Annotated in this window: 53 protein-coding genes (2 of these 53 cut by a window edge); 11 read left to right on the forward strand and 42 right to left on the reverse strand. The window is 46.0% G+C overall.

Features of this window, described 5'->3' with window-relative positions:
* Positions 1–801, forward strand: partial view of an alpha/beta fold hydrolase gene (locus ACFQZE_RS14980; RefSeq protein ID WP_379358350.1) — the 3' portion only. It extends 57 nt beyond the left edge of the window; only the last 801 of its 858 coding nucleotides appear in the window; its start codon lies off the left edge, out of view; the stop codon is at positions 799–801.
* Positions 802–947: 146 nt separating this feature from the next.
* Here the strand turns inward: ACFQZE_RS14980 and ACFQZE_RS14985 are convergent, their stop codons facing one another.
* The 7 genes from ACFQZE_RS14985 to ACFQZE_RS15015 all read right to left on the reverse strand — a co-directional run bounded on the left by ACFQZE_RS14985 (position 948) and on the right by ACFQZE_RS15015 (position 9426).
* Positions 948–1949 (reverse strand): FecCD family ABC transporter permease, encoded by a 1002-nt coding sequence (locus ACFQZE_RS14985; RefSeq protein ID WP_379358352.1) that lies wholly within the window; start codon positions 1947–1949, stop codon positions 948–950.
* Positions 1942–2949, reverse strand: coding sequence for a FecCD family ABC transporter permease (locus ACFQZE_RS14990; RefSeq protein WP_379358354.1), 1008 nt, complete (start codon positions 2947–2949; stop codon positions 1942–1944). The genes ACFQZE_RS14985 and ACFQZE_RS14990 overlap by 8 nt, the downstream gene beginning before the upstream one ends.
* Positions 2950–3072: 123 nt before the next feature.
* Positions 3073–5046, reverse strand: a complete 1974-nt coding sequence (locus tag ACFQZE_RS14995) for an ABC transporter substrate-binding protein (protein ID WP_379358356.1) — start codon at positions 5044–5046, stop codon at positions 3073–3075.
* Between the two features lie 199 nt (positions 5047–5245).
* Complete coding sequence (locus ACFQZE_RS15000) at positions 5246–5755, reverse strand: SRPBCC family protein (protein ID WP_379358358.1); 510 nt, start codon at positions 5753–5755, stop codon at positions 5246–5248.
* A gap of 244 nt (positions 5756–5999) precedes the next feature.
* Complete coding sequence (locus ACFQZE_RS15005) at positions 6000–6632, reverse strand: DUF998 domain-containing protein (protein WP_379358360.1); 633 nt, start codon at positions 6630–6632, stop codon at positions 6000–6002.
* Between the two features lie 429 nt (positions 6633–7061).
* Positions 7062–7496: a YciI family protein gene (locus tag ACFQZE_RS15010; protein ID WP_379358362.1), complete on the reverse strand. Its 435-nt coding sequence runs from the start codon at positions 7494–7496 to the stop codon at positions 7062–7064.
* Between the two features lie 307 nt (positions 7497–7803).
* Positions 7804–9426 (reverse strand): S-layer homology domain-containing protein, encoded by a 1623-nt coding sequence (locus tag ACFQZE_RS15015; RefSeq protein WP_379358363.1) that lies wholly within the window; start codon positions 9424–9426, stop codon positions 7804–7806.
* Positions 9427–9590: 164 nt separating this feature from the next.
* Between ACFQZE_RS15015 and ACFQZE_RS15020 the strand changes: the two genes are divergently transcribed.
* Positions 9591–9923 carry a DUF1904 family protein gene (locus ACFQZE_RS15020; protein ID WP_379358365.1) on the forward strand — a complete coding sequence of 111 codons (333 nt, stop codon included), beginning with the start codon at positions 9591–9593 and terminating at the stop codon, positions 9921–9923.
* Positions 9924–10018: 95 nt separating this feature from the next.
* Here the strand turns inward: ACFQZE_RS15020 and ACFQZE_RS15025 are convergent, their stop codons facing one another.
* The 8 genes from ACFQZE_RS15025 to ACFQZE_RS15060 all read right to left on the reverse strand — a co-directional run bounded on the left by ACFQZE_RS15025 (position 10019) and on the right by ACFQZE_RS15060 (position 20116).
* Positions 10019–10840 carry an SDR family NAD(P)-dependent oxidoreductase gene (locus ACFQZE_RS15025; RefSeq protein WP_379358367.1) on the reverse strand — a complete coding sequence of 274 codons (822 nt, stop codon included), beginning with the start codon at positions 10838–10840 and terminating at the stop codon, positions 10019–10021.
* 182 nt (positions 10841–11022) lie between these two features.
* Complete coding sequence (locus ACFQZE_RS15030) at positions 11023–11442, reverse strand: immunity 22 family protein (protein WP_379358369.1); 420 nt, start codon at positions 11440–11442, stop codon at positions 11023–11025.
* A gap of 228 nt (positions 11443–11670) precedes the next feature.
* Positions 11671–12948 (reverse strand): Gfo/Idh/MocA family protein, encoded by a 1278-nt coding sequence (locus ACFQZE_RS15035; RefSeq protein ID WP_379358371.1) that lies wholly within the window; start codon positions 12946–12948, stop codon positions 11671–11673.
* A gap of 91 nt (positions 12949–13039) precedes the next feature.
* Positions 13040–14722, reverse strand: coding sequence for a response regulator (locus ACFQZE_RS15040; RefSeq protein ID WP_379358374.1), 1683 nt, complete (start codon positions 14720–14722; stop codon positions 13040–13042).
* A 13-nt stretch (positions 14723–14735) separates the two neighbouring features.
* Positions 14736–16469, reverse strand: coding sequence for a sensor histidine kinase (locus ACFQZE_RS15045; RefSeq protein ID WP_379358376.1), 1734 nt, complete (start codon positions 16467–16469; stop codon positions 14736–14738).
* A gap of 41 nt (positions 16470–16510) precedes the next feature.
* On the reverse strand, positions 16511–17395 hold the full coding sequence (locus ACFQZE_RS15050) for a carbohydrate ABC transporter permease (protein WP_379358378.1): 885 nt from the start codon (positions 17393–17395) through the stop codon (positions 16511–16513).
* A gap of 33 nt (positions 17396–17428) precedes the next feature.
* On the reverse strand, positions 17429–18343 hold the full coding sequence (locus tag ACFQZE_RS15055) for an ABC transporter permease (RefSeq protein ID WP_379358380.1): 915 nt from the start codon (positions 18341–18343) through the stop codon (positions 17429–17431).
* Between the two features lie 108 nt (positions 18344–18451).
* Positions 18452–20116, reverse strand: a complete 1665-nt coding sequence (locus ACFQZE_RS15060; protein ID WP_379358382.1) for an extracellular solute-binding protein — start codon at positions 20114–20116, stop codon at positions 18452–18454.
* A gap of 227 nt (positions 20117–20343) precedes the next feature.
* Between ACFQZE_RS15060 and ACFQZE_RS15065 the strand changes: the two genes are divergently transcribed.
* On the forward strand, positions 20344–21084 hold the full coding sequence (locus tag ACFQZE_RS15065; RefSeq protein ID WP_379358384.1) for an N-acetylmannosamine-6-phosphate 2-epimerase: 741 nt from the start codon (positions 20344–20346) through the stop codon (positions 21082–21084).
* Complete coding sequence (locus tag ACFQZE_RS15070; RefSeq protein ID WP_379358386.1) at positions 21056–22033, forward strand: ROK family protein; 978 nt, start codon at positions 21056–21058, stop codon at positions 22031–22033. The genes ACFQZE_RS15065 and ACFQZE_RS15070 overlap by 29 nt, the downstream gene beginning before the upstream one ends.
* Before the next feature lie 154 nt (positions 22034–22187).
* Here the strand turns inward: ACFQZE_RS15070 and ACFQZE_RS15075 are convergent, their stop codons facing one another.
* From ACFQZE_RS15075 to ACFQZE_RS15105, 7 genes are all read right to left on the reverse strand, one after another.
* Entirely contained in the window at positions 22188–23384 is a 1197-nt protein-coding gene (locus tag ACFQZE_RS15075; protein WP_379358388.1) for a winged helix-turn-helix domain-containing protein, read from the reverse strand.
* Positions 23385–23521: 137 nt separating this feature from the next.
* Complete coding sequence (locus tag ACFQZE_RS15080) at positions 23522–23827, reverse strand: winged helix-turn-helix transcriptional regulator (RefSeq protein WP_379358390.1); 306 nt, start codon at positions 23825–23827, stop codon at positions 23522–23524.
* Positions 23828–24002: 175 nt separating this feature from the next.
* On the reverse strand, positions 24003–24935 hold the full coding sequence (locus ACFQZE_RS15085; protein WP_379359259.1) for a VanZ family protein: 933 nt from the start codon (positions 24933–24935) through the stop codon (positions 24003–24005).
* 46 nt (positions 24936–24981) lie between these two features.
* Positions 24982–27576, reverse strand: a complete 2595-nt coding sequence (locus ACFQZE_RS15090) for an ABC transporter permease (RefSeq protein ID WP_379358392.1) — start codon at positions 27574–27576, stop codon at positions 24982–24984.
* Positions 27573–28256: an ABC transporter ATP-binding protein gene (locus tag ACFQZE_RS15095; protein WP_379358394.1), complete on the reverse strand. Its 684-nt coding sequence runs from the start codon at positions 28254–28256 to the stop codon at positions 27573–27575. The genes ACFQZE_RS15090 and ACFQZE_RS15095 overlap by 4 nt, the downstream gene beginning before the upstream one ends.
* Positions 28257–28372: 116 nt before the next feature.
* Positions 28373–29377 carry a sensor histidine kinase gene (locus ACFQZE_RS15100; protein ID WP_379358396.1) on the reverse strand — a complete coding sequence of 335 codons (1005 nt, stop codon included), beginning with the start codon at positions 29375–29377 and terminating at the stop codon, positions 28373–28375.
* A gap of 4 nt (positions 29378–29381) precedes the next feature.
* Positions 29382–30065, reverse strand: a complete 684-nt coding sequence (locus ACFQZE_RS15105) for a response regulator transcription factor (RefSeq protein WP_379359261.1) — start codon at positions 30063–30065, stop codon at positions 29382–29384.
* Between the two features lie 336 nt (positions 30066–30401).
* Between ACFQZE_RS15105 and ACFQZE_RS15110 the strand changes: the two genes are divergently transcribed.
* On the forward strand, positions 30402–31001 hold the full coding sequence (locus ACFQZE_RS15110) for a DUF7010 family protein (protein WP_379358398.1): 600 nt from the start codon (positions 30402–30404) through the stop codon (positions 30999–31001).
* A gap of 148 nt (positions 31002–31149) precedes the next feature.
* Here ACFQZE_RS15110 and ACFQZE_RS15115 read toward each other — a convergent pair whose 3' ends face one another.
* Together ACFQZE_RS15115 and ACFQZE_RS15120 are read right to left on the reverse strand one after the other, a co-directional pair.
* A complete protein-coding gene (locus ACFQZE_RS15115) occupies positions 31150–32043 on the reverse strand; it encodes an alpha/beta fold hydrolase (protein ID WP_379358400.1) in 894 nt (297 codons plus the stop codon).
* A gap of 151 nt (positions 32044–32194) precedes the next feature.
* Positions 32195–33163, reverse strand: coding sequence for a helix-turn-helix transcriptional regulator (locus ACFQZE_RS15120; RefSeq protein ID WP_379358402.1), 969 nt, complete (start codon positions 33161–33163; stop codon positions 32195–32197).
* Positions 33164–33277: 114 nt separating this feature from the next.
* On the opposite strand from ACFQZE_RS15120, the gene ACFQZE_RS15125 reads away from it, so the two are divergent.
* The gene (locus ACFQZE_RS15125; RefSeq protein ID WP_379358404.1) at positions 33278–33703 is read left to right on the forward strand and encodes a VOC family protein; all 426 of its coding nucleotides are present in this window, start codon (positions 33278–33280) and stop codon (positions 33701–33703) included.
* A gap of 113 nt (positions 33704–33816) precedes the next feature.
* On the opposite strand, the gene ACFQZE_RS15130 is transcribed toward ACFQZE_RS15125, so the two are convergent.
* On the reverse strand, positions 33817–35205 hold the full coding sequence (locus ACFQZE_RS15130) for an FAD-binding oxidoreductase (protein WP_379359263.1): 1389 nt from the start codon (positions 35203–35205) through the stop codon (positions 33817–33819).
* 335 nt (positions 35206–35540) lie between these two features.
* The gene (locus tag ACFQZE_RS15135; protein ID WP_379358406.1) at positions 35541–36383 is read right to left on the reverse strand and encodes an alpha/beta fold hydrolase; all 843 of its coding nucleotides are present in this window, start codon (positions 36381–36383) and stop codon (positions 35541–35543) included.
* A 133-nt stretch (positions 36384–36516) separates the two neighbouring features.
* Here ACFQZE_RS15135 and ACFQZE_RS15140 point away from each other — a divergent pair, with 133 nt between their 5' ends.
* Entirely contained in the window at positions 36517–37107 is a 591-nt protein-coding gene (locus ACFQZE_RS15140) for a TetR/AcrR family transcriptional regulator (RefSeq protein ID WP_379358408.1), read from the forward strand.
* A gap of 105 nt (positions 37108–37212) precedes the next feature.
* On the opposite strand, the gene ACFQZE_RS15145 is transcribed toward ACFQZE_RS15140, so the two are convergent.
* From ACFQZE_RS15145 to ACFQZE_RS15155, 3 genes are all read right to left on the reverse strand, one after another.
* A complete protein-coding gene (locus tag ACFQZE_RS15145; protein ID WP_379358410.1) occupies positions 37213–38214 on the reverse strand; it encodes an NADP-dependent oxidoreductase in 1002 nt (333 codons plus the stop codon).
* Positions 38215–38302: 88 nt separating this feature from the next.
* The gene (locus ACFQZE_RS15150; protein WP_379358412.1) at positions 38303–38629 is read right to left on the reverse strand and encodes an ArsR/SmtB family transcription factor; all 327 of its coding nucleotides are present in this window, start codon (positions 38627–38629) and stop codon (positions 38303–38305) included.
* A gap of 313 nt (positions 38630–38942) precedes the next feature.
* Positions 38943–39566, reverse strand: coding sequence for an S-layer homology domain-containing protein (locus ACFQZE_RS15155; RefSeq protein WP_379358414.1), 624 nt, complete (start codon positions 39564–39566; stop codon positions 38943–38945).
* A 107-nt stretch (positions 39567–39673) separates the two neighbouring features.
* Here ACFQZE_RS15155 and ACFQZE_RS15160 point away from each other — a divergent pair, with 107 nt between their 5' ends.
* Entirely contained in the window at positions 39674–40021 is a 348-nt protein-coding gene (locus tag ACFQZE_RS15160; protein WP_379358416.1) for a MerR family DNA-binding protein, read from the forward strand.
* 148 nt (positions 40022–40169) lie between these two features.
* Here ACFQZE_RS15160 and ACFQZE_RS15165 read toward each other — a convergent pair whose 3' ends face one another.
* Entirely contained in the window at positions 40170–41063 is an 894-nt protein-coding gene (locus tag ACFQZE_RS15165; protein WP_379358418.1) for a polysaccharide deacetylase family protein, read from the reverse strand.
* Positions 41064–41392: 329 nt separating this feature from the next.
* On the opposite strand from ACFQZE_RS15165, the gene ACFQZE_RS15170 reads away from it, so the two are divergent.
* Positions 41393–42517: a hypothetical protein gene (locus ACFQZE_RS15170; protein ID WP_379358420.1), complete on the forward strand. Its 1125-nt coding sequence runs from the start codon at positions 41393–41395 to the stop codon at positions 42515–42517.
* A 107-nt stretch (positions 42518–42624) separates the two neighbouring features.
* Here ACFQZE_RS15170 and ACFQZE_RS15175 read toward each other — a convergent pair whose 3' ends face one another.
* The 5 genes from ACFQZE_RS15175 to ACFQZE_RS15195 all read right to left on the reverse strand — a co-directional run bounded on the left by ACFQZE_RS15175 (position 42625) and on the right by ACFQZE_RS15195 (position 46536).
* The gene (locus ACFQZE_RS15175; protein WP_379358422.1) at positions 42625–43383 is read right to left on the reverse strand and encodes an SDR family NAD(P)-dependent oxidoreductase; all 759 of its coding nucleotides are present in this window, start codon (positions 43381–43383) and stop codon (positions 42625–42627) included.
* Complete coding sequence (locus ACFQZE_RS15180) at positions 43376–44458, reverse strand: 3-oxoacyl-ACP synthase III family protein (protein WP_379358424.1); 1083 nt, start codon at positions 44456–44458, stop codon at positions 43376–43378. The genes ACFQZE_RS15175 and ACFQZE_RS15180 overlap by 8 nt, the downstream gene beginning before the upstream one ends.
* A 10-nt stretch (positions 44459–44468) precedes the next feature.
* A complete protein-coding gene (locus ACFQZE_RS15185) occupies positions 44469–44687 on the reverse strand; it encodes a phosphopantetheine-binding protein (protein ID WP_379358426.1) in 219 nt (72 codons plus the stop codon).
* 32 nt (positions 44688–44719) lie between these two features.
* Entirely contained in the window at positions 44720–45703 is a 984-nt protein-coding gene (locus tag ACFQZE_RS15190; RefSeq protein ID WP_379358428.1) for a 3-oxoacyl-ACP synthase III family protein, read from the reverse strand.
* A gap of 398 nt (positions 45704–46101) precedes the next feature.
* Positions 46102–46536: a VOC family protein gene (locus ACFQZE_RS15195; RefSeq protein WP_379358430.1), complete on the reverse strand. Its 435-nt coding sequence runs from the start codon at positions 46534–46536 to the stop codon at positions 46102–46104.
* Between the two features lie 56 nt (positions 46537–46592).
* Here ACFQZE_RS15195 and ACFQZE_RS15200 point away from each other — a divergent pair, with 56 nt between their 5' ends.
* Positions 46593–47429, forward strand: a complete 837-nt coding sequence (locus ACFQZE_RS15200; protein WP_379358432.1) for a DUF6597 domain-containing transcriptional factor — start codon at positions 46593–46595, stop codon at positions 47427–47429.
* A 24-nt stretch (positions 47430–47453) separates the two neighbouring features.
* Here ACFQZE_RS15200 and ACFQZE_RS15205 read toward each other — a convergent pair whose 3' ends face one another.
* The 3 genes from ACFQZE_RS15205 to ACFQZE_RS15215 form a co-directional block, all read right to left on the reverse strand.
* A complete protein-coding gene (locus ACFQZE_RS15205; protein ID WP_379358434.1) occupies positions 47454–48032 on the reverse strand; it encodes a YdeI/OmpD-associated family protein in 579 nt (192 codons plus the stop codon).
* Positions 48033–48211: 179 nt separating this feature from the next.
* The gene (locus ACFQZE_RS15210; protein WP_379358436.1) at positions 48212–48376 is read right to left on the reverse strand and encodes an aldo/keto reductase; all 165 of its coding nucleotides are present in this window, start codon (positions 48374–48376) and stop codon (positions 48212–48214) included.
* Positions 48377–48708: 332 nt separating this feature from the next.
* Positions 48709–49392 (reverse strand): TetR/AcrR family transcriptional regulator, encoded by a 684-nt coding sequence (locus ACFQZE_RS15215; protein ID WP_379358438.1) that lies wholly within the window; start codon positions 49390–49392, stop codon positions 48709–48711.
* A 129-nt stretch (positions 49393–49521) separates the two neighbouring features.
* Between ACFQZE_RS15215 and ACFQZE_RS15220 the strand changes: the two genes are divergently transcribed.
* On the forward strand, positions 49522–50874 hold the full coding sequence (locus ACFQZE_RS15220; RefSeq protein ID WP_379358440.1) for an MATE family efflux transporter: 1353 nt from the start codon (positions 49522–49524) through the stop codon (positions 50872–50874).
* Positions 50875–50975: 101 nt separating this feature from the next.
* Here ACFQZE_RS15220 and ACFQZE_RS15225 read toward each other — a convergent pair whose 3' ends face one another.
* From ACFQZE_RS15225 to ACFQZE_RS15240, 4 genes are all read right to left on the reverse strand, one after another.
* Positions 50976–51449, reverse strand: a complete 474-nt coding sequence (locus ACFQZE_RS15225) for an SRPBCC family protein (RefSeq protein WP_379358442.1) — start codon at positions 51447–51449, stop codon at positions 50976–50978.
* Between the two features lies 1 nt (position 51450).
* Complete coding sequence (locus ACFQZE_RS15230) at positions 51451–54963, reverse strand: S-layer homology domain-containing protein (protein WP_379358444.1); 3513 nt, start codon at positions 54961–54963, stop codon at positions 51451–51453.
* A gap of 134 nt (positions 54964–55097) precedes the next feature.
* Entirely contained in the window at positions 55098–55790 is a 693-nt protein-coding gene (locus ACFQZE_RS15235; protein WP_379358446.1) for a response regulator transcription factor, read from the reverse strand.
* 27 nt (positions 55791–55817) lie between these two features.
* Positions 55818–57671, reverse strand: partial view of an ATP-binding protein gene (locus tag ACFQZE_RS15240; RefSeq protein ID WP_379358448.1) — the 3' portion only. 222 nt of this gene lie beyond the right edge of the window; only the last 1854 of its 2076 coding nucleotides appear in the window; the start codon falls outside the window, past its right edge; the stop codon is at positions 55818–55820.

A 57671-nucleotide genomic window follows, 5' to 3' on the forward strand; every position in this document is an offset into this window, starting at 1 on the left:
ACAATACTTGCTGACTGGCCCGTGGAAAACCGCCAATACGAAGTTGAGACAAGCTTTGGATCAACTTTTGTCATAGAGTCTGGATCAAAGGGTAATCCCCCGCTAATCCTCCTCCATGGAAGCGTGTCGAATTCTTATACCTGGTATGGCGATGTAGCTTCACTTTCTAAGAGCTATAATGTCTATGCGATCGATATTATAGGAGAAGCAGGATTATCGGCGGCAAGCCGGCCCAGCTACAAAAGCGGAGCATATGCTCTATGGTTGAATGAGACAATTGATGCACTTAGCTTAAACACTTGTTCAATTGCAGCTATGTCATTAGGCGGCTGGATGGCACTTCGTTTCGCCACTACCTATCCGGATAAGGTTGATCATTTGGTATTGCTTTGTCCCGGCGGCCTTGCCCATGAAAAAGCCAGTTTCTTATGGAAAGCGATTTTTTTCTCACTCCTTGGAAAATGGGGCGGGCTGCAAACGCTCAAATTAGTAGGTGCGCAAGTTTCTTCATCATCGTTATCCGGATTGGGAGAAGAGCTTGCACTCTCATCACTTACTTTTAAATATTTCAAACCGCGAACAGCAAAAATGCCGCTAATGACTGATCAGTCCCTTTCTCAATTAACTATGCCCATTTTAATGCTTTTTGGCGATTCGGATCAATTAATACCTGCGAGCAAAAGTATTGCGCGACTTAAACAATTTGCCCAACGAGCCAAGATCGAGTTGCTGCCGGATACGGGCCATCTCATCGTTAACCAAGCAGATAGAATACTAACCTTTTTGAAAAATAAAGAGTAGCGACCCTTGTGTCATCGATGATTGTACAGAAACAAACTGGGTTTCTGCTCAAATCAAAGAAAGGCAGTTCCTATTTTCAAGGAATTGCCTTATAGCGGACATCGGAACTATTAACGCGGTGAAATAACTTATTCCACAAGGCGGCCCTATTGGGGGCGCCTTGTTCGACGAAACAGCAAATACATGAAGAAGGGTGCGCCGACTCCTGCCGTGAAGACGCCCGCCGGTATATCAAGCGGCTCAAACAGCATTTTCCCCGCCAAATCCGCAAGCAACAGAACAATTGCTCCCGTCAAAGCCGATGCGGGCAGCAGGAAGCGGTAGTCATGACCGACCAGCCTCCTTGCCATATGAGGGGCGATTAAGCCGATAAAGGACAGCGCTCCAGCAACGCCTACGGCGGCTCCTGCCAACGCAACACTAATGATTAAGGCTAGCAATCTGCTCCGCTGAAGTCTGCTGCCAAGGCCAAGAGCCGTTTCCTCTCCAAGCGATTGAACGTTCAGCTCCCTCGCGCAAAGCAGCGACAAGGGAAGGAACAATGCCACCCAAGGCCATAGCATTTTGATATAAGACCAGTTGGTGCCATAAATGCTTCCCGTCGTCCAATTCAGCACCTGAGCCGCCAAGTAAGCAGGCCCGCTTATTAATAAAAGCGTCGTTAAAGCCCCGGCAGCCGTCGAGATGCCAATGCCGATCATAACCAGCCTGAAAGGGGATACACCCTTGCGCCAAGCAAATGCATAATTAAGCGCCGCAGCAACAAGCGCTCCAGCCACTGCAATAAAAGGGATCCAATGAACGCTTGCTCCCGTTGCCAACGTCATGAACGCTACGACGCTGACTGAAGCTCCGCCTGTAACGCCAAGCACGTCGGGAGAAGCAAGCGGATTGCGCATTACCCCTTGCAACAGCGCTCCCGCAACGGCCAGCGCGGCTCCCACCAGAATAGCCGCGATAACCCGCGGCAGCCGGAATTGCATTACAATCATACCGAATTGTCCGTCTCCGTTGCCCAACAGTGAAATCAGAACCTCAGAAAGCGGCACGCGAACGGAACCAAGCGACAAGGAAACAAGCGCTGTCGCCAGTACGCCAGCCGTCAATACAGCAAGAACAATTCCCTGTCTTCTCTGTAAATTACCCATGCTTCCTCCCTCTCGCTACTCTAATGAGGAACGGTACGCCAATGATAGCCGTCGCGATGCCGACTGGAATTTCTTTTCCTGGAATAATGAATCGGGAAAGCGTATCGGCTGCAACTAGCAACAGCGCTCCGGCTACCGCACAGTACGGAAGCAGCCATCGATGATCGTTGCCGGCAATCGCTCGGCAGAGGTGAGGAACGATGAGTCCCACGAACGCTATCGGCCCAGCCGCTGCAACAGCGCTGCCGGCGAGGAGAATGATGGCGACAACGGCTAGCGACTGTGCGTATTTCTTTCGCAGACCAAGCCCTTGAGCGCTTTCGTCGCCAAGTGCCATAACGTTCAAAGCTCCCGGCAGCAAGGCACAGCAAAGCATACCGGCCGCGATATAGGGCAGCACCAGTTCCAAATGTTCCATGCTTCTGCCTGAAACCGAACCGATCATCCAGAACAGCGCATCTTCCAGCGACTGCTTGTTGATTAGGATCAAGCCCGAAGTCATCGACGAAGCGAACGCCGCAATCGATGCGCCGGCGAGCGCGAGTCGGGAAGGCTCCAGAGCGCTGCCCCTAGTGCCAAGCAGATAGACCAGACAGGCTGCCGCAGCAGCTCCCGCGAACGCAAACCAGATTAAATTCGTTAACGACAAGGATGCGCTCCATAGCGCAAGCGCGGCAACAACAAATAACGAAGCTCCCGAATTAATCCCGAACAAGGACGGCGAAGCCAGGCTGTTCCTCGTCAGCACCTGCATAACGGCCCCCGCAACGGCCAAGCTCGCTCCGACCAAGGCGGCAATCAGCGTTCTTGGCACTCTTGTATTCGTAATAATGAGATGTTCGTTGGACCCGTCGAATCTATTATACGATAGCCATAAATCGTGAAGTCCAAATGTGTGCAAGCCGTACAGGACGCTAGCCAGCATGCTCGCGAGCAGTAAGGCGATGCCGACTATCAGTCCTGCCGTCAGCCGGATGTTTTTGGCGGTCCGTTCTGCCATTATCGTATCTCCTCGTATCCGCTGCCTCCTGCTCAAGCAAACAAGCCGACACCGTCAATCGACGGACGTCAGCTTGTGCTTTACACGGGCAAGCGGCTTTTCTTATTTACCGCTGCGCTTCTCTCATTTCGTTTCGAAATAAGCAACGATTTCATCCAGCAGCAAGTTCGCCGCCTCGTAACCGCCTGCCGTGTTCCAAATCGCTTCGTTTACCGGAACGACTTTGTCGGTTTTGGCGACATTAAGATTTTTGAACAGCGGATCGTTCATCCATTCCTCTACTACCTTCGCTGCATCCGTACTGCCTGCCTTCTCCGTCACGAAGTAGAAAAGCACATCCCCATCCATGCTCGGAATCGTTTCTTTCGACATGACTTCCATGAAGGAATCCTTATCCTGCGACTCCGGTCTTGCGAAGCCGAGCTGTTCTAGAAGAACGCCGGAGAATGTTTGTTTCTGATAGATACGGACTTGGGACGCCGAGAAGCGAGCAACCGACACTTTCGTATTCAGCTTATCTGTCAGCTTAGCCGAAGCCTCTTCGACCCGCTTGTCGAATTCAGCCATCAACCGCTCTCCCTCTTCTTTCTTTCCAAGTGCTTCCATATACAAGTTGAAGTTGATCTTCCAGTCGCCTGCCAAATCTTCCGAATAGATCGTCGGGGCAATCTGCTTCAACTGCTCGTATATTTTTTCCTGCCTTACTTTGTTGCCTATGATCAGATCCGGCTTCAAGCTTGCGATGAGCTCGATATTAGGCTGAATCTCGTCGCCGACGACTTCTACGCCTTCCATCCTTTCGGCAATATGCTCGTACCATGGGTCTCCCACCCAAGATTGTACGGCGCCTACCGGCTTGATGCCCAATGACAATAACGCCTCAGTACCTTCATTTGTCAAAATAACAACGCGCTCCGGTGTTCCAACGATCGTTTCTTCACCCATCGCATGTTTGACTACCCGGCTTTCGGTCGCATTCGCTTCAGCAGTCGGCGATGGCGACACAGCTGCCGTATTGCTAGGGCTGGCCGATCCCCCGTTTGTGTTGTTCGAATTGGCTGTTCCGCCTCCGCAAGCTCCTAGAAGCATAGCGAAGCAGATGACCAAAATGGCTAAAGAACGTCTGGACTTGCTGTACATAGTAAAATCTCCTTCTTTATTGTATTGATAATGATTATTAATACCACTACCAATATACCGTTGCAGCCTTCTTCCGACAATGGACAATCTCGACAGTCGAGATGGATCATATGACATCGCACTATCTTTAACTGCGGTTGTCCGATATTGGATCGGAGACATGCCGATATGCTTTTTGAACAAACGGCTAAAATAATAGTGGTCGGCATAACCGACGCTCACCGCAATATCTTTGACGGGAATCCCCGTATGCAATAGCAGCTCCTTGGCCTTGTCCATTCGGAACTGAATGAGGTAATCAATTGGAGTCGTATTCCACTTCGATTTGAATTTTCTAAGCAGCATGCGTGAATTGCATTCCAGCAGCTCTTCCAATGTCTCCAGCGTAATGGGCTCGCTGTAATGCTCCTCCAGATATCGAACCGCCTGCGAGACAAGATCCGAGGCAACAGGATGAATCCCCTGTTCTTCCAATTGCCTCAGATGCTCATGAATGAATTGATAGAAGCTGGAACGAACAAGCAGCTTGCCTCGCGCGTCCGGCTGGCTCCAGTGCTTGTCCATCTCTATCAACTTGCCCTGCATAAATACAGGCTGGCTGACTGTCATAGCGAAACGGTCTTGAAACGGGTTGTTTGTCTCCATCAGATAGTGCAGCTCCTGATGTGCAGGCATAGGGAACGAGCCCTTGTAGAGGATCATATAATAGTGAAAGTCGACTTCTGGCGTTATCGCCAGGCGAAGTCCTTTCCCGCCATGCAGCAGCACATTCGACTTAGCCTCGATCCGTTCCTCCTCCCACTGAATAACGGCTTCGCCGTGCGACACATATAAAAAGGCGCTCGAAGGCAAGCGATAGTCGTTCAACATCTCCCCTTGTCTCATGAGAACGCTGCGTATATCCATGATGCGTATATGAGAATAGTTCCACAATTTGACCCGGGGCTCCAGCTCCATTGCTACCTCTCCCTCGCTTTAATAACATTTTCTTATAGTTTAAATGATAATAATTATCATTGTCAACAAAATCCCTTTCCTACCTGTCAGCGCTGCCTTCCCTTGTCATATTCTATTCAAGTCTCGGAGGGACGACATTTACGGTAGCACTATCGATGATCAACTAAAAAAGACGCCCTGTTGGACGTCTTCAGTTCGTTTAATTTTTTTGCTCCGACACATATTGTTCTAGCTGATCGAAAGTTCCCCCGAAGCCTTGGTTCATCGAGTCGAACATTCCCTCAAAGAAGCTGCGCTCTTCTTCGGTAACATTGATCGCTCTGCTGCGAAGGGTCATTGTAGTTGCACCATTATTTTCGCTAAAGGTAACTTCATTGCGAATTTCGAGCGGAATTAGTTCACTAAATGGAGACCTGATGATGTTGCCCGCCTCATCCGAAAAGCTGTTATGCCAAACAATCTTCTCGGGAGACTTGATCTCCTGATACACAAATTTCCCCCACATTTGATTGCCGTCAGGTGCTTGCATGCCATAGTGGAAAAATCCACCCTCGCGAAAATCAAGATGCTTTACAATGACTTCAAACCCTTTTGGTCCCCACCATTGCTTCAGATGCTCTGCCTCAGACCATACTTGAAATACAAGCTCGCGCGGCGCATCAATCTCACGAGTAATGACTAGCTCTTTATTATCCGTATTGGACGTCATATGAATTCCTCCAAATAATTTGTATTATTATTTCTTGATTTAAATATACCTTAATAGGAATATTCCTGTCAACGAATATTTATAATAAAGGTGAGTCCGCTATCGTGACCGTCCGATTGATCCAGCAGTTTCCTTTACTATTATTTTAAATTTAATCTAAATGAATACCTAAGGGGCTAAAATACACTTGATTTTAATGAATATCTAATCGGAAGTGCTGATATGTGCTGCCCTATCGTATCCGTTAGCTACCTTCATTCAGCAGTCGAGCGGCTAAAGAAGAAACCCAACCGAAAGCGATCATTCCAGCAATCGCCATAATGACGCCAACAAAGCTGCTGATAACCATGCCTGCAACAATCAGCAGTGGTGCGAGGATCGCAGACAAAAGGCAGTAGACTCCCCAGCCTCGTTCACCTAGTACGCGGAAACGCCGGGAGAACGCAACCATTGCCGCAATCAAGCAAATAAAAGCCATGAAGAATGCCAAGGAATGAAGCGCCGCTTCGCCGCTCATTGAAGTCGGTAGACCTTCAGGAGCACCTGAAGGAAATCCAAGACCGGGGTCGGGCTTAAATAGCCCTGCCATAATCATGCCGACTCCATAAACTCCAATTAGCCATAAACCTGCTCTACCTTTTCCTTTCTTGAATAAACCGTACGCCCCAATAGCGGCCAAAATGGCTAATAAGCCCGTTACGATGAAGTTAACGCTTTGAATCCATCCCAAGTCGCCCAAAGTAAGGGTACTGATTGCATGACGCTTGATATCAAATCCTGTACGAGTAAATGCCTGTGCAATTGCAATGAGGAAAAACAAAGGTGCGGAGATGGCTCCCCCAAGCAAAAATAATCTTGTCCTATAATTGTGTTTCATTTAAATCCTTCCTCTCTTATCATTAGTTTTTTTGAAAAAAGATATTTAGCTCCGAAGGGATGAGTTTTGCATTTAATTGCTTAGAATGGCCGAGACCTTTTTTTGCTTAACAGCTTCGCATTTGGCAGCATGTCAGCAGTCTCCTTTGCACCGTAGCGCAGCCAAACAGCGCTTTCGGTTCCTTCAAGCACTTGGTTCCGTCTTTTGAGGTTATGAAATTCATGTTCAACTCTCCTCTACTTTGTGTTCATGCTTGCTTCCTCTTGCTTCTTGCTTCTATAAATAACGACGAACCGCTGACGGCAAGATCGACAACTTCTGAAAATAAGCTTTCGCGATCACTCGATCAAATGACTCCCCAATAAAAAAACCGCCCCATAAAGGGCGGCAGAAATCCTGTTTTATAGCGCTGGCGTGCAACATAGTCGGTTAAGAACGGGAAAGGCTCTTAAGCGCATCATTTAGCACATTATGCTCTTGGAGCAGTTGAGGGCTGTCCGTCAACTCATGAACTTCCAACACTTGGCGGATTTCAATCTGCCCCTCGCCGAGTCCATGAGGATCGGGCATCCGCATCGCCCATTCGATTGCTTCTTCCCTAGATACTGCCTCGATTAGTGTATATCCTGCGATAATGTCCGTCGCTGCACTGAAAGGTCCGTCCATAATGACCGGTTTGCCGCCCATTACCGGATAGGAAATTCGAATGGCATTTGTACTAGGATGCAAGCCGTCAGCTGCAAGCAAAATTCCTGCCTTGACCAATTCCTCGTTGTACCGCACCATTGCTTCGAGCAATTCAGGTTTTGGAGGTGTACCTCTCTCACAATTTTTCGTTGCTTTTACAATCATCATAAATTTCATTTATAACTTCCTCCTTCATGTAGAGTTCGACCGATTCAGCCTCAATTACAATTTGGTATCAGTCTCTACATACACAACGAGCGTTATTTGCACATATCGACACGAGGTAGAGTTTTAATTTATAAAGCTCCCTGCTTGATACGCTAGAAAGTGCCTGCTCGCCAGCTCTATGGCGTCCAATCTTAAGAGACCTTAATCCATGTCGGAGAGCTATCCCCGTAAATTTGTAGATGGTTCTTATAAACAAGGAACTCCAAATCAAATAGGCCATCCTGTTAAGGACGGCCTACTCTCAATAATCCCGTTATTATGGAGAAGAAAAGGAATAATCATAATACTTCTCTGCGTTGCGTAAGCTTTGCCACACGTCTTTACTTTCCCCGCCGATGTACCAATAGGCTGTTCCAGCTAATTTTTGATTGGCGACTAAAGCAAACTTGGCTGTTAACGATCGGCCTTCCTCAAGCCAAATCGTATGCTTCATAGATTGTTTCATATAGCTGGCAACATATTGGCCTGATGGTTCATCCCAAACGGGCTTAAGGGAATAAGTCTTCATCATCTCGTTTTGTTTCGTGAGCGTAATAAATTCCGAGGAAGATACAGAACCATCCGGTTTCAATGTCCAGTCGCGATTGTAGAAGGGCAAAACAAGAATAACCTTTTGGCTTGGCACAACCTTAAGAAGCGTATTCACAGCTTTAGTGACATAAGGAAGTGAAGCATTGGAGCCTGCGCCAGAAAGCTCGCCATAATGCTCGTCGTATCCCATCATGACCATATAATCGGCTTGCTTGCCAAGTGCGGCATAATCGAAGGCCTCCGTCCAATCCGTACCTAGATCAGGGGAAACATCTATCGATAACACCGCCTTTTGGGCATGGAGTTTTTCAGCTAATAAAGTAATAAACGTCGTAAATGATTGACGATCCTTTGGAGCCACATTTTCAAAATCAATATTGAGCCCCTGTAAACCGTATTTTTTCACGGAGTCTACTAATTGATTAATAACTTTGTCTCTAGCTGTTGCAGTCGTCAACATTTGATGCGTAGCTTCTTGGTCAAATCTATTGCCGACCATAGGCCAAATCTGCTTATTATTTTTCTTCGCCCACGCAATGAGCGTTGTATCTGTCGTATTGGTTATATCGCTCGTTCCATTCGTGAAATACCAACGAGGAGACAACGTATTCACATTTGATTGTAAAATATTATTTTGATATTGTGCCGTCGTTTGTCCATATTGCCATCCAAGAATAATTCGTTCATTCGGCTTTGCCTCAAGCTCACGGACCCAACTGTCCTTTTGCAAAACCCGATCCATCAATACAGCCGTTTCCTGCCTTGATATAGGATCAGTCGGTCTGAAATGGCCCGTCATGTCGCCTTTTATTACCCCCAGCTTCTGAACTTCAGAAATGGATGCACTCGCCCAATCCGCAATTTGGTCTCCGTCTTTAAACGCTGTGCTCGAAATCGGCTTATTGCCTGTTTGTTTCAATGCCCTTGCCATCCACACGGCTGCTTCCTGACGAGTAACGGATTGGTTAGGCGCAAAGGCCGTTGCCGATGTGCCCTTCGCAATTCCAAGTTGAACAGCAGCTTGTATAAAGCCATAGTACCAAGCATTCTGCACCACATCGTTGTAAGGAGTAATTGGACTGGCTACGGGCTCTAGTTTCAATAAACGGTTTAGTATGGCAATAAATTCGGCCCTTGTTACCGCTCTGTTAGGCGAGAAGCTGGTTGCTGATGTACCGGTTATTATTTTTTTGTTATACAAGTTTATAATTTCGTTTTTGGCATAGCTCGTGCTTATATCATTAAAAGACGCTGCACTAGCAGCAACCGAAATAGGCGAGAAAGAACTGCCTAATGCAATTAAAATAGCAGATGTCGCGATAAGTATTTTGCCAACCCAATCTTTCACATGATCCCTCCTGATACTAACTCAGGAATCATATCAAAGATTTAGTTTTTGATCATCGTCAAATTATTGGTAGAAGCATTGTTCTCCGTTTGCCACAGAGGGACCCCTCCATATACAATAAGAAATTGACAAGGGCTAAAGCCATATCGATAGGAGGATATTAGATGCCGCAATTAATTTTTAGAGGAGTTCCAGCCGAGGGCATACGTTCCATCAGCATACCGCTTGTAGAGGAGATGGCCGCCATATGCCAATGTGGAACGGATAATTTCACCTTGGAGGTTCTGCACGTTACCGCTATATTCGACGGAAAATATACCGATTCGTATCCCTTCATTGACGTATGGTGGTTTGAGCGGGGCGAAGAAGTTCGCGATAAGATGGCCGAGGCCATTGATCGTCATGTCCGGTCGCTCGGTATTCCCGATTTGGAAATTTCCTTCCGGGTTGGCCGGGAAGAGGACTTTTATATGAACGGGCGCCGTTATCAGTCATAGCTTAGGACCATCTATGTTGTAAAAAAGCTATGGCAACAAGCTGACTCCGTTATTTCACTGGGGTCAGCTTGTTTAGTTTTCATTTCAGGCGATCCTTATTGCTCCTCTCGAAGATTACGAATATTTCTTATCTTCTGAACCCACGCTTTATGTAATAGTCGCGGGAATAAACGGTTAATACGCCAAGCCCATTTCACATTTTCCGGGAAAATGATAATTTCTTTATTTTTTAAAACCCCAGCTAATATAGTAGTTGCCGCCTTTCTCCCCTCCATTGCTTTAACTGGCAAGCTTGCAACCAGCTTTTCATTTTCAACATTTGCGACCGTCATGTTCTTATAGATATTGGTTTGAACATGGCCTGGGCAAATGGTGCTTACTTTCACACCCAGATCCACACCTTCATAACGCAAGGACAACGAAAGACCCACCACCGCATGTTTACTTGCACAATACGGCGCATTTCCTGGCTGCGGCATTAATCCAGTTGCGGATGCTGTGTTGACGATATGACCAAATCCCTGCTTGGCCATTACCTGATAAGCAAATATCGATCCATACAAAACACCGTTATAATTAATGAGCATAACCTTTTCCCATTGCTGGAATGTCAAATCGCGCACATCGCCGCCAATCGCAATTCCTGCATTATTAAACATGTAGTCGAGCCGTCCATACTTTAAGAAGGTATCCTCTATCATATTTTTAACATCTTGTTCGCTGGAAACATCGACAGCCACGTAAGCAGCTTTACCGCCATTTTTTTCAATCACGGCTACAACATGTCTCGCATTCTCCTCATGAATGTCCGCAACAACAACGATAGCGCCTTGATGAGCAAGCTCCTCGCAAAGCGCCTTCCCAATTCCAGCGCCTCCGCCGGTAATAATGGCTACTCTTTCGACAAACTGATTCACGAGCAACACCTCCATATGGTCCAGATCGTAATCGTCTTCGCTAATGTATACGGCTTATACTTAGTTCAGTCCCATAAATTCCCTCTATTCTTTATTCGAAGGAACATACGAAAGTTCGGCGGAAATTTGCCCGTTTGAGTCAACAGGATGGAAAGACGGTTCTGCTAATCATTATGTTCAAACTATTGACTCTCGTACTCAATACTTGCAATAAGGCAGATCAAAGAACTTGGCAGTGAGTCTGATTGGTCGCTTTGAAATAATTCATCATTAATGGCACCATAAAGTGAATCGTTGCCGTACAAAAGAATAATTGAATGATAAGCTCGCATATATTCATCAATCGCAGCTGGAAGTTGTTTACCAAATGAACCGTGTGGTGAATAGTCTATCTTCAAATACTGGATAAAAGCTATTCGCTCTTCCTCATTGTTGAAAAAATGAGCCTCTAAAAAATCCTTGTCAATGTATCGATACCCTAGTTCTGCTAGAAAGGCAGAGGGCTGAGCTTCTCCGTCATTGTCGTAAACAGCCTCGACATAAGCATGTAATTCTTCCTCTGAAGAGAAGTTTGCTCCCCAAATTTTTACGATATGTTTCATCTAAACTCACCTACTATTATTCTATTTTTAAGAAAGAAGACAGGCAAAAATCAATTCTAATTATATTACTAAATGTTAATCCCATTATAATAGGCATTATTTCTGAGTCCATCTTCTTTCCACTTTTATTTACAAAATTAAAGGGCATCGGGTCAATATTCCGTTCATTTTCTTCAGCTTAACTGCCCAACTTAAAAAAGCCGGTTCCCAAAAGGAACCGACTTTTCATTAAGAGGTAACTTCCTCCTCCACCGTAAGCAAATCCGATAGCCGCACCGCAAATCCCTCGTGCAAGCGGGAATACTCGGCGGCAAACGCCATAAGATGGCTTTGCAGGGATGCCGTTGCTGACGTCAAGCCATGCGACGGGTTAAGCTCAAACTGGCGGACGTCGCGCAGAAACGAACCAACCATTCGCTCATCGCCGCCGCCATGGCCGTCTCCCTCCACATGGCAGCGAATCTCGGCCTGCTCTCCCGTCGCATAACGGAACAACGTGAAGGATCCCTTATCCATATCTCCAATAATTTCGCCATGCGTCCCCATAATTTGAACCCGGCGAGTGCCGCTTTGCGTCAATCCCGACATGATGAACGACGCGTTCGCGCCATTTTCAAAAGCCAGATTGACTACCTGATGATCCACCACATTGTTGTCGCAGCGGTAGACGCAGCGTCCGAACGGCCCTTCCTTCAGCGCCTTCAATATTCCTTCTTGCGATAAATCGTTAGTTATATAACGCGCCCACGGGTGATGCGGAGGCTGGATATACATTTTCAACGCCGAAAATGGACATTCCCTTTCCACTGCGCAGCCATCGATGCACCTGAGCGTCGAGCCTTCCGGAGCGTTCCCTTCCCGGAAATGCAGCAACGAGCCGTATGAGCTCACGCTCGTACAAGGCTGATCCATCAGCCAGGAAATGATGTCCAGATCATGGCAGGACTTCGCCAATATCATGGGACTAGTTTCCTCCGAATTGCGCCAATTGCCTCGCACATAACTATGCGTCATATGATGATAGCCGACATTTTCGGTTAATTGAATCGTCCCGACGGTGCCAAGCTCCCCATCCTGAATACTCTTCTTGATCCCCGACCAAAACGGAGAGTACCTAAGCACATGCGTCACTACCAGCAGCCTCTTATGGCGGAGCGATGCCTGCTCAAGCCGGATGCATTCCTCCAAGGAAGGAGACATCGGCTTCTCCAGCATGACATGATAGCCCAGCTCCATCGCTTTCATGGCCGGCACGTAGTGCATTCGGTCGAGGGTGCAAATAATCATTACGTCAGCAATGCGGCCTTGCTCGAACGCTTTCTCCCAAGAATCATACACAAACTCCGGCGCGATGCTATGAATCTCCGCAAACCGGCTTCTGCGTTCCCCATCCGGTTCGGCCACCGCAACGATCTTTAGTTCATTCGGAAACTTTTCCGCGTAAGGCCCATAAATATATTTTCCTCTGCTGCCTGCGCCAAGCAAAACGGCTGTTAAAGTGTTCACGCCTACTCCCCCTCTTAGCCTCATCTGTACTTCCCATTGTAAAAGGAGGCTGGATGAGGAGAAAGAGACTGTTCATGACATCCATATACAATTATTGACCTTTCGCTTGCGCTCCGGCACGGGCCGTCCGGAAATCCTGCGGCGTCGTTTCGTTCATCTTTTTGAAAAAGCGGATAAACGCAAGCGCCGAGTTATAGCCAAGCTTGGCAGCTATTTCGTTGACCTTCATTGACGTGTTCAAAAGCATATCGATCGCAATGACATTCCGGTAGTCATTCACATATTTCGATAATCCGATTCCGGTCATCTGCTTATAAAGCCGTGACAAATAGGATGGATTCAAGCTGACGTAATCGGCCAAAGCCGTCAAAGAGATATCCGTTTCTATATTTTCCTCGATGTAGCGATGCACTTTATTGACAACTTCAGTCGGCAGCAGGGTGCCCCTCAGCGTATTCCACTCGAAAAAGCAGTCGGCTAACCGACTATAATATTGAGTCAGCTCCGACCATGAGATGGAATCGCCTTGACGGAATAACGGATCGAGATCCATCTGCGTATTGACGTAATCGCAAATATCTTGGTTTTTGTGCAAATAAAACAGGAACACTGCCGATAATGAATGGTACAATTCAATCTTCCGCTCATTTGAAGTGCCCGAATCGGCCCAAACGGATGTAAGCTCGGCATAAAGTTTGTGGAACGGTTCGCGATGGTTGTTTTCCAGACAGCTCATTAACAATTGAACGCGGGCATGGTAGAAGCTGTCCCGATAGCTTTCCGTTTTGTCGCTGGAGTCTCGCAGCCCGATATCCTTGTCGGTCAGAATGACCTCATGAAACAAACCGTGCCCCTGCACCAAGCCATATTTTATGGAATGAAATCGGTCCGAAACGTTGCTCCAAGCAATCGGTTCACTGCCGAGCAGAAACGAGACCGACAAACCGAGCAGCTCTTTGCATGTCCCTTGGACCGCCTCCAATATTCCGCTCGCGTATCGGTGCGCGCTGTTCCAATCCAAGCTGCCGGGGTCTCCGCCAATGACCCCCGATGTTTTCGGCTGAAACAGCCAAACGATTTTCGACAGTTCGAATACGACCGAATAACCATTCACCTGCGCAGTCAAATATTCATCGCCCACGTTTTGCAATGCGTAAACGAGCAGAGCTTTGTCGGGAGCGGTAAACAACTCCCTCCAGGCGTCAATTCGGCCGACAAGCATATAGACTGGCAGAGACGGATCAAGCGGAATATCGATTTCTTTAAAAATGTGAGCCAACTGGCTTTCCGTTACTCGTTTGCCTTGAAGAAGGCCCCACATGTATTCCTTCTGCAAAGAAGGCAGTGCCCTTCTCATTTTGGACTCCGCGGCTGACAGTATTTGCGCTTGACCCTGTTCTTCCTTCAGCTTTGCAATAGCGCGCTCAATGGCCCCAACGATTTTTTCGTCGCTTTCCACCTTCAAGATATAGTCAAAGCCGCCAAAGGTAATCGCATCTCTTGCATATTGGAAATCATTATACCCCGTTAAAAAGATGACTTTGCAAGCGGGCCATTGCGGCAAAACTTCCCTCAGCAGCTCGATCCCGCCAATACCGGGCATCTTAATGTCGGACAATACGATATCGATGCGATGCCGGGATAAAACTTGAAGCGCTTCTTCGCCCGAATAAGCCTTATGCACCTCCAGCTGCAAATGCTCCGTTTGCTGAAACAGCTCCAGCAAGCCGTCTACAATAATAGGCAGGTCATCCACGATTAGCAGTCTGTACATGCTGATTCCTCCCTTAGCTCGCGCTCAGTTTGATTGCTACCTTCAGCCCTCCCAGCTCGGACCGCGACACCGAAAGACCGTATTCCGCTCCATAACGCAGCTGAATCCGGCGGTGTACGTTCATCATCCCGGTTGTTTCCTCGATCCGGTTCGTCGAATACAGCAGCTTCTTGCGCAGCCCATCAATGCCTTCGTCCGTGATGCTCCGCCCGTTATCCTCCACATAGATGGAGAAGTCATCCCCCTTCAGCTCGCTGTGAACCCATAGCTCGCCCGGCTCCAGCATATTGCCCAGCGCATGCTTATATGAATTCTCGATAATAGGCTGCAAGATCAGTCTCGGAACGGAGAAGTTCGGCGCATCGCCTTCAAACAACACATCGATTTTCTCTCCGTAACAGATCGACTGCATTTTGACATAGGTCCGGGAGTGCTCGACCTCAAGCGCCAGCGGGATGTCATCTTCATCGTTGCGGGTAATGAACTGGAAGTATTGTCCGATATAGAGGCAAAATTGATAGGCCTTCTCCTTCTGCCCCTCCGCCTTGATCAACCGGCACAGAACAAAAAAACAATTATATAAAAAATGAGGATTAATTTGCGATTGCAGCCGCTTGAGCTCCGAACGCTGATTGCGGATTTGCCCCTCGTAATTTTCTTCAATTAACGTCTTTAAATAACGCACCGTATCGTTAAAAGCTTCATACAAGTAGCCGAACTCGTCGGCTCCGCGGTCGATGACGATGGGGTCCAGCCTGTTTTGCTGAACGCGGCGGAAGGAATGAACCAGCTTCATTAAAGGCCGATAAATAAACCGCAACAAAAAATACGTAAAAAACACCACGATAACAGCCGCAAGCGCACAAGCCCACCAAAACAGAGTACGGTACATTTGCAGCGCGCCAAGTACCGTTTCCTCCGGGATGCACGTAATGGAGTAAGCGTTCCAAAGCTCAGAGTATTGATAAACGGCAAGAAACCTTTGATCCTTGTACTGGATCGTTTCATAACCGCTAATTGATAGCGCTTCCTTTTTTCTTTCTGCGAAGGCTTTCATTTCTTCCAGCCAGTCGTCATCCGCACCGCTTTGGATACTCCATCCTCTGTCCAGGTTGAGCAGCGCCGTATGTCCGCCTCGTTTGCCGCCGATTTGCGAAATCGTTTCTTTAATTTTGGCGGTAGACAGCTCGACTCCTACTACATACAACGGTTCCCTCGACGTATTAATCGGATATTGCATCGTAATGAACAACCGCTCTCTCCAATAAATAAACGGTTCCTCGTATAGCTTCGTGTTGTGCTGCATCGTCGCGTATTCCAAATCATCGAGAAACGTCTCATAGTTGTTGCTAAGCACCGTGCGCCCGATGAGCGGAATATAAGCTTTTGCTTCCTTTATGAACGGACTGGAGTTTTTCATCAATTCCAGACGTCTCTGGACATCCAATATGTTGCGGGAACGATCGTACGAACTCATGTCATTGCCCGTTGTCGCAATTTCCATCAAATCTTTGTCCATGACGTAATTGGGCAAATAACGGCTGATTCGGTCCGCTTCCTTATCGAGCGAATCCATATAAAACTGCGTCGTATTTAGCACCGATACCGATATTTCGCTGCGGATCGTATCCGAGCCTTTTTCGATAATCATCCACGTAATAGCCAAAAGCGGCAATAAGGCCGCCAGAAAGGCAGCCATAATCTTTTTGAAAATAGAGGAATCATGCAAGAAGAATATGCTTTTCATCGATTGTTCCCCCCGCCCTAAAAAGGTAGAGCGCATCTATTCTATTCTTTGACACTCCCCATGACGATGCCTTTAATAAAAAATCGTTGCAGGAAAGGATATACGATTAATATCGGAAAAGCAGCCACAAAAATTTGCGCCGCCCGGCTCGTTCGGTCCGACAGCTTAATGAGAAGCTCCGCATTTTCCGCCTTGATGAACCTGAAATCCATCTTAATGATAACGGTCTGGAGAAACGTTTGGAGCGGGTAATTTTCAGTATGATTCATATATAGCATGCCGTCAAACCAACTATTCCAATGGCCCACCATCGTAAAAAGTCCCGTCGTGGCCAAAGCCGGCAACGATAGCGGCACATAAATTTTCCAAAGGGTTGTAAAATGGCTCGCACCGTCAATCCGCGCGGATTCCTCAAGTTCCTTAGGCAGGCTGCGGTAGAAGTTTAGCAGCAGAATGATGTTAAACACAGGGATGGCGGTCGGCAGCACAAGCGCCCACATCGTGTCAATCAGGCCTAGCGACTTGACCGTCAAGTAGGACGGAATAAGGCCGCCGCTGAACAGAATCGTAAACACGAATACCCAAGCGTACAGCGTTCTGAGCCGAAGCTGGCGCGGGTCTTTCGATAACGGGTACGCCGTAATAATCATAAGCACCATACTAATCGATGTCCCGAGGACGACACGCTGGATCGATACCCAGAAGGCTCGCAAATATTCCGGTTTTCCGAATACGTTTTCGTAAGCGGCGGTGGTGAAGTCGACCGGCCATAGAGAGACCTGACCGGCCGCTGCCGCATTCCCTGAGCTGAATGAGATCGCTAAAATATGAATGATCGGCATCAGACATAAGAAGGATATGAGCAGCAGGAAAATATAGTTGCATGCTACAAAAATGGTTCTGCCGGGTGATCGGCTAGTAATCACGGTCATTCTCCTTTCTGCAAGGCGGATGCATCGTTAAAAGATGCGGTAATTCGCGAGGCGGTAAGCCAAAACGTAAGAAAGCGAAATGAAAATAAACGAAACGATCGATTTTAAAAGGCCAACGGCGGTAGCGAAGCCGAACTGCGCCTGCTGAACGCCCATACGGTACACAAAAGTATCGATAATATCCGCACTTTCATAGACAGGAGGGCTGTACAGATTAAAGATTTGTTCGAAACCGGCATTCAGCACATTGCCGATATTCAGCGTAAGCATTAACACAATGATCGGCATCATGCCGGGCAAAGTGACATGCAGCGTTTGCTTGAACCTTCCGGCGCCGTCTATTTCAGCCGCTTCATACAGCGAAGGATTGATGCCCGTCAGCGCGGCCAAATAAACAATGGTGCCGAATCCGAATTCCTTCCACACGTCGGAGACCACCATGACATACGGGAACCAGTCATTGTCTCCTAGAAAAAAGATGGGCTTAATGCCGAATACGGCTAGCAACTGGTTGAGCACCCCTGACGACGGCGACAACACATCTACCAATATGCCGCTCAGCAATACCCAAGACATAAAATGCGGCAAATAAACAAGCGTCTGAAACGTTCGTTTGATCCATTCTCTCCGCAGCTCGTTAAGTAGAATCGCAACGGTAATCGGTACAAACAGACCCGCCACAATTTTCATAACGGCAATATAGATCGTGTTGAAAAAGATGCGGCCGATATCGGGATATTCCATTAATAAACGGAAGTTTTTTAGCCCGATGAAGGGTGATCCGAATAGTCCCTTGTTCGGTACATACTTTTGGAAGGCCATAATGATGCCCATCATTGGCACATAGCTGAAAATGAGCACCAAGCCAATAGCCGGAAGCAGCATCAGATGAAGAGGCCATTCCCTCTTCCATAGCCGCGATAGCGCTGATAGTCCACTCATGCGTTTCACCTCGTTGTTAGCTGAATCGGATTTGTCCGAAAGGCTAATAAAAAGAGGGATTGTTCCCTTGCACCCAATCCCCCGATTTATCCGCTTTGCGATTTGTGCTTACTTGTGAGTGGCGTACCACTCGTTTACTTCCTTCGTCATTTCATCTCCGCCAAGCTTCTTCCACTCCACGACGAATTTATCGAACTCATCGACGGGCACTTGGTTCATGATGATTTTGAAGAAAACTTCATCCCTCTTCTTAATCAAAATTTCTTGTCTATCCACCATGGCCGGTGTTGGCGCGCCGTAAAATTTGTTTTGCAAATACTGTTTGTTTTTCTGGATGTCAGGCACGAGCGAATAGACGCCTTTTGGACCGGAGATCAAATACTCCCACCACATGCTTGTGTCGCCGTCCACATATTTCATCGCGCGCTCATACCGCGTTTTATGATCCTTTGTTTGCAAGATGCTTGTATCTTTGTTCTCAATGGCTTTCGGCAAAACTTCACCGTTGTTGTCCAATTGTTTGCCTACGCGCAGAGGACTGAGCAGCCAATAGTTATTGCCTTTTTCCTTACGGTCTTTGCCAAACTCGTAAACCTTCTGCTCATCTGTCGGATGGTTGTCGACCGCGATCCATTGGTTCAGCAGTCTGATGACGCCTTCCGGATGCTTCGCTTTTTTGGAGATGACGTAATATTCATCTACGCCAAGGCCGATTTGCCCAAGCGCCGGAGAGCTGTCAACCGTAGGGATCGGGAATGCGCCCCACTCTTGCACCACTTTACCGTCCTTCACGGCGCCTTTCACCAATTGAGCAGGCGTCCAAGATGCGCCGAATACCATACCGATGCTGTTGTCGTAAATCAACTCGGCTGCTTTTTCGGTGTCTTTAACCGCAAACTCGGGATCTATTAATCCTTTTTTGAACATTTCTTGCAAAGCGGCAAGCGCATCCTTCACCTGAGGTTGAATGTCGCTGTTGACCAAACCTCCGTTGCCGTCTTCGATCCAAATATTTTCATAGGCATGATAGCCGTTTAGGAAAGCTCGGAGGCCCGTAACGCCCGTTTCAATGCTGAACGGGTTTTTGCTGACGGCTAGCCCGTAAGGAGTGCCTGTTCCGCCGGGGTCTTTGGCCTTAAACGCCTCTGCGATTTGCATCATGTCCGTCATCGTTTTTGGTTCCGGCAAGTTCAGTTCCTTGAGCCAATCCGTACGCACAAACAAGTATTGGTAGCTGTATGGATTGTAGGAGCTTGGAATGCCCATTAGCTTGTCGTCGAACAAGGCCGTCTTCATCTGCATGCCGCCGTCCATCGTCAGGAAGTTTTTGGTTTCTTCCGTAGCATGCTCGTTATACACTTCCGTCAAATCCATAATCATGTCCGCTTCAGTCAATTCCTTCAACTGAGTTGCGTTGACGAGCATAAAATCGGGCAAATCGTTGGAGGCGATTGTAATTTTCACCTTCTCTTTAAACTGGCTCACATCCGCTACCCATTTGTTCGTAATTTTGACGCCGATATCTTTTTCGTACGCATCGTAAACTGCGTTTTTCTCGAAGCTTTCGCCTTCATCAAACTTTAAGTATTGGTCGCTTGGCGAAACCGTGGAAACTTCAATCACTTCGGTTTGCCCGCCTTGTTCTGCTGGTGCGCTGGCACTTGCGCTTGGACTTGGCGAGTCAGTCCCATTGTTTGTACCTTTGCTGCATGCGGTAACGGCGAGACAAAGGATCATTGCGACGATCATAAGCACTTTCTTTTTCTTCTTCATGCTACCCCTCCAGATGATCTCAATGTGAATGTCGCTGCGTCTTTCATAGCTCTAGTATAGAAAGGAGATCGCGCTCCATCCATATACTACTCTTTACTTTCGTATACACCTCTTGACAAAGCTTTAAATTGGTAAAAGTTGGTCTTTTCTCGCGTTCACTCTTCCCATAAATTGATTATGAAGTAGAGAAAAAACAGAAGCCTATTCCATTAAATCGGAGGGAATCTATGAAGAGTTTAACCCGTTTCTTTTCTAAAAAAGGATTAATCGTATCTTGCCAGGCACTTCCGGATGAGCCGCTCTTTGGCGGCGACACGATGGCCAAGATGGCGGATGCAGCAGTCCGGTCAGGCGCTGTAGGCATTCGAACAAACGGAGCAGACGATATTATGTCCATTAAGCAAAAAGTTAAAGTGCCGGTGATCGGGCTAATTAAACGGGAGCTTTCAGGGTCGGAAGTTTTTATTACCCCGACGCTTGACGAGGTTATTACAATCATAGCCGCTGGCGCTGATATCATTGCACTTGATGTTACCGATCGGGAAGGAAGGCTGGAAGCAATAAAACCTCTCATCAACTATGCGCATCGGAATGGCGTTGCTGTAATGGCCGATGTGTCTACATTTGAAGAAGGGGTTGCAGCCGAGCGGCTTGGGGCCGACTTCGTCGGAACGACGTTATCTGGCTATACGTTCTATAGTCCGCAGCAGGATGAGCCTGATTTTGAGTTAGTTGAACGGTTGAGCGCAACGTTGAACATACCTGTTATAGCGGAAGGCCGCATAGGCTCCCCCGAACAAGCCGCGAAGGCGATGCAAGCTGGCGCTTCATTTGTTGTCGTAGGCAGCTCTATCACTCGACCGCAGATTATCGCAAGCCGTTATGTTGAGGCACTGAAAGGGCTGAGAGACTGCGAAGACCATGAGGGTGGTGACGACATTGACAACATTGACGACAGAGTTATTTGAACCGACGTCGACATTTGCCATTGGCGTGGATATCGGGGGAACGAAAATTAATGCGGGGATCGTAACAAATGAAGGAGAAATATTGCTTTCGGAAAGCATAGAAACGTTGGCAGGTAAAGAAAACACGGTACTCCGCGTGCAACTAGCCATTCAGCATGTCATGAAGGAGGCAAATAAGAAATGGCCGGATATCCGGTATCGCGGGATAGGCATTGGGACTGCCGGTCAAGTCGACTGGCATGAAGGCAGTATTCGGCATGCTTCAGAGCTTATTCCGGGGTACAGCGGAGTGCAGCTTAAGTCGGTTTTTCAAGCGCAATACGGATTGCCCGTTTGGGTAGACAATGACGTCAATGTTCTCGCATTAGCGGAGATGAGGCTGGGCGCTGGAGTTGGCAGGCGTCACTTCATTTGCCTTGCGCTTGGAACGGGAGTCGGCGGCGCCATTGTTGCCGATGGCCGTCTGCTTCACGGCGCATGGGGAGGTGCCGGAGAGATCGGTCATCTATCGGTCGACTTTCGGGGTATTTCTTGCGTTTGCGGCTCAAGAGGCTGTTTGGAACAATATGCGTCGGGAACAAGCATCGCTAGGCAGATGCGTGAGCGTCTCTCCGCTAGTGGCAATCCCCATGATGGGATTAGCGCCCGTGACGTATTCTCCCTCTGGCAAAAAGGCGATCCGCTGGCCGCTCAAGTCATGGACGAAACGATAGCCGCGCTTGGCGCAGCTATCACTTCGCTCATCCATATTTTTAATCCAGAATTGATCGTCATCGGCGGCGGGGTAGCAGAATCCGGTAAAACGCTTGTGAACCGGCTGCGCGAGGAAGTCAGCAGACAGACCATGCCATCGCTTGGGGGTGGCGTGCATATTGAAGCCGCCCGCCTCGGTAATTGGAGCGGCATGATTGGGGCAGCCTTGCAAGCTTGGGAATACGAAACAGATTAGAGTCATGTAATAATAACTCATGCCAAAAAGAAAAAAAGAGGGACATCGCCCCTCTTTTTTAACTACACCTTCGGCTCACACTCTTCTCAAAAACCAATGCTATACAAATTCGTATCCGGTAAAAACTCGTCATAACGGGATCATAGAACTGGAGCTATCCGTTCAAGGACTCCATTGAAATCGTCTTGCATCCGTTGAATAATGTAAATCTTTGTATACATTTGTTTAAAGCTGTTCGCACTGGCTTGGTTGGCTTTACGCCGTTTTCGTACCAGATGTTTTTAACAACTAGCGTCCCCGATTTTCTCTCAGCAATTATCTCGGCTCGCCCAATGAAACTTTCTCCGTATAATAGCGGCAGCACATAATAACCAAACTTCCGTTTGACCGCAGGCGTATAGATCTCCCAAGTGTAATCGAATCCAAACAATTGCTGAATCAGCCTTCTGTCCCATATGAAATTGTCTAGTGGGGCAATCAGCTCACAGCGCAATTTCGGCGCCGGATTTTGCAGGACGGCTTCAATAAGCGGCAAATCCTCTGCGCAGCAGTACAGTGTATCCTTCATTTGTTCCACGGCAACTGCAACAATGCGAGCTTCGTTCAACAGCTGTTGGAAAACTTCGTTGCGCTGCTCCGCTTTCAATCCCCTAATACTCAGCCAAGCATCGGATGCGCGATTCCATAAAAGACCAACAGCGCCGATTCGGCGCAGTACCCGCCACTTCTGATGCTCAAGCTCATCCTTCAACGGCTCCGGCGCATTCAGCAGCTCTGGATGGATGTATTTCCCCGCGATATCGTAATATTTACGCGTTCCTTTTTTGTGATGAATGATCAAATCGCCAGTTGTATACATCTGTTCCAGCACCGAGCGAGTTAAGTTGTCTCCCCCGCTCCAATGGATCGCCGATTGCCAAGTGAAATGGCCCTCCAATTTTAAATCACTGGAACTGAGTACACCGTGGTCTTGAATATGAGCCAGTACTTGCTCCGACAGCCCTTCCATTTCGGGATAGCTCTTTGCGTGTTGCCTTGCAGCCTGCCTGTACCTCTCAAAATACGGCCAGTCCTCGACAGGTATAATAGCGAGACACTTGTCGGGGTAATCAACTAATAATCTATCATGATAAAGCAGCTCATCGAGCATGTTCTTAGTAAATCCTTTAATTCGCGACTGCAGCACCAATTCGGCGTTTTTTCCGCAGACATCGATAGGATCGTATTGAATGCAGCCGACTTGCCGCACAAAATCCAATACTCCCTGCTTTCCGGTAAATGAATATTCGCCCAGTAGCCCATGCTTCAATAACAGAAACTGTCGTGCCTGGCGGTTCGTCAACTGGATCATGTATGCATCAGCTCCTCAATAAACAAACGCATGTTCCCATAAATATTAACATTGTCATAAGCAGGAAAACAAGAGCTTTTGATAAACACTGTAGGCTTGCCCCGCGATTGAAAATCCACCTATGTGGAACAGTTGACCTACTGCTTGTTCTCCTTCATCTTTGGCAAAATGTGCTCTTCTCCCCACTCGCATATCTTATCAAGAAATACAATCATCGATCGTCCTGACGAAGTCAGCGTATATTCCACTCTCGGTCGAGGCTCCGGATATGATTTTCTTTCAATGATTCCGTCACACTCCAATTCGCGAAGCTGCTCTGTTAATATTTTTTTCGAAATGGATGGAAGATGCCTTAGTAGTTCGCTATAGCGTGCTGGCTTATCATTTTTGTATATATACCGGTATATGGGGATTTTCCATCTCCCGCTTAATATCGATAACACAATCTCAACGCAAGTTTTAAGGCCACCCTGTATAGGATGGCCTTATCGCTTTCATACACCGCCAATGCGGATATTGGCGCTCCGGTTGATGGAATCCGTTTCGTTTAAGACGACCTCTCCCAACAGCCTGTTAGTTTCTCTTAAAACAATCACAAAGTAAACACGGTCCCCGAACTCACTTCCACTCATACTTCATCTCTCTAAATCCCAAATCCCATACTGACGCATTTCCCGAAATCGTTATCGTAACCTCTTTCCCACGGTCGACATACACTTGGAACATATCCGGCTCACCGCGTTGACCATCTGCAGATTTGGACAGGTATTCCTCTCCGTCGATAGAAATAATGATGCTTCCAAACCAATCCTTCTGATCGGGAATTCCATAATTTAAATAAAGATAATGCTCCCGTTTGCCTATCTTATAGGTGTACGTTTCGATACTTTTTCCTTCGAAGCTAAATAAGTTATATTTGGGCTCTACATTTTGACCGCCAACTTTGAAATTGTTCAATTTGGTTCCTATTAATGTATTTCCTCTGCTATCTTTAAGTTCGTTTATAGCTACAAAGGGACCTAACTCTTGCGTATACTTATTGTCGATAATACCGAAGACTCCCCCTACTCCGGCTAATATGACAATCGCTGAAAGACCGGTAATAGCGAAATTTCCCCATACGTTTTTTGTACGAAATCCAATTTTGTACGCCCCGAAACCGATTGCTGCCCCCAACGTGTTTTGAATGACGTCGTTCATATCGAAGCTGCCAAGCAACGTTAATGCCTGTATCGTTTCAATTATGAAAATGGACAGAAGGAACATCGCTATAAATCGAATAAAGCTAATCCGGTATAACAACGGGATCAATATTCCGAAAGGAATAAACGCTGCGAAGTTCCCAAAATCCACTAAACTCATCAGTGTTGGTTGGAGAAGTTCGGATAAGCTTGGCACTCTAAAAAAACTGTCCGGCAAAAAAATAAAGGTATAATCGTTTGTTCGCTCTACGGTATCCAATCTTCCGAAACCGAGAAAAATAAAATATAGAATTAAGACGGTATAGACTACGGTTATAGAAAAAATGATTTTGCGCTGCTTTGCAGTCATGATTTGCTCCTTTACATAACGAATGATCCAGCTCCAGCCAATCCGCTCACACACTCTCTTGCTTAAGCGCATCGATCAGATTTTCCCCTTTTACTTTTGCGCCGGAGTAGAGCATGGCTGAACCGACTATAACAAATACGGCGACAATGACAGAGAGAATACTCATCCAAGGCAAGGAGAAACCGTAACTAAATTTGTTCGAAAACGCTTGATAAATCAGATACATCACGCCGAGGCTGACGGGAAGCCCAAACAGCAGCGACATAGCCCCATAAAACATGCTTTCGTAGTTCATCATTTTCGTAAACCCTTTGGGCGTCATCCCAACCGATTTCAGCATCGCAAATTCTCGTTTTCGCAGGTGCACGCCCGTCGAAATTGTATTAAATATGTTCGCAATGGAAATCGCTGAAATCAACACAATAAAGCCATAGGAAAAGACAGATAACAATAGAATCTCTTGTTCTTCGCTTTTTCTGGATTGATACAAATTGTAGGCTTGCAGATTGATCTCTTGCATCTCTTCAATTTCCTGCTGCGTTTTCATCGGTTCCGAACTTCTCAAATAGAGGAAGGTATGAACGTACTCCGGGTCCTCGCTGTCGGCTAATTGATTCATAACGCGTTCCGACACGATAATATTCAGCCCGCCTGCCCCGGTTGTGAGATTCACTCCCATAGGAGTTTGATCTGTCAGCGCGGCAACGGTCACCCGGCTTTTTTTCGTGTCTCCTCCCGTTACTTCATCGCTATTTGTTAACTGAAACGTCTGGCCTACCTTTGTATGAATGGCCTTTGTTTGAACATATTTTTCCGTACTCCAATCTTTGTATTGGATAGAATCGATTACAATTGCGGCGGGATGATCCGGGTTCATTAACTGCTCGTAATTCGCGCCGACCGCTTCCGCATAAGATTGCAGACTCGAATCGTTAACAGAATGAATCATAATCTCGTAAAGATAGTTGCCGTCTTTTAGTAAGCTTTCATCGGTCTTAGCCTTCTCTTTCAGTGCATCGGTTACAAAGGCTTCGTCGATCCAAGCATTTTTATACATTTCATGGATCACGTTATATTCCGTTACGCCCTTTAGGGAAATAATCGATTGAATTAGCCGGTCGTCTATTCTTTGTCTATCGCCGTACGATACTTCAATATCGTAATTGACGCCTTTTTGCGACAGCTCCATCGATTGTCTAAGGCCAGCGGTAAAAAACGATACCGTCAAAAACAAAACGATGCTCACAACGAGCGAAAATACGATGGTATGATATCTCCGCTTGTTCCTTTTTAAGTTTTTTAAACCGATTTCCGCTTCGATTCCAAAAAGCTTGCGGATGAGCTTCGACGTTTTGACGGCTTTGGCCGTAAGCTTTACATCGGTCGTTTGGCGAATCGCGTCCATAGCGGAAATTTTGGATGCTTTCCTGGCAGGGACATACGTCGAAATAAAAATGGTCAGCATCGAAATGACACAGGTAATCAAAAGCGATACAGGCGTGACAATTAGCGTCAGCTTTTCAGTGGTCCATAATGCCCCTTGGATCATCGAGTTCATAAGCCAAAAGGTCGCCCCCATCCCGGCAAGACCGCACAAGATGCCAATTGGAATGCTGATCAATCCAATAACGGCACCTTCAAAAAGCACGGAGTTTCGCTTTTGGCTTTTCGTAGCCCCCACGCTGGCAAGCATTCCTAATTGACGGGAACGTTCCGATACAGATATTGCAAAAGCATTATAAATGAGCGAAACCGAGCCAATCATAATGACCGCCATAAGGATCGCCGATAAGGAAAACATCATGCTGTAGGAGGCTTTGCTTTTGGACAAGCCGTAATAATGAAGCAAATCGTTATTATATTCAACCTTATCGATATGGTTTTTGGCAGCCAAATTTTCCGCATGGGCGAACAAGGAGCGTTTCACTTTTTGCAAAACAACCGCCGCATCGACTCGATCATTTGACCCGATGATCCTTTCATTAACATAACTAACAATCGTATACCCCGGCGACCATGCCGTTTCCCCTACAGGTTGTTTGATGAAGCCAACCACCGTATATTCTTTAGTCTCTATATGCTGCAACGTTTCGGCTAACTTTCCATTTTCCCTACGCAGCATTTCAGTTTGATCTAAGGGCAGATCAGTGCCATTCTCGAATCGTTCGCCGACGAGAAGGGTTAAACGATCGCCAATTTCGTATTTCACTTTGGAGTTCGTGGCAATAGCTTCAGAAAGGACAACTTCCTTGTCCGTTTGCGGAAGCCGTCCCTTGCTCAGTTCGACCCCAAATTGCGCGATACCCTGTGCATCATATTCCTTAATGAACAGATAAGGCTTATTCGGGTTTTGTCCCCCTTCTAACGGGGCATAGCCAACATCTCTTGTAAGCGCAACGGTTTTAGTTGCTCCATCGCCCCGTATCGCAGCAAGCTGCTCTTTGTTTACATCTGAATACTGGACATGCCAATTCCCTGTTTCTGTGGTCGTTTGCCTGATCATTAAATCAGAGAAGGAGAAAACAAGCGTCGAAACAGAGGTCACCATTGCAACCGAAATCATAACGCCCAAAATCGTGACGAGCGTCCGTCTCTTGTTTTGCTTCAAATGCCGGATCGTTAGTTTATTGACAATGTTCATCGACGAATAACCTCGTCTTTCGCAATCTTTCCGTCTTCAATCGAAATGATCCGATCGGCTTGCAAAGCGATTCGTTCATCGTGTGTAATGATGATCAACGTCTGATGATAGGTTTTATTCAACATTTTCAGCAAGTCGACAATTTCGCCGCTATTTTTGCTGTCCAGATTGCCGGTCGGCTCGTCTGCGAGCACGATTGCCGGATTGCCAATAAGCGCTCTTCCAATTGAGACTCGTTGCTGCTGTCCACCGGAAAGCTGATTAGGCAAATGGTTTAAACGATGCCCCAAATTCAACGTATTTACAAGACGGTCCAGATGCTTTTTATCTACCTTTTGTTGATCCAACAGGAGCGGCAGCGTTATATTCTCTTCCACCGTCAGGACGGGGATGAGGTTGAAGAACTGGTAGATCAGGCCGATTTGTCTGCGCCGAAAAATAGCCAGCTGCGTTTCGTTCAAGGCATACATGTCCGTATCCTCAACAAAAACGCTGCCGCCAGTCGGCCGATCCACGCCGCCCAGCATATGCAGTAGCGTTGATTTCCCCGAGCCGGACGGGCCGATAATCGCAACGAATTCACCTTTTTGAACCGAAAAGGAAACATCATCGAGCGCCTTTACGGCCGACTCGCCTTCTCCGTATATTTTAGAAAGATTCTTGATCTTTAATATATCCATTGTCAAACCTCCAAGCTTAAGCTGATGATTATCATTTTATCAATCTAAAATGACTTTCAAGTGACGATGAAGGTGACAGTTTAGTCACTTACTGGCTTACTTACGGCATGTCGCCGCTAAATGACGCGCTTATAAAACTTAATTCGGAACTCCGTCCCCTTCTCGCCGTCGCTCGTCACATCGACCACTCCGTTCTGACTGGCAATAATACTGTGAGCCAGCGCCAGTCCTATGCCGATGCTGCCTTCGCCTGCGTTTTTCCCTTTGTAGAAACGTTTAAAAATATAAGGCAAATCCTCTTTCGGAATGCCTGTACCCTTGTCGGCAATTATCATTTCCGTAAATAACGCGTTTTCGGAAAAGGCGATAGCGATCGCTCCGCCTTCGGGCGTATGCTCTACTCCGTTTTTCAAAATATTGATAACGGCTTCGGCCGTCCAATTGAAATCGCCGAGGAATGAGGCGTTGTCATCGCCTGTGATCGAAACGGTTTGTTCCTTAATGTCCATCGGAATCATAACCGGTTCTAATGCCTTCTGGACCAGTTTTTTCACTGATACCTTCTCTTGTTTGAATGGGACGGTTTTGGCGTCGATTTTCGATAGCTTTAACAAGGAAGAAACAAGCCAATCGATACGTTCGAGCTGAATGCGAATATGATGAGTGAACTCCGTTCTTTTCGCCGGAGGGAGGGTAGGATTTCTTAATAAATCTGCCATAACCGTCATGGACGTAAGCGGCGTCTTTAGCTGATGCGAAATATCGGAAATGGCATCCGTCAGTTGAATTTTATCCCGCTGAAGAAGCGACCTATGCTCGGATAACATGAGGGTTACTTTGTAAATGTTGTTTTTTAAAATGCTAAGCTCGCCTTCTTGATTGTCGCGAACGTCAAGGGTATCATTGCCGTTGCTAATTTCCCGCAAATAATGGGACAGCTTCTCAAGCTCGCGGTATCTCCATTTGCTGAACAATAAGCTGCTGCCAATGAGCAAAGTAGATAGAATAAGGACGAGCGCCGCTGCGGCTGGAGAAATGAACACAGCGGCAATGATTGCCGCCGTTAAGCTGAGCCCGCACATGACAAACAATAAAAGTTGAATTTCCCGGTTACGTATCATCTCACTAATCACCAACTTTATAGCCTAAACCGCGTATTGTTTTGATCAAGGTCGGATTGCCCGGATCATCCTCCAGCTTTTCCCTAAGCCTTTTGATATAAACCGTTAATGTATTATCGTTTACGAAATCGCCAGCCACATCCCAAATTTGTTCCAAAAGCTGGTTTCTTGAAAGAACCTGTCCAATGTGGTTCCCGAAGATCAACAATAACCGATACTCTAATGCGGTGAGCGGGATATCAGCGCCGTTTTTATACACTTTGCCTTCCAGCGTATTGATACGGACGTTGTCGAGCTCCACGATCGCTTTTGTTTGGGACGGCTTTTGGTATCGCCGCAAGACGGATTTGATCCGGGAGAGAAGCTCGCGAACTCGAAACGGTTTTGTAATGTAGTCATCGGCTCCCATATCGAGCCCCATCACGACATTAACCTCATCGTCAATTGCCGTTAAGAAGATGACTGGGATGTCTCTGTGCTCTTTCACCATTTTGCACAAGTCATAGCCGCTCCCGTCCGGAAGCGACAAATCAAACAAACATAATGCGATTCCGTCGATGTCTTCAGCGAGCGTCTTTTTTGCAGAGGCGACATCATGGCACAGAACGGTTGAATAGCCATCTTGCTGTAGAGAATATTCCAGACCGGACGCGATCGTTTTGTCATCTTCGACTAATAAAATGTTCATCATTTATCATCCTTAGAGTAAAATCAATTTTTTTACACCTTACTTTGTATTTTCAAAACAAAATTTTTCTTCATACTTAGTTTCGACATTATAACAGCTATTTTCAACATTTGGAGAAAAGTTTCCTTTCCATTACAGATGAGCGATAGAGTATGTTTTTTACTTTTTACCCACAAAGGGTAAACCAAGTTCAAAACCTTGTAACGAGACACTTTCCTTCCCCATCCCTAGACGTCATTTAACCCAACTTTTATTAGTAAATATTGACACAAGAGGAGAACAATGATTTTATTAGAATGCATTATGACAATTTGAATGATAAGGGGTCTGGTCTAGATGAGCGATTTAGTAAAACCGCCGAAGGCTGCTGTATTTGGCGCTGCAAATGGAGTTATGTTTATGACTTTTTTTGGAGCGCTTTGGGCTGCCATTGGCATTATTGGATCACGCGAGCTAGGAGCTCCATGGTCACTTGTTCTTTCGGGTATTGTCACATTTATTTTACTGATTGGGGCCATTTCGCTTTTTGGCAAAGCTCGCAACATGAACAATGCGGTTACACCGGAAGGAAGGGAAGACTGGAAAAAAATAAATCGAAAATTTGGTCTGATCTTTGGCCTAGAAGGTGCTGCGATCTTTGTAGCAAGTATCATTTGCAACGCAATCGATCAATTTGAACTTTTCTTCCCTATCATGGCTATTATTGTTGGCGTTCATTTCTTTCCATTGGCTCAATTGTTCCGAGAAAAATTTTATCATGGCACAGGTGTTGTTCTTTGTATTTTAGGCATTATTACTTTCTTTTTACCAATGGACGTCACTATTGGCGATACAAATCTTATTGCGACATCTACTTTTATCGGTTTTGGGTCAGCTTTGACGCTGTGGGTGACGGGTTTGAGAATCTGGGTAACGATACTTAAACAATTGAAGTAAATATGAATTTTAAATAAAATCAAAACCAAACTCCAAATAAAAGAGCTTCTTCGCTACTACTTCGAAGAAGCTCTTTTGCTCTTAATTAGGCTACGGCAAACTTTAGATGTTCCTCTGTCGGATAAGCATTGATTCGGGACCACTTGTTTTATCCAATTTCATTGTTTAAATGATCAATAAATGCCTTCGCTGTTTCTCCCGCTTCTTTTGGCTGATGCATCCAAACATAAGCATGAATAGAATCGGGAATAAGCTTTATTTCGAATCTGGGTACCAAAAAAGAAGTGAACGCCGTCAAGCTATGCCGAATTGTTTCATTATTCCATTCTTCTTCGCTTGGAAGGAACAGGATCGGACATTGTACTCTTGAATAATAGCTTTCAAAAGCAAGATCCCAATATTTCTGAATATATTCCGAACGAACAGAATTCTGATAGTGGCTTGTAATAGTCCCATACTCAGCCTCTAACATGGTGCTTTCAAGAAATGATAATACGTGCTCGTTCCAGACGCCTTGCTGCACGAACGCCATCTTTTCTTGGTTAACATACGCCTCACGGGAATAGGCTTTCGGAACGTTGCGTTCCAAAATTTGAACACGGCGTTTCTTTTTTTCCTGCTCGATCTCTTCCTCACTGCCAGAAAATAAACCAAATTGTCCAAACTCGTTGTACAAAGCACCCTCGCAAACCAATGATGCTACTTTCTCCGGATGGGATGCTGCCAGACAGAGTCCAATCTCCGCCCCCATTGAGCTGCCCACGACATGGCATACGTCAATATTAAGCTCCAAAAGCATAAGATAAACATCATTCGCCATATCTTCAATATGATATCCGGACTCCGGTTTATCCGACTTTCCATGTCCACGTAAATCGGGCGCAACGATACGGTATGATTTTGAAAGTAGAGGCGACACTCCGTCCCACATATTCAACGTCCCTCCACTGAAGTGGAGAAGTAGAATTACAGGCTTAGAATCAGTTGTATATCTTACATTTAGCCTGATACCATTTTCCAATGCTATCAACTTCTCGATCATAATGAAGACTCCTTTGTCTTGCAATATTATATGAAATCATAACTCGAAGCAGTCATCTCCTATTGTGCTTTGAACAACATCCCCTATTTTACGGAGTTCGGCCCGGAAACAGAAGCCAATTTAGACGAGGATAGCTGCGCACATGCTCCTCTTAATAATTCTGCATCTCAATCCCTTCGTCAGCGTATCGAGCCATCATTTCAGACAACAGCACTCTAATCGCCGCGCGCAACTCCTTTGGTTCTCTCAGCGCAGCTTCCTTGCCGAGCCCTACAAAATAAGAAGCGTAAAACGGAAGATCACTTCTTGCCACATTTCCTTCGAGCCACCCCGTGCCGTCATTGCGAACATGGAGCAAAGGAATGGGACAAGGATCTCCCTCACATGCTTCCACCCCTTGTTTAGACAGCTCAGCATACAGGTATAAACTATCGCCATCAGGGCGAGTAAGCCCCTCTTTACTGCCCAGATGAATCTTCTGCAAGTCAAGCGGTGGAGAATCCGTGGGAATGGCAGAAGCAATCCGATCGCAGCGGAACACACGATAAGACTTGCGAAGAAAACAATAGGCCAAGCAGTACCATAATCCCTCTTGAGTATAAATGCCAATGGGTTGAATCTCCCGCTCGCCCCGCTGCTGTTTGGATGTATAATCCACAAGCAACACTGCCTGCCTAATCGCTGCATCCAGCAATACGGACAAATGCGGTGACTGTGCCTGTCGAACCGGCGTAATGAAGTCAACCCTGTCTCTCATCTGATCGATCCGGTCGCGCACATCTTCCGGCATAAAATTATAGAATTTGTTCAACACAGCCGATGTTTCTGTTTCAAACGGCAGAGACGAATAATGACGCAACGCCTGGACAGCGAAAAATACGGCCGCTGCCTCACGCTCCTTAAAAGCGATTGGAGGCAAAAGCCTCTCTTGCAAAATCCGGTATCCGCCATGGGGGCCTACTTCGGAGTATAAAGGTACGCCTAGTTCGCTGAGCTCCTGTAAATCCCGAAGAATCGTCCTCGTCGATACATTGAACTCATTGGCAAGCTCCTTTACTGTAAATCGGCGCTTGCGATTGACCGCAACAATCAATTCCATCAACCGTTTGGACTTAGACACTCCCTAATCGCCCTCGCTTGTAAAAAGTTTTCTTAATCATGACGTGATTTGTCACTATTATCTAATACAATCGAAGATGAGTCCATACCAAAAATCTAAAGGAGTTGAAAGAAGATGAATGTAAAATTCACCCCTTTTATCATGCTCGATGGCCGTGCAAATGAAGCAATCCAATTTTACGAGCAGGCTTTCGTTGCGCAAGTTGTGTTCAAACAAACGTTTGGAGAAATCCCTGAGGATGGCGTCACTTCGCAGATGTCTGAAGAAGTGAAAAAAAGAGTGGCACATTCCGTACTGGTTGTCGGTGGTTCCGAGCTGTTTGTCAGCGATTCAGAACAAGGCCAGTCATTGGAGCGCGGAGATCAGGTTAACATTTGCCTTACATTAAAGGAGGTATCCGATGCGGAGCGCATTTATGATGCGTTGCGTTCAGAAGGAAAGGTGCTCTTACCCCTGCAGCCGTTCTATTTCAGCCCTGCCTACGGCATGGTAACGGATCGGTTTGGAGTTACCTTTCAAATTTTCACTGAAAGGAACTAATCGTTTAGGAACGGGGGCACTGACACAAATCGTTCAGGCTAGCTGCCGCCATGTAACAATAGAACCCAAGCCTAATCAGCTTGGGTTCTAAACATTTAAGTTAACTCCAAACGCTACCTGCGCGCTAGCGGGATACTCTGTGGAAAATGAAAGATGTTATTAGGGTCGTATTGTGCCTTAACTCGTGTCAGTCTGGCGAAATTACTGCCGAAATAAGCTTGCTGCCAGTTTTTAATTTGGAGGTCCGGTGTATTGACGTAGACGCCGCGGGTATAAGGAAGCATTGCCAAACGGAAGTTTTCCACCCAACGAATTCCCCGTCTCGACTCCGCTTGTGTGTTCCAGGTTGCAGTCGGAGTCATATTATACAAGGCCCGGCGGTAGTAGTACGCTGTAGCGTGATTCGGCACCTTAGCTACCGCACCGCCCAAGCCGTGCAGCAAAATCGTGACCCCTGAAGTGGGCGGCGATTCAATAAAACGCCGGATGGTCGCAATCGCAGCCTCAGGCAGCCGATGATAGACGTAAGGTCCGACGCTTTTGAAGGGAAACGGAGTGGTTGGCGTAGTTTTTGCTACTAGACCAACGGACTCAATCCAAGGAATCTCCTTAATGACTACCTTTCGTGGCGAACCTGTGCGAAGTAATGGCTGGAGCAAATGTCGCAGCTCTTTAGCAGATCCGAGGAAAACTCCTTGCATTAATATTTGAAAATCCACTGAAGACTGTTGGTTTGATGATTGGGACTGCGAGGATTGGCGTCCATTTGCAATGCCAAGGGTAACGGTGAGCCGCTCATTGGCTCCTGGAACCGTATAGTTCTGCCAAGTCCGAAGGACGGCTTCCAGATCGCGCAGATCCCAGCCGATTTCAACAAAACCGACTGTTTCAATGGGGTGAGTGCGGAAACGGAAGTTTGTGCAAATGCCAAAGTTTCCCCCACCGCCGCCGCGCAACGCCCAAAAGAGGTCCGGGTTCTTGTTGGCGCTGGCGTTAATTAAGCGTCCTTCAGCCGTAACCAGTTCGATATCGACTAAATGATCGAGCGTAAGACCATAGGGACGAGACAAAATACTGTGACCGCCTCCAAGTGTAACTCCAGCAATACCTGTCGTTGGGCAAAGTCCTACAGGAACGACTAGCCTTTCCTTCCAAAGCGCCGAATTTAAGGCACCGCCCCTAACACCCGCCTGAGCTGTAGCAATGCCACGTTTGCGATTCACATCCACCTCGTTCATTTCGCTCACGTCAATGACGATCCCTCCATCCACGACCGATAACCCCTCGTAACTGTGACGGCCGGAGCGCATACGAATCGGTACATGATGATAGCGGGCCCAACGAAGGGCGTTGACGACATCCTGAGTCTTCTGAGCAAATACGACCACTCGCGGAAATTTGTTGAAATAGGCGTTGAACTCCCGCCGCGCCGAGTTGTACTGGGAATTCCCTGGCGCGACGATACGTCCCGTCAACTCCGGTTCCTTCCCCCGTCTTAATATTCGAGGAGCATATTTTTTATCGATTAGCAGTCCTGGAATTTTGTTTTGCCTCTTATTTTTCCTCAGCCTGCTCAGCGTATTAATGTTGACCTTCAATGTACGGGTTGGCTTTTTTATGTTCAATTCTTCCACATCCCTATCCGCATTTTTTGCTGTTAACAAAGCAAAACAACCGCTGTAGACCATATTCTCGTATACATAGGATGTTAGGCTGAAAGGAAATGATTGGATGAACGTGGAGATCGGTTGGAAAATTTATTTTGTGCAAGTCTATAGTTTGGTAAGAGAGAATTCGAGATGAAATGGATTGTATTCAGAGGGTTGTTGCATTCAGATTATGGGGCTAATGTAGAGCAGGCAATAAATTGCTGAAGGTGAAGAGCGAACATCTCTGGCTGATCTTCTTGTACTAAGGTACGTGAATGGTTCACGATTACAAATTGTGCGTTAGGGAATATTCCACTTACTCTTTTGCCTAATTCAATTGGGAATAACTGATCATCGGCACCCCAAAGGACCAATACAGGGTTATAAAAGCTAGCAAGCTTCTCGGCTGCTTCGAGGGTATGCTTTGGGGACCAGCCTTTTACAACTTTGACAAAGTTCGCACGAACTTCTGAGTTAGTAATATAATTATGAACGTATAAGTCACGAAACTCCCCCTCCCTTACCTTATGGGATAGCGGACCTAAAGCCCATGAAGCACGTAAAGCAGGTTTAAATCGGAAAAGTTGCGCCATGAGGAAAGAGAATCCGGGTATTTTAACGGCTAGCTGCAGCAAGGCAAATGTTTTAGGAGGAAAAATTTCAAAAGCATCGACGTTGCATAAAATTAGCTTCGTTACTCGTTCTGGAAATAACATAGTGAATACTTGCGCGTATGCCCCACCTGTATCATTGCCTAGTAGAATAAATTCGTCCAAGTGCAGCGCATCAACAAATTGTTTCATAATTGCAGCGATACCTGGTGGTGTGAAGTCTGTTGATGGAAGTAAGGGTATGGAGTGTCCTCCTAGAGGCAAGTCTGGAACTATGCAACGATAATGTTTCGAAAGAAGCGGGATAACCTTTCTCCATGTTTGGCCGTTAGAAAGCGAGCCGTGCATAAACAAGATGACTGGCCCCTCCCCTTCATCTCGATAATTAATTGTGCCCGCTTGGATATGAACTTTTTCCATCTCATAACCTCCTCAGTTGGTCACTTCAGATTTTTACAGATCATAACATACTCAAAGTATTTTTGAAATACCTAAAGTATGTTGGTTATGAATCTACCTTTATATTTCAAAAATTAAGCGATATAATATTGCCATGAACTCTAAACTACGTAGGCATGATGATGCCGAATCAACTAAAAAAGCTTTAGTCCAACGTGCCCAGTCCTTATTCGCCGAAGTTGGATACAGCAAAACGTCCATTGATGAAATTGTTAGACAAGAACAATTAACGAAAGGGGCACTGTATTACCATTTTAAAGACAAAAAGGATCTGTTCGAGCATGTCGTAGACCAGCTAGTCGCTGGGATGGTCGCACGAGTATCAATGGCTGTAGATACGGAGACGGATCCATGGGAAAGAGCCCAAATCGCCATCGAAACTTATTTAGATGGCTGTCTGAATGCTGCTTATTTGCACATCGTCATTATGGAAGCACCAGCTGTTTTGGGTTGGACGATATGGAGAGATAAAGAAAAACAGAGTATTATGGGTTTATCTGTCATGCTCATCAAAGAGCTTATGGATAATGGACATATTAAACAACAGAACGTAGATTTGTTAGCTTTCATCCTATTTGGCGCAATCACGGAAGCTGCGATAGGTATCGCCCATTCCAGTGATAAGCTTGAAGCGCGTGAACAAGCTAACGATATTTTGAAAAGAATAGTCTTAGCGCTTAAATAGAAAAGCTATCATTCTCCGCGCTGTCTAGAACGACAAGTTTAAGGCCATCCTTTGTGAGGATGGCCTTAAACTTTGGCAGTAATTTAATTTTCATCATATTTGAAATTACTTTATTTTAACAATTACCTTTCCTTTGGCACTTCCGCCTTCTAGATACTGAAAGGCTTGCCCGGCATCTTTCAAAGGATATACTTTATCGATAACGGGCTTAATAAGACCCCCTTCAATAAATTCCTTTAAAACCTTTAATTGCTCTCCTCTCGCTTTCATAAAAAGGAAATGATATCTCGCGTCGTATCTCTTTTCAAGAACTTTGAGCTTGCGGCTCACGACGGACAAAATTGCCGTTTTCACCCATCCCAATTTCGCCTCTTTTCCAAACCTTCCGTTTGGCACGCCAGAGATGGATACGATTTGTCCACCCGGCTTCAGTATGCGGAATGATTTTTCCAAAGCTACTCCTCCTAAAGTATCAAAAACAGCGTCATATCCGGTGAGTACTTCTTCAAAGTTTTCTTTTTTATAATTGATCACCAGGTCGGCTCCCAATGATTTGACCAAATCAGAGCCTTTATCGCTTGCTGTTGTGGCAACAAAAGCTCCCATCCTTTTGGCCAGTTGAATGGCAAACGTCCCCACGCCTCCTGCGCCTGCGTGGATTAAAATTTTTTGTCCTTTTTGAAGATGCAAAATATCGGTAAAAGCTTGGTAAGTCGTAAGTCCAACTAACGGTATAGATGCCGCTTCTTCAAAGTTTAAATTCCGTGGCTTTAACGCAATATCTGCCTCGTGTACAGCAATGTATTCCGCCAATGTGCCGATACGGTGTTTGCGTGGTCTGCCATAAACTTCATCGCCAGGTTTAAATGCGCTCACCCGGTCGCCAACCTTGACTACAACCCCGGCAAAATCATTTCCTAAAATTAACGGAAACTCATACTTCAAAAGGAATTTCATTTTCCCTTCCTTTATTTTGAAATCGATTGGATTTAGGCTAGCTGCATGAATTTCGACCAACACATCGTGTTCGCCGATTTCAGGCATTGGTTGTTCTGACATCGTCAATGGGGTGTTTTTCCCGTACTTCTCAATTATAATTGCATTCATTATCATTCTCCTCCATATGGTTATTAGTTTAAACGAATAAACCTATTGTACAAAAAAACGATTGATGACCGCCTTCAACCGTCCAGTGTTAGTCCTTTGGAAATCTGCTGCATTCCTCTTCCACAGCATTAATTAATAATTTGATTTGCTCTAGCGGTTGATGGAGAGTGAGCACATAATAATTTTCAACGCTCTTTTTTTCAAAACGAACAAAGCCATTCTGTTTCAACACCTTCAAATGGTGAGAAATGGCCGGTCTGGACAGTTGAATATGCTCGGCTATCGTGTTGACATTAAGCCCCGATTTGTGTTGTCCCAGCAACATAATAATGGCTTGACGATTTTCATCGGTCAGCACTTCCAGCAAAGGGATACACTCTTTAAATTGTTTTTGAATAAGTTCGACCTGATTCATAATCCTTCACCTATTTCGTCCATTAGTTTAATCTGTTAAACCAATATAGATCATCCGTTGAATAAAATCAAGTGCCCGAAACCATTAGAACACTCGCGGGGCATCTTTGGACATTTAGTTGTGAAAGTAAGCCTTGAGGTCAGGTCGCTTTCGCTCGCCAATCTGCTCAACAATACAGCTATAAATTAAAAAAGAGGAATGACGATGCAGAGATTGCCTCCACATCGCCATTCCTTTTTTACATTTTAATCATACGAGCGATCTCATCAAGAAAGTAAACCTGCTTTGGGAGCAGTCCCGGGATTGCAAGGCTTTACTTGTCGATCAGTTCCGTCGTTTTGAGCAATCTCGCGATCATCGCCGCTACTTCTGCGCGTTTCATCGACGCTTTCGGACGAAGCGCATCTGCGCCTTCTCCTTGTACGATGCCCGCTGCAATTAACTGCGCCGCATCAGCACGTGCCCAGCCCGCTACTTTCGCTCCATCGCCGTACTTTGCCAGTTGTGCATCAACTTGTTGCTGACTCAGCTTCGACTGCGGATTGATTAAAGTTAATGCACGAGCTATCATGGCAAACCCTTGCTCGCGCGTAATTTCTTTATTGCCATAGAAATTGCCGTCCGCAAAACCGCGAACAATATCGAACTCACCCGCTATAGCTACCGCATCGCCATACCATGCCGATTTCAACACGTACGGGAACCCATTCTCTGGCGCATTCTGGCGCATCAGACCCTGACCCTCCACGATCATTTCCGAAAATTCAGAGCGTGCCACATTACGGTCCGGCGAGAAGGTGTTATTGCCCGTTCCTGCCAAATCCAGCCGCGCCGCGATGTTATTAATATCCGATCTGCCCCAATGCGTCTTCACATCGTCAAAGTTTTGCGGGTTCCAAATGACCGAATACGAACCAGCGCTCCGCAAATTTCCCATAGCCGGTCATTTGATCAACTCGGACGGTTTTGCCGCCAAACGCAAAGGTCAGGTCAAGATCAACTGGGCTTACCAGCAGCTCAAATCCTTGTTCCTTCGCTTTCTCCTTGGCACTTTGGATCAACGCATCCGATGATCAGGAACTAATCCCCGGCGTAACTCGAGATCAAAATGGCCGCAGAGTATTTACTGATCCTGCAATCGGCTGGCTGCGCACCATACTCGCATTTCGAACCGCAGGCATGTCGATTGAAATGATTCGTCATTACCTTGATCTGTATAGCAAGGGCGAAGAAACAATTCCCGCAAGGTACCAATTGTTAGTGGAGCAGCAACATCTCACCAAGCAAAAGCTGGATGACCTCGCGCAGCAACTGGAAGTGATTAACGAGAAAGTCCGATCTTACAACGGCTGGATTCACCCTGCCAAACGTACTCAAAACAAAAAGGGATAATGGAATTAGCCCTACTTGCGAAACGGTTCATTGTAATCTCTATTGAGAATAAAAGGGTATCTGATGGGATGCCCTTTTATAGCCGTTAGCGCGATATCGTAACGATTTTCTCTTGCACTTTTTCAATATCGCGAACTTAACATCCTTTTTAACCGTTTATCTTTGCATGTACTAACTTTGAACAGTCAATCCGATCAATCCAGAAATCCCGTTCCTGCGGCACTTCCTTCGATACGGTGGTAAATGCACCCTTGAAACCATTTGCGACTAGAATTGGCGTTAATTGCTCTCTCATTGCTTTATGGTGGACACCTCCACCAAAAGCAGGAGTGTACCACTCAGGAGGAGAACCTAATACATTCGTAAGATAGTCCCGGCAAGGCTTAATTTCCTTGTCGTAGAACTGTTGAGGATTTCCACAGTAAGGCTGATGCTTGTGGCAGTGCACCCCTATGGTCATTCCTTCACGGTGCATATGCTTGATTTCCTGCTCCGTCAAGTAAAAGTCATCAATGAATTTAGCTCTATCCGGAAACAGGGTGTCAAATAGTGATCCCAGAATTTCTGTTGCTTCTTCTGTTGTTAGCTTTACATTCAACATGTACTTGTTATACCTGCGCAACCTATCGAGCTCATAAGAATAGATTATGCTTTCTTCTTCTATGCCAGTCGTATCATGCTTCAAACAAATCAGTTCCCAGATTTCCTCATCAGAAACAAAAGAAAGCACAGTATGCACAAGATGCATGATAGGAACAACACCAGAAACCAAAGGGCCTGACATCACTGTAAAATAAGCAGGGACCCCTTTGCGCTTCAAAATTTCAAACGCATTGATATATTGATCCTTAGTGCCATCATCAAAAGTCAAGATACACCATGGTCTTGATCTCGGGATGTCCATCTGATCCAGCGAAATAATATCGTATGTCTTGCTCAGCGTATCAATTTGATCTGAGAAATCTTTAGGCGACAAAGGGAAAATCCCCCTCCAGCCATCCCGCTCCCGGACATAATGGTACATTACGGCAACATTATTCATCAGTATTCCATCCTTTAGGCTGCAGCCAAATATTCATATGGTCCATATCAAAATCCGATTTTACTAAGTAAGTATCCTGATTAGAGATTGATGCTCCTCTGTTTTAATGCATTATCGTTTTATAAATGATTTCAGTATCTTATATCGGTTATTTTAAGATGTTAATAAAGGTTTTGGTTGCGTCGTCATAAAGTAAATCTTCTTAATCGTGTATTAAGTTATGAATATAATTTGTCGATAATCACTTATAAAAAAGAATTCAAGTTAAACTTTAAAATAGATGAAATGATTGTTTTTCCAAAAATTTCGCAAGGGGATGTAATTCGACTATGGAGATACGGCTCTTTAGAAGAGATGAAACTGATTTATATATGGAAGCAATAGATGAAATATGGAAGAAAGGCCATATTTTAAGTCGGGATAAGGCTCTAGCTGATTTTATGTTTTATAACACCCCGCAGCATGAAAAATATATTGGGAAAGAAAATTATGGTGCTATAGGTGTATGGGAAGATGGTAAAATCGTTGGGCTAGGCGGCTTAATGCTATTTGAGTTTAACCTTAATGGCGAAACAGAGGCAGCATGTAACGTAACCAATTCTATCGTGCTAGAAGAATATAGAGGCTCTATGGCGGGCCTATTATTATATGCTAAACCTTTTGATCTGTATCCTTTCTTCTGCAGTTTAGGGATAGGTCTAAGTACATTTTCAATGCGTGTTTCACCAGCTGCTATTTCAAAAGATATGGTAAGACAACCTATCTATAAGCTAGACCGGATGATTGGCATTTTTGATAAGAAAAAAACAAGCGAAGTTTTACTAGAGAGCAACGAAAATTATTTAAGAAATTATGATAGTGTTAGCAAGATAACTCAATATGGTGACAAAACAGTTCGACAGGAATTGGTGAAAGATAAATGGAATAGCTTTTACTATACACATATTGCCCCTAAGACGATTAGTGTTTCGCGCAACTTTGAATTTCTGAGCTGGCGATATTTAAACCATCCGACCTTTAATTATTTGGTGTATACTGCTCAAGATCAGGCCGGGAATTATGAAGGATTATTTGTCGCAAGGGTTGAGAACATCGTCAATAACACCGCTAAAATTTTGCGTATTGTTGAGTTTATATCCAAAAATCAGGATGCTTCCATAGCACTTGCGAACAAAATCGTAGAAATCGGAACGGACGAGGCTGTCCTTTTCGCCGATTTCTATTGCACGACAGATATGTTTAACTTTGGACTGGAATCAGTTGGCTTTAAGAAAGAATTTACTTCAGATGATGATAAAATCGTCTTGCCGTCCAGATTCCAGCCTGTCGATCTATCAGTTGTTGATTTGAATGCAGTCCTATCTTTTCACGGTAAGAAGGTAAAAAAATTGAATCTTTTAAATAATAATTTCTATTTCACTAAAGGTGATTCAGACCAGGACAGACCTAATTAGGTTAATCCCAACAAGAAGCAGAAATCAGTTTATATGAAATAAAAGGGCCCTCTGACTGCCAATATGCTCAGTCGTAGGCCCTATTACTTTTCGGTATCTAAAATATTTTAGTGAGACGTTGCTCCTGCATCAATAATAAAGTCCGTCCCAGTAATAAATTCGGAAGGCTTTGAAAGTAAATATGCAATTGCATTTGCAACACCTTCGGGAGAAACATAGCCTGCGTATTGTTTTTGCAGTAATCTAACTCTTGCTTCTTCACCGACGAGGGTTGTATACTCCTCAAGCAACTCCGTTTCAACAAAAGAAGGACATACTGTATTTACGCGTATTTTTTTATCGGCTAGCTCCACTGCCATTGATTTTACAGCACTATTTAATGCCCCTTTTGATGCGCTGTATGCTATTTTTGTTTTATCGCCTTGAAAAGAAGCAGTAGATGACATAACGACTATACTTGAGTTTGGATTAAAGTTCCCTTTTTTCGCAAACATTCTAGATAATTCAATGAATGCAAAAACATTAATGGTAAACAAATCATTTATGAACTTATGTGTTGTCATATTTAATGGGCGCATTGGAGCGATTCCTGCACAATGCACCAAACCGTCAAGAGACCCTGTTTCTGAAATCACTTTCTTCATCAGGTTCTCAATACCACTAATATCTTGAAGATCATATATATATGAAAGGTGGTTGCCACCTTCCATTTGATCCAAAGTTTCAATTAGCTTTTGTTCATTTCTAGCTATTGTAATAACTTGAGCCCCTAATCGGCTTAGTTGAATACAGGCAGCTCTTCCAATACCGGAAGATCCGCCTGTAACTACTACCTTCTTGCCACTTAAATCCATAGGATTAATCAACCACAATTCCTCCGTCTTCGAAATAATCATCGGTTTCAATAATCGGCAAGCAGTTCTCTGCTAACACATCAAAAAGATTAGTTCCCCAGGATAAACCTATTCCAAAACCGGGCGCAAGAATTTTTTTATTCCCGTGTTCTTTGCCCCCATAAGCATCGCAAATGGTTATAGGTATTGAGGTTACACTTGTGTTTCCGTATCTGTCCATGGAAACTCCGAGCTTATCAAGCGGAATCTTTGCTTTTTTTGCAATATGCTTGAGCATAAATACATTTGCCTGATGGGGGGCAAACAAGTCGTAGTCATTTTCAGATATATTATGTTCGGCCATAAAACTTTTTAACATATTCGGTATTTCGGTGATGGTAAAATCGAATACCTCCGCCCCATTCATGTATAAATCGTAATCAGAGCGAATTACGCCTTCACCAAACTCTCTACGTTCATGACTGCCTTTTGGATTGCGGCAAGCACCGGCTGGTGTAATGATAGATTTATATCCAGTACCATCGGAATAATAACAGTAAGGAATTTGCGAACTTTCATCATACTCAAGGGCTGTGGCGAAACCAGAATCACCAAATAGCATAGCAGAGGACTTGTCCAAGGGCGAGATCCCTTTCGTTGATGTATCTCCTCCCAAAAATAAAACGCGCTTCGTATCTCCGGTCTGCATAAATGAACCTGCAATATATACACCATATACGAAACCGGAACAGCCTAAATTTACGTCAAATGCAATACAATCTTTTTTAAGACCTAACCGTCCGTGCAATACGCATGCAGTGGCTGGAGCTGAATAATCAGGACTTTGTGTTACAAAAATCAAACCATCTATGCTATCAATGTCCCATTTCAAGTGCTTCATAAGATCCTGTGCTGCTGCAAAAGCTAAATCAGAAGCCGTTTGTTTTTCTGATGCGACGTGACGTTGTTCGACGCCAGTCATTTTGACAAACTTTGCAACACTCTCTTCACCAAATAACTCATTACTTTCCGATGTTTTTACTATCGTTTTAGGCACTGCACATGCAATACCTCGTACTGCTACATTTTTCAAGATTCCCTTTGGCATATCCGATGCCTCATTCCATAAAGTCTATAATGTTTTGCACTGTTTTAAACTCTTTAATCATGGCTCCGGTTAATCTCTTTTCGAAATGTTCATCAACAAGAGCAATTAATGAAATGGCTGCAAGCGAATCCCAGCTTTCTAACGATTCAAGTTCTACTGTTACTTCTAATGATCCTTGTTCAAGCTCTAACATATCTTCCAGCAAGTTTAATTTTGTTTGTACGTCCATATTTATTGCCTCCCAATTTAAAATATCTATGGTCACCATACAATGATGGTTGAGCCCCACGACAATCCTACTCCAAAACCTACAAGAAGGATAGTGTCACCTCTTTTGATGCGACCCTCTTTCTCTGCCTGACAAAGTGCAATTGGTATAGTTGATGATACCGTATTCCCTATATCAACCATGTTTATATAAAATTTATCCTCAGGAATATTACACTTTTTCCTTAAGTGATTTAACATATAACTGTTTGCTTGATGAAACACAAAAAAATCAATGTCATCAAGGGCTAGGTTATTTTTGTTCAACACGTTATCTATCGATTTCGGAACAACATCTATTGTAAAATTGAATATTTCTGGTCCATTCATGTACAGGCTATTATGTAAATCATCTTGAATATTTTTTTCTGTCCTTCTTGCCCTAGTTCCACTAGATGCAACCATCAAATGTTCCGCACCGCTTCCGTCAGTGCCTAAATCGAATTCCTTAATTTGCGAGGTTTCATTATAAGAAATTAAAGCCGCGGCTGCTCCATCTCCAAAAATGGTTGCAACACTTTTTTCCATTGGATTGATATATTTCGAATAGGTGTCTGCAGTAATTAAGAGTATATTCTTTGCTATATTCGTATTTATTAATGACTTTGCCACAGCTAGTCCATATATAAAAGCTGAACAACCCAAATTAATATCAAAGGCGCCAGCAGTTTTAGGAATCTCTAATCGGTCTTGCAGTATACAAGCAGTTGTTGGAACATTATAATCCGGACTCTGCGTAAAAAGGATTACAAAATCTATATCTTTGGGTTCAATTAAATGGTTCTCAAATAATTTCTTGGCAGCATTGTAAGCAAGGTCAGATACATATTCATCATCGTTTGCAATGTGCCTATTCACTATTCCTGTTTTATTGTAAATTTTTTCCTCTGTCCAACCCGGAAAAGTTTTTACAAGATCAGCGTTTGAGAGAATCTTTTGAGGAAGAAAGTATTCAATTGCTTTTATGCCTATGTTCATTCCAAGTCCTCCTCAGAATTCACCTAAAACTACCTATTATCAAAGGTTTTATATATACACTTTAATATCGACAGTTATCGATAAAATTTTTACACTAGCATTCATTAAAGGCTCAAAGAAATCTTTTAATAAATAGTATATCATTTGAAGGGATGTTTATTAAATAGAAATTGATGACATGCCTCTAACCATGTAACTCGAAAAATTTTGCCCTAGTTGTGATATGATTCGGCATATCATCACTCAAACAGAAAAATTTATACTCTCTTTCCGTTGTTTCACAAGCTGCCTTACACCTTGTAAAAAACACATGCTGCACGGTAAAATTAGGAATATGGAATTGAATTCAAACAAAAAAACTGGCATCGTTCCCGTAACGAAGCCAGTTAAAGTTCAAGTTATGATTGATGTAAAGAATCCCAAATTTCTTTATAATGCGGGCTGTGAATTAAACCGATAATATTTCCAAAAGGGTCTACGACCGATGCGGTAATCCAGTTCACGCCACGCTCTATGCGGGGTTCATATTCCGTAGCTCCCAGTTCCTTTAACCTTTCCAGCATGCCGTCAACATCATCCACATGCCAGTAGAGCGTCGCTCCTCCAGTCCCCGTCAAGCTAGCTGCCTGGGGGGCATATTGTTTATCGATGATACCGAGCTCATTTTGGAAGTCGCCAATCCGATATTCGAGGTAAGCAGGATTTTCCGGATTAGGACTTTGAAAGTACGGCTCTACACCTAGAAGCCTCGTATACCATTCTTTTGCCGCTTTGATATCCTCTGCCCAGAAACTAATGTTTGCCATACCGCGTAATTGGGGTGTTTTTGTCATAGTAATAAACTCCTTTTAGGTCAATTGGTTTTTACTTTCTATTTCAATAATAGGGGATGATGATCATAACCGTATTACAGAAATCCGCAGACATTTATAAAACGGGCGGGAAATTGGATCCTTCCGGCTTCGAACAACAGATAAACTTTCAAACCTATGTGCCTCCGGTCGATTTAGCACCATTTGTAAACCACTTTTGGACCATACGCTGGAATAATACGACTGGGCAGCCTTACATTTCGGAGCAAGTGATGCACCGCCCCTATGTCGATGTATATCTATCCCAGCATGAATCTGGTATTCAGTGCACATTTCGCGATAAACGGGATTACACGGCGGCCGAAAATGGCAGAATTATCGGCGCTCGGTTTAAGCCAGGTGCGTTCCACGCTTTTTGGCGCAAATCGCTAGCAGGCTTGCACAACGAGACGATCGCATTACAGCAAGTGTTCGCCGAGGCAGGGCCGGCTTTTGTTGAACATACTCTGTCCTTACAGGACGACGCTGCCGTCGGCGCTCTTGCCGATCTGCTGCAAGCGCAAAACCCGCAATATGACCCTAACATCGAAATCATAAACCGAATCATTGCTGCGATTGAAACTAATGGGTTGCAAACCGTCGGAGACGTCGCTCAGTGGGTTGGCAAAAGCGAGCGCTGGCTCCAACAGCTTTTCCAACAATATATTGGGATCGGGATTAAGTGGCAGCTCCAAAGAAATAAACTGCTGGAGGCGGCGCGCTGCATTCGTGAATCCGACCATCCCGATTGGGCGGATATGGCCTATGATCTTGGCTACAGCAGTCAACAACATTTCATTACGGACTTCAAACATGTGCTCGGCAAAACACCATTGCAATACAAGAAGGAACTCCCCTTCCAATTATCCGAATAACAACGTGTCCTGCTAAGCTCCGCATTATTGGTTTAGGTTGTTGACTTCCAATGTGGTTATCGCTTTTTGCAGTTGCGCGGCTCTACTCTTGGCCGTTGTTGCCTTCAAGAGCGGCAATAGGATGGCATATTGAGCGGTTTTGTCGAGCAGGCTATAAGCTTTATGGGCCCCTTCATGCTGCTCTAACGCGGCTGCGAAATCCGGCGGAATGGTTGCGCTTCTCTGAGATTCATAGGCGGCGTCCCATCTTCCGTCCTCCTGCGCGCGGCGAATTTCAGCAAAACCGGGAGGTTTCATTCGTTTTGTCTCGATTAGCTCTTCTGCTTTTCGCACGTTAATTAAGGACCAAGGGCTTTTCGACCGCCTTGGCGAATAGCGCTGCAAATAATACTCTTTGTTGTAGCCTTTACGATGACTATCGATCCACCCGTAACACAAGGCGCCATCCAGAGCTTCAGGAATGGAAATCGAATGAATGCCTGAGCCCTTCTTCGCTATTCTAAGCCACACTCCCTCTTGTCGTTCATAATGACTCTCGAGCCACGATTCCCAGTCCGCTGCGTCGGTAAAATCGATAAATTCTAATGCTCCTACTGTTCCCACCTAGCAATCTCTCCTTCCATATTTCCTTTGTTTCCTCTTCCTAAACTAACTATACAAATAAAAATCGGCGTCGTATTACAAAAAACCGCAGCGGGCCCGACTATTATCCGATTATAAAAAAAGGATCCATAGAGTATTGCACCGCTCTACAAATCCGCCTCTGACACAATTCCTCATCGTTATACACATCCGCCCGCCGTATTGATGAAATTTCCTCCCGCTTCCACGAATCGATCCATAATGGCGAAGCTGTCCTCATCCGTCGTTTCACGCCCGAACGTCATCGCTCCCAAGCAAAGCTCGCTGACTCGCAAACCGGTTTTGCCCATATACCGATAGTCCATCCAAATGGTTCCTTTGTTTACCAACGTTTTTTGAATACACCCAATCCGACTGTTCAAAAAGCAACTTGACCAGCGAAACGCAGCGCTAATAGCTCCCCCAGTCCTTAATTGAATTTGATTATATGGGATTCATTTGGTTTCATGTAGGTCCAATTTAGAGGAGTGTAAAGGAACCAATCGGAAGTACAGCGAATTTCCCCATGGTTAAAACTTTCTCGAATCGTTTAGAAATAGCTGAAAATAAAACGGCACCCAAATTGGGTGCCGTAATTGGTCATTGAAACAATTGAGACAATCTTCGGGCAAATGGATAAGCCGTTCATTACTTACTCTTACTCTTGCTCCTGTATGACCTGCTCGATCCCGAGCAGAATCAGCTTCAAGCCGAACTCGAACGCCCTGTCGGTCCCCATCAGCTCGAACAGTCCGTTCGTAAACATCCTCTTAAACAGTCCCGCATCCGCCTCGCTCATGGAGTCTAGAAGTTGAATCATTTCCTCGCCCGGTAGCGCCTCCGCTCCCTGCTCCTTAACAATAGCGGAAACATTGCGCTCATGCTGATAATCGTCCATAACGAAATAGAGTACATAATTCACAAGCGTAGTCACCACTTGCATCTTCTGCTCTTGTCCAAGCGGCGTCGATTCCACGCAGAGCAGCATACGATTCGTGAACCGGATAATGTCCGGTTCGTGAGGCAGCGTCATCATCATGAGCTGCGAAGAGCAGGGATGCCGGCCCAGCACGCTGCGAGTCGTTATCGCGAGACCCGTCAGTTGCTCCTTCCAATCCCCTTCGGCGTGAAACTCCTCCAAAATCGTTTTCGATACATGGTTGGCTAGTCGCTGATAGAGGTTTTGCTTGCTCTTGAAGTACCAGTACAGGGACGGAGCTTGAATGCCCAGCCGATCGGCCAATCGCCTCAAGCTGAATTTTTCAAGGCCATCCTCCCCCAGAAGCTCCCATGAGGCTTTCAAAATGCTATCCTCCGAAATTTGAGGCTGCTGCTTTCTCATCCGTATCCGCCCTTTTATCTAACAGTGTAAGATTATACTTTACAGGTTTATAGACTCATGATATCATCTAACACTGTAAGGTTCAATCTAACACCGTTAGATAAACACATTAAGAAAGTGGTGACCCCTATGGATACAGAAAACCTCTATTACTTCGAGAAAGCCCCTATCCCCAAGGCCGTAGCTCACTTTGCTGTACCGATGATGCTTGGCACATCAATGAGCGTCATCTATTCGATCTTGAATGCCTACTTCCTTGGCACGCTCCATAATACAGCTATGTTAACCGCACTTGCCTTAACTTTACCTTTATTTTCCATTATTATGGCGCTAGGCAACTTAATTGGCATGGGCAGTGGTACCTTTATCTCCCGTCTGCTAGGTGAGAAAAAATACGATGATGTAAAACATGTGTCTTCATTCGCCTTTTACAGCAGTTTGGTTCTCGGTCTTATCGTAATAGCCGTCGGCCTCCCGTTGATCGATTCAATTGTTCATGGGCTCGGGGCAACGACTGACTCCTTCGGATTTACAAAGGACTATGTCACGATTATGCTTATCGGCTCGCCAGTTATCGTCTTATTTTTCACCATGGAAAATATCGTACGTTCCGAAGGCGCAGCCATCACGTCGATGATCGGAATGATTCTAAGCGTTGTCGTAAATATTATGCTCGATGCTCTCGTTATTTACGTCTTTCATTTGGGTGTGACCGGCGTCGCGTCTGCTACCGTTATTTCCAACTTAGCTGCTTGCGTATTTTACGCCTACCATATCGGATATAAAAGCTCATTTTTAACACTCTCCGTAAAATGGTTCAAAGCTACGAGGGACATTTTAATCAATGTCTTCAAAATCGGAGTTCCCATCTTTATCATGAGTATGTTCCTCGGGGTCATGTCGCTCATCTTTAACCATTTCCTAGTCGATTACGGGGATCAGGCCGTGGCGGCCTACGGTATTTCATCTCGTTTATTACAGCTTCCTGAGTTTATTCTGATGGGTTTATGCGAGGGAGTTGTGCCGCTCATTGCCTTCTCTTTTACAGCGAATAAATTACGAATGAAACAAACTATTGGATTCACAATCAAAATGATAGTGACTCTAGCCGTCGTGTTCGGCATCATCGTCTATCTCATTTCCGGTCACCTTATCGGATTATTTACGAATGACCCGCAATTGATCGAGATGGGTAGTTACATTTTGCATGTGACGTTCTTATCCTTGTTCATAACAGGTATGACCACGTTGTTTACGGGTATTTTTCAAGCAACGGGGCAAGGAACCGCCGCATTTATTATGTCTATTGTTCAAGGCGTTACTCTCATACCCGTGCTCTTTATCGCTAATGAAATGAACGGTTTTCACGGGGTTGTTTGGTCGCTCGTAATTGCGGATGCCGTCGCGTTCCTTGTAGGAGCGTTTATGCTATATGTGCTGCGGAACAAATTGCAGCCGAATTTGGGTCAATTGGCACATTAAAGAAGAAATACACAAAAAGACAGGGTAAGCTCACTCTTAATCCTGTCTTTTCGCTTGTTAGGGATGGGAATACGCTTTATGTCGGCAATCACAATATTTTGCTAATCAACGATAGACCGGGCGCGCAGTGCTTTAGCCATGCCCTTCTCACCTTCTGCCATAACCAGGTCGTGATTCCAGACGAACGCCGGTTTTAACAGCGGCGCGAGAAAGTTCATCCAGGCTTTGTTCGTATTGACTTGCCAAATATATCGAACGTGCGTCGCGGAACCTGATTGCGTCAATGTCCATTTCCCCCTGCCTTCCAGTTCGCCTTTGGACCGAATCTCCATCTGGCAGGGGGCTTCCTTCACGATTACTTCGGCTTCGAACGACAGCCGATAAGGCAGCTTTGTGCGGAACTCGTATCGATACTTGTCTCCGATTCCGTTCGCCGAGCCGATCCCAATCGGCTCGGCGATAACGCCGGGCCACCACTCGTCGTATTTGAAGCCTGATATCAAGTTCCACACTTGCTCGATATTCGCCTCAAACTTCCAGTTCGTTTCGAAATTATATTTGTAATTTGTCCCCATATTACACCTCGAGCAGATTCATTATGATCGTAATTGCTTCTGCTCTCGTAGCCGCAGCGTCCGGCGCAAATCGGTTGCCGCTGCGTCCGTTCACAATTCCCAATTGCTTAACGGCGGCTACCGATCCTTTGGCCCATGCCGGAATCACACTGTCATCCGCAAAACCGGTTGAACTAACCGCCAACGTATCCGCGCCAGCGGCTCTTGCCATCATTACAGCAAGCTCCGAGCGTGTAAGGCTTGCCTCAGGACGGAAGCTGCCGTCCTCATAACCGCTCACGATCCCCGCTTCTACAGCTTGCCCTATAGATAAGAGCGCCCAAGAGGGAATGGAATCCGTGAAATGCAGTTTGGTTCCGCTACCGGTAAACTTCAGCGCATTCATCAGCATCATGGCGAATTCTGCGCGAGTCACGTTAGCATCGGGCTTGAATGAGCCATCCCTATATCCCTTAACGATGCCTTCGCCTATGGCTTCTTTAATCGATGTTTCCGCCCAATGACCGGAAATATCGGTCAGCCCATCTTCCCCCGTTGGATTCTCCGTTGGTTCAGTAGCCTTATCTACAGCAAGCACTGCAAATTTTGCAAAGTGATCCACCTGCACGCTAATCCGATTGCCGTTAATTTTACCTCCGCTTATTTCAACCCATGCTTTGGCTGATTCATCGTAGTAGAAGATGGCAACCGATTGATTGTTTTTCAGCTTCGACGAGTCGAACAGCATCGTTAACGTGATCAACTTGCTAAATTTCCCGGAGAAGTTTTTCTGAACCTCAAAGACCGAGCTCGCGCGAACCTCTTTTGTTGTGAGCAGATTTTGCGTATTCACCAGCTTTTCAATGGTGATTCTCAGATTATGCGGTGCAGCTCCTGCCGGAACCGAAATGGTGATTTCATCATCCAAGCTGACTTCGCCAGCTTGGCCTGCGGAAAGCGAAAGCTTACCGTTTGTAGAGTTAGCCGGGGGGCTTGTTGTTGAAACGCCTTCACTACCGCCGCTGCTGCCAATCTCAGTCCACATCGCATATAATGTCAGATTCCACGTGATCGGAGCCGAAAAGTCAAACGGAACGATAAAGTCGCTATCCGCGTACCACCCGCCGAACGTGTATCCTGTTCTCGTCGGATCGCCCGGCTTGGTCGCGTTTCCTTTGAATGCTACCGTTTGGCTGTCTACAATTGTTCCGCCGTTACTGTCAAATTGAACGTTTCGTGTTGTCCACCGCAGAAACGGGTATCCGTTGTTGATCGACGGATCCATTCCCCATACCTCGTCATATTCCCATCCGCTGTCGTTGTAAGTGCTTTGAGTCTTCATCTCAGCAGTTGTCTTGCCTACGCCCTTGTCCGTATCCGACTGCCCTGTCGTTTCGGTATCATAAAAACCGCTCCTGATTGTTCCTTCATTAACGCCTACCAGACCGCCTATCTTTTCAATGCCTGTCACAGCTCCTGTGGCGTAGCTGTTGCTGATCATACCCATATTGTTACTGACCAATCCGCCTACACCGTATTTTCCTGTCACACTTCCCGCGGAGTAGCTGTTGCTGATCGTTCCCATATTGTTCCCGGCCAATCCGCCTACATTTTGATCTCCTGTCACAGCTCCCGTAACATAGCTGTCGCTGATCGTTCCATCCATGTTGATGCCAACTAAACCACCGGTATTTTGAAGTGACCCTCTCACGTTTCCCGTGACATAGCTGTCGCTGATCGTTCCGCTCAATTTGCCGCCAGCCAAACCGCCTACATAACTAGCGCCTGAAATATTGACGTTTTCCAACCTCATATTTGTGATACTGCCGTCTGCGACAGCTCCAAACAATCCAACGGCGTTTGAATCCGGTCTGTTTATCGTTAATCCCGTAATTTTATATCCGTTGCCGTCTATATGCCCTTGAAATGGCTTTAGCCCGATCGCTACGGACATAATAGGCTCCCAGCCGCCGCCCTCCTGATAGCCGCTCAAGTCGATATCTGCGGTCAGCTGGAAATAGAGATTCGGCCCCAAATAGGCCCTTACCGCATCAAGCTGCTCGGCTCTTGCGATCCGAAATGGCTGGCTTGCAGTACCCATTCCGCCGTCAAAATCATCCGATAAGGCGAATATGACTGTCGCATTCGCATACCCGTTCGCCTCGATCGCAATCGAGTATGTGCCTTGTGGAAACTCCTTCGTGATCATAATCTTACCTGTATCGACGATGTAATCCGTTCCCGCCGCCAGCGTGTTGGTTCCTTCCTTCACCGCCGTAATCGCATTGCGCCATGCTTCATCGTCCGTAAATGCGATTTCGACCTTTCCTTCGGCAGTCTTGTTCGCCGTTAAGCTCGGCGGGGCGTTTAACATGTTCACGCGCATCGCCGTAGCTTTAAAGCCATTCCCTCCATCCTGATATGCCACATAAGGCGTTCCTTCATACACAACTAAAGACGTAGATAGGGCCATATCAGCCGAAAATCCGACGATGCCCACAGGCACCCAACCCGTCGCACCTGATCCAGCGTACTTCATTACCGTAGCTTTTTGGCCATTCAGCCCATCCGTATAACCCACGTAAGGCGTGCCGTCATATACAACTAAAGATGGGGTAGAGATCACTCCTCCCGAAAATCCGGCGCGGCCCACAGACTCCCAACCCGTTGGGCCTGCTCCTGTATACTTCATTACGGTCGCTTTACTGTCATTCCCCTCATCTCGATAAACCACATAAGGGGTGCCGCCGTAGACTTTTAAGGACGGATTAGATGCGGATCCCGCCGAAAATCCAGAGCTGCCCACAGATTCCCAACCGGTCGGACCCGCTCCGGTATATTTCATAACCGTGGCTCTATCGCTCTTATCCCCGTCCGTAAAGGCCACATACGGAGTTCCCTCATCAACTTGGAGAGATAGGTTATCGGCCAAACCCGCCGAAAATCCGGCGCTTCCCAAGGACTCCCACCCAGTCGGACCCGCCCCGGTATACTTCATTACCGTTGCTTTGCCGCCATTCTGCCAATCCTTATAAGCTACATAGGGAGTCCCGTCATAAATAGATATGGACTGGTAATGGGCCAATCCCTCCGAAAATCCGGGGCTGCCCACGGCCTCCCAGCCGGTCGGACCCGCTTCGGTATACTTCATTACCGTAGTATTATAATCATTTCCTCCGTCCGAATAGGCCACATAAGGGATGCCATCAAACATGGTCATCGTTAGATTATTGGCAAAACCCGCCGAAAATCCGGCGCTGCCCACCGTTGCCCAAGCAGTTCCATCATTCCTCATCACTGTAGCCTTATCGTTTTGGTCCCGGAAAGACACATAAGGGGTACCCTCATAGACGGACATCGTTACGGAACTGACGTAACTCGGCGAAAACCCGGCGTTTCCTATTTCCTGCCATACTTGTACGGTATCCGCCGCATACGCCTTTCCATTTCCAGATGCAAATAATCCGGGAATTCCTCCTACAGCCAATAACATGGCCAAAATAATGACCGTCGCACGATTGCCTCTGACTCGCATTCCTCTTCCTCCCAAATCCATTAATATGCCCGATTGTAGCATCCCAAGTTAAAAATCCGTTCAAAATCGACGCCAAACAACAAAAAAAGTGCCGCGTTAGCCGCAGCACTTCATGTCTGTCTATTATTCCAATATCAAATCGAAAACTTATAACCGAATCCTCGAACGGTTCGAATCAAATCCGGCTTTTCTGGATTTTGCTCGATTTTACGGCGCAAGTTGAAAATATGGGCGTTTACCGTCCTCGTGTCGCTGCCGCTCTCTTCTCCCCACACCCGGTCAAATATTTCATCCGCCGCAAACACCCGGTTCGGATTGTGAATGAAAAATTGCAGCAATTGCAGTTCCTTGGGGAACAGCATTACCGGTCGGCCATCCACCTTTACGATCATTTCCAGAAAATCGACTTCCAACCGCCCATTTCGCCACCAGCGCTTTTTGCTTTGCCCAAGCGACTGAAACAGGCTTCTTTTCCGCAAATGCCCCTGAATCCGCGCAACCAGCTCGGCCGGGTCGAACGGCTTGGTCATATAGTCGTCTGCCCCGATGGCAAGACCGGTATAGATGTCGTCCGAATCCCGCCTGCACGTAACAAAAATAAGAGGAACGTCCGATATTTCGCGGATTTTCCGGCAAACGTCCGTACCTTCCATATCCGGAAGCTCAATATCGAGAACGGCAATATCCGGTTTTGCGGTATGAAACAGCCTCAAAGCTTCCTGCCCCGTTTCCGCTGTATGTACCTCAAATCCTTGCTTCTCTAGATACATACAGATCAGCGCGCGCAAGTCGGCTTCATCCTCGACGACCAATATTTTTCCAGACATCTTCACCTTCGCCCTCCTTCTCGTCCGTCATTCGTTCTCAAGCATCGGCAGCGTAAAATAAAACGTGCTCCCTTCTCCCGATCTGCTTCGGACACCGATTTCTCCCCCGTGCAATTCGATAATCTCCTTACAGATTGCAAGACCGAGTCCCATGCCAGATTTTTTCCTATTTCTCCTTTGCGCCTGATAGTATCGTTCAAACACGAAAGGGAGCGCCTCATCATCGATTCCTTCCCCGCCGTCCGTTACCGACACGCAAACCGACTTGTTTCCTCCCCGGCCGGTCACGCTCACATCCATGCGCACATGTCCGCCTGGCGGCGTATGCTTCTTCGCATTCGACAAGAAATTGGCTAGCACCTGCTCCAATCGGAATGTATCCGCCAGGACAACTGGGTCATTAGCGTTTTCTCTGTTGTCGGATGATGCCGTTTCGAGCGATAAACCGGATAACCCGAACTCCCAGTGCAGTCCGTCCGCTACCTTCGCAACCAATTGCCGCACGTGAACCAGCTGCCAGTCAAACGAAACCTGCTTGGCTTCCAGCTTGGAAAGGTCGCCCAGATCGTTGATCAACCTGTCCAGCACAAGCGTTTTGTCATATATGAGACGCAAATAATTCGGATTGTCCGGCGGAATAACGCCGTCTATCATACCTTTCACGTACCCTTGAACGAGAGAGAGTGGGGTGCCAAGCTCATGGGAAATATTCGACATGAGCCTGCGGCGCGCTTGCGCCGTTTGGGCAAGCTGCTGCCCAGCCTCCTCCAGCTCCGTCGTGCGCTCTCGGATTTTCAACTCCAACGAATCATTCAGCAAAGCAAGCTCCCCGGACAGCCGTTTCACATCATGGAACGTTCGCGAATGCCGTTTCGTCAACATGACCATCTGGATGATGATAGCCGACAGAAGGCAGAACGGGAACAAATCGCCCGTAACGACAATCAAGTTGTAAAACAAGATGTCGTTCACAACCGCCACAAGAAGACATATCCACGAGGCTAAATTCATCCATGCGTCTCTCCGCTTGCGCCAGGCGGCCAGACCGAAAATAAATCCGATATAAAAAAAACTGATGGCGATAATGATTTGGTACGGCAGCATCCACTTTGTATATACCGATGCGGGAAAAAGCAGCACCAGCAAGCTGAAAGCGCCCGCGATAACCGTCACGAGCTGCACATACCGAAGGCTGGTTTCTTGAGGGAACAGCGTTTTAACGTAGTACAGAAAAAAGGCCAGAGCCAAAATAAAGCCCCAGTATTCGATTTTCACACCGATTTCCCAAGGGATGTCTGGAAGTAAGCGGATGAGCAAAGTTTGCCCGACGACCAACGCGCGTAAGCCGACGGTCAGACATAACCCGCCGAAAAAGAGCGCTTCCTTGTATTCCCGCTGCATGAAAAACAATGCCAAATGGTACAGGCCCATGATGAGCAAAACACCGGCCATGCCGGATTGCAAGATGGTGCCGCGAACTTGCAGGCGATTGATTTGATCCGCATAACCCAACTTCAGCGTATCCCATAAACCGCCTTTGCGCTGAACGAAATTAGAAACTTGAATAACGATTTCCGTTTCCTTGGATGAGGGGACAAACAAATAGGCCTTGCTGTAGTTTTTCGGAATCATTTCCGTCCCGCTCGTGGCGACGATTCCGTTGCTGCCCGTTTCCCGGCCGTCGATCCACAGTCGATACGCCGTAGCCGCGTTCGGAATCCATAGCGAGAAGCTCTTACCCGCTTCGGAATCGTCAAAGCGAACGGTCAGCTTGTAGGTGGCGTATCCTCGGTTGGACAACGGCTGTCCGTCCAGCTTGTAGGAGCTCCAGATGCCAGGGACATGCACATAGTCAGCCGGAGAACCGGTTCCCGAACCGAT

Source organism: Paenibacillus sp. GCM10027627 (assembly GCF_042675505.1).
Taxonomy (GTDB): Bacteria; Bacillota; Bacilli; order Paenibacillales; family Paenibacillaceae; genus Pristimantibacillus.

What these genes read in the sequence shown, in the direction of transcription:
- ACFQZE_RS15220 (WP_379358440.1), top strand. Translation starts at nt 49,522, where the DNA reads ATGGATACAGAAAACCTCTATTACTTCGAGAAAGCCCCTATCCCCAAG.
- ACFQZE_RS15020 (WP_379358365.1), top strand. Translation starts at nt 9,591, where the DNA reads ATGCCGCAATTAATTTTTAGAGGAGTTCCAGCCGAGGGCATACGTTCC.
- ACFQZE_RS15075 (WP_379358388.1), bottom strand. Translation starts at nt 23,384, where the DNA reads ATGATCCAGTTGACGAACCGCCAGGCACGACAGTTTCTGTTATTGAAG.
- ACFQZE_RS14995 (WP_379358356.1), bottom strand. Translation starts at nt 5,046, where the DNA reads ATGGAGCTGGAGCCCCGGGTCAAATTGTGGAACTATTCTCATATACGC.
- ACFQZE_RS15210 (WP_379358436.1), bottom strand. Translation starts at nt 48,376, where the DNA reads ATGGACTATCGGTATATGGGCAAAACCGGTTTGCGAGTCAGCGAGCTT.
- ACFQZE_RS15170 (WP_379358420.1), top strand. Translation starts at nt 41,393, where the DNA reads ATGGAGATACGGCTCTTTAGAAGAGATGAAACTGATTTATATATGGAA.
- ACFQZE_RS15100 (WP_379358396.1), bottom strand. Translation starts at nt 29,377, where the DNA reads ATGATACGTAACCGGGAAATTCAACTTTTATTGTTTGTCATGTGCGGG.
- ACFQZE_RS15105 (WP_379359261.1), bottom strand. Translation starts at nt 30,065, where the DNA reads ATGAACATTTTATTAGTCGAAGATGACAAAACGATCGCGTCCGGTCTG.
- ACFQZE_RS15215 (WP_379358438.1), bottom strand. Translation starts at nt 49,392, where the DNA reads ATGAGAAAGCAGCAGCCTCAAATTTCGGAGGATAGCATTTTGAAAGCC.
- ACFQZE_RS15040 (WP_379358374.1), bottom strand. Translation starts at nt 14,722, where the DNA reads ATGTACAGACTGCTAATCGTGGATGACCTGCCTATTATTGTAGACGGC.
- ACFQZE_RS15190 (WP_379358428.1), bottom strand. Translation starts at nt 45,703, where the DNA reads ATGAACATAGGCATAAAAGCAATTGAATACTTTCTTCCTCAAAAGATT.
- ACFQZE_RS15005 (WP_379358360.1), bottom strand. Translation starts at nt 6,632, where the DNA reads ATGAAACACAATTATAGGACAAGATTATTTTTGCTTGGGGGAGCCATC.
- ACFQZE_RS14990 (WP_379358354.1), bottom strand. Translation starts at nt 2,949, where the DNA reads ATGGCAGAACGGACCGCCAAAAACATCCGGCTGACGGCAGGACTGATA.
- ACFQZE_RS15055 (WP_379358380.1), bottom strand. Translation starts at nt 18,343, where the DNA reads ATGAGTGGACTATCAGCGCTATCGCGGCTATGGAAGAGGGAATGGCCT.
- ACFQZE_RS15095 (WP_379358394.1), bottom strand. Translation starts at nt 28,256, where the DNA reads ATGGATATATTAAAGATCAAGAATCTTTCTAAAATATACGGAGAAGGC.
- ACFQZE_RS15000 (WP_379358358.1), bottom strand. Translation starts at nt 5,755, where the DNA reads ATGACGTCCAATACGGATAATAAAGAGCTAGTCATTACTCGTGAGATT.
- ACFQZE_RS15145 (WP_379358410.1), bottom strand. Translation starts at nt 38,214, where the DNA reads ATGAATGCAATTATAATTGAGAAGTACGGGAAAAACACCCCATTGACG.
- ACFQZE_RS15085 (WP_379359259.1), bottom strand. Translation starts at nt 24,935, where the DNA reads ATGACTGCAAAGCAGCGCAAAATCATTTTTTCTATAACCGTAGTCTAT.
- ACFQZE_RS15045 (WP_379358376.1), bottom strand. Translation starts at nt 16,469, where the DNA reads ATGAAAAGCATATTCTTCTTGCATGATTCCTCTATTTTCAAAAAGATT.
- ACFQZE_RS15195 (WP_379358430.1), bottom strand. Translation starts at nt 46,536, where the DNA reads ATGACAAAAACACCCCAATTACGCGGTATGGCAAACATTAGTTTCTGG.
- ACFQZE_RS15090 (WP_379358392.1), bottom strand. Translation starts at nt 27,576, where the DNA reads ATGAACATTGTCAATAAACTAACGATCCGGCATTTGAAGCAAAACAAG.
- ACFQZE_RS14985 (WP_379358352.1), bottom strand. Translation starts at nt 1,949, where the DNA reads ATGGGTAATTTACAGAGAAGACAGGGAATTGTTCTTGCTGTATTGACG.
- ACFQZE_RS15180 (WP_379358424.1), bottom strand. Translation starts at nt 44,458, where the DNA reads ATGCCAAAGGGAATCTTGAAAAATGTAGCAGTACGAGGTATTGCATGT.
- ACFQZE_RS15060 (WP_379358382.1), bottom strand. Translation starts at nt 20,116, where the DNA reads ATGAAGAAGAAAAAGAAAGTGCTTATGATCGTCGCAATGATCCTTTGT.
- ACFQZE_RS15115 (WP_379358400.1), bottom strand. Translation starts at nt 32,043, where the DNA reads ATGATCGAGAAGTTGATAGCATTGGAAAATGGTATCAGGCTAAATGTA.
- ACFQZE_RS15150 (WP_379358412.1), bottom strand. Translation starts at nt 38,629, where the DNA reads ATGAATCAGGTCGAACTTATTCAAAAACAATTTAAAGAGTGTATCCCT.
- ACFQZE_RS15235 (WP_379358446.1), bottom strand. Translation starts at nt 55,790, where the DNA reads ATGTCTGGAAAAATATTGGTCGTCGAGGATGAAGCCGACTTGCGCGCG.
- ACFQZE_RS15030 (WP_379358369.1), bottom strand. Translation starts at nt 11,442, where the DNA reads ATGAAACATATCGTAAAAATTTGGGGAGCAAACTTCTCTTCAGAGGAA.
- ACFQZE_RS15135 (WP_379358406.1), bottom strand. Translation starts at nt 36,383, where the DNA reads ATGGAAAAAGTTCATATCCAAGCGGGCACAATTAATTATCGAGATGAA.
- ACFQZE_RS15225 (WP_379358442.1), bottom strand. Translation starts at nt 51,449, where the DNA reads ATGGGGACAAATTACAAATATAATTTCGAAACGAACTGGAAGTTTGAG.
- ACFQZE_RS15185 (WP_379358426.1), bottom strand. Translation starts at nt 44,687, where the DNA reads ATGGACGTACAAACAAAATTAAACTTGCTGGAAGATATGTTAGAGCTT.
- ACFQZE_RS15230 (WP_379358444.1), bottom strand. Translation starts at nt 54,963, where the DNA reads ATGCGAGTCAGAGGCAATCGTGCGACGGTCATTATTTTGGCCATGTTA.
- ACFQZE_RS15155 (WP_379358414.1), bottom strand. Translation starts at nt 39,566, where the DNA reads ATGGGAAATTTGCGGAGCGCTGGTTCGTATTCGGTCATTTGGAACCCG.
- ACFQZE_RS15165 (WP_379358418.1), bottom strand. Translation starts at nt 41,063, where the DNA reads ATGAATAATGTTGCCGTAATGTACCATTATGTCCGGGAGCGGGATGGC.
- ACFQZE_RS15010 (WP_379358362.1), bottom strand. Translation starts at nt 7,496, where the DNA reads ATGAAATTTATGATGATTGTAAAAGCAACGAAAAATTGTGAGAGAGGT.
- ACFQZE_RS15065 (WP_379358384.1), top strand. Translation starts at nt 20,344, where the DNA reads ATGAAGAGTTTAACCCGTTTCTTTTCTAAAAAAGGATTAATCGTATCT.
- ACFQZE_RS15125 (WP_379358404.1), top strand. Translation starts at nt 33,278, where the DNA reads ATGAATGTAAAATTCACCCCTTTTATCATGCTCGATGGCCGTGCAAAT.
- ACFQZE_RS15110 (WP_379358398.1), top strand. Translation starts at nt 30,402, where the DNA reads ATGAGCGATTTAGTAAAACCGCCGAAGGCTGCTGTATTTGGCGCTGCA.
- ACFQZE_RS15200 (WP_379358432.1), top strand. Translation starts at nt 46,593, where the DNA reads ATGATGATCATAACCGTATTACAGAAATCCGCAGACATTTATAAAACG.
- ACFQZE_RS15140 (WP_379358408.1), top strand. Translation starts at nt 36,517, where the DNA reads ATGAACTCTAAACTACGTAGGCATGATGATGCCGAATCAACTAAAAAA.